The 57,155-nt window shown below is 60.4% G+C and carries 52 protein-coding genes (1 of these 52 running past the window's edge); 17 read left to right on the forward strand and 35 right to left on the reverse strand.

Annotated features, from left to right (window positions below):
* Positions 1-101 precede the first annotated feature (101 nt).
* From AAIH70_RS00005 to AAIH70_RS00020, 4 genes are all read left to right on the forward strand, one after another.
* Positions 102-287, forward strand: a complete 186-nt coding sequence (locus AAIH70_RS00005; protein ID WP_430032657.1) for a hypothetical protein — start codon at positions 102-104, stop codon at positions 285-287.
* Positions 288-787: 500 nt separating this feature from the next.
* The gene (locus AAIH70_RS00010; protein ID WP_132273545.1) at positions 788-1,657 is read left to right on the forward strand and encodes a PhzF family phenazine biosynthesis protein; all 870 of its coding nucleotides are present in this window, start codon (positions 788-790) and stop codon (positions 1,655-1,657) included.
* Between the two features lie 77 nt (positions 1,658-1,734).
* Entirely contained in the window at positions 1,735-2,220 is a 486-nt protein-coding gene (locus AAIH70_RS00015) for a GAF domain-containing protein (protein ID WP_132273544.1), read from the forward strand.
* Positions 2,217-2,777, forward strand: a complete 561-nt coding sequence (locus tag AAIH70_RS00020; protein WP_132273543.1) for a GNAT family N-acetyltransferase — start codon at positions 2,217-2,219, stop codon at positions 2,775-2,777. The genes AAIH70_RS00015 and AAIH70_RS00020 overlap by 4 nt, the downstream gene beginning before the upstream one ends.
* Here the strand turns inward: AAIH70_RS00020 and AAIH70_RS00025 are convergent.
* Together AAIH70_RS00025 and AAIH70_RS00030 are read right to left on the reverse strand one after the other, a co-directional pair.
* On the reverse strand, positions 2,720-3,343 hold the full coding sequence (locus AAIH70_RS00025; RefSeq protein WP_132273542.1) for a hypothetical protein: 624 nt from the start codon (positions 3,341-3,343) through the stop codon (positions 2,720-2,722). The two genes, AAIH70_RS00020 and AAIH70_RS00025, sit on opposite strands and share 58 nt — an antisense overlap.
* 164 nt (positions 3,344-3,507) lie before the next feature.
* Positions 3,508-5,754 (reverse strand): OmpA family protein, encoded by a 2,247-nt coding sequence (locus tag AAIH70_RS00030; protein ID WP_245519126.1) that lies wholly within the window; start codon positions 5,752-5,754, stop codon positions 3,508-3,510.
* Between the two features lie 268 nt (positions 5,755-6,022).
* On the opposite strand from AAIH70_RS00030, the gene AAIH70_RS00035 reads away from it, so the two are divergent.
* Positions 6,023-6,829 (forward strand): class I SAM-dependent DNA methyltransferase, encoded by an 807-nt coding sequence (locus tag AAIH70_RS00035; RefSeq protein WP_132273540.1) that lies wholly within the window; start codon positions 6,023-6,025, stop codon positions 6,827-6,829.
* Between the two features lie 289 nt (positions 6,830-7,118).
* Here AAIH70_RS00035 and AAIH70_RS00040 read toward each other — a convergent pair whose 3' ends face one another.
* Both AAIH70_RS00040 and AAIH70_RS00045 read right to left on the reverse strand, forming a co-directional pair.
* The gene (locus tag AAIH70_RS00040) at positions 7,119-8,297 is read right to left on the reverse strand and encodes a DUF1501 domain-containing protein (RefSeq protein ID WP_430032664.1); all 1,179 of its coding nucleotides are present in this window, start codon (positions 8,295-8,297) and stop codon (positions 7,119-7,121) included.
* Between the two features lie 2 nt (positions 8,298-8,299).
* The gene (locus AAIH70_RS00045; protein ID WP_132273538.1) at positions 8,300-9,874 is read right to left on the reverse strand and encodes a DUF1800 domain-containing protein; all 1,575 of its coding nucleotides are present in this window, start codon (positions 9,872-9,874) and stop codon (positions 8,300-8,302) included.
* A gap of 281 nt (positions 9,875-10,155) precedes the next feature.
* Here AAIH70_RS00045 and AAIH70_RS00050 point away from each other — a divergent pair, with 281 nt between their 5' ends.
* The 4 genes from AAIH70_RS00050 (at position 10,156) to AAIH70_RS00065 (ending at position 16,437) form a co-directional block, all read left to right on the forward strand.
* Positions 10,156-12,174 carry a putative bifunctional diguanylate cyclase/phosphodiesterase gene (locus tag AAIH70_RS00050; RefSeq protein ID WP_132273537.1) on the forward strand — a complete coding sequence of 673 codons (2,019 nt, stop codon included), beginning with the start codon at positions 10,156-10,158 and terminating at the stop codon, positions 12,172-12,174.
* A gap of 78 nt (positions 12,175-12,252) precedes the next feature.
* Positions 12,253-15,201, forward strand: coding sequence for an excinuclease ABC subunit UvrB (gene uvrB, locus AAIH70_RS00055; protein ID WP_132273536.1), 2,949 nt, complete (start codon positions 12,253-12,255; stop codon positions 15,199-15,201).
* Between the two features lie 111 nt (positions 15,202-15,312).
* Complete coding sequence (locus tag AAIH70_RS00060) at positions 15,313-16,056, forward strand: SGNH/GDSL hydrolase family protein (protein ID WP_132273535.1); 744 nt, start codon at positions 15,313-15,315, stop codon at positions 16,054-16,056.
* 165 nt (positions 16,057-16,221) lie between these two features.
* Complete coding sequence (locus AAIH70_RS00065; RefSeq protein WP_430032669.1) at positions 16,222-16,437, forward strand: hypothetical protein; 216 nt, start codon at positions 16,222-16,224, stop codon at positions 16,435-16,437.
* A gap of 158 nt (positions 16,438-16,595) precedes the next feature.
* Here AAIH70_RS00065 and AAIH70_RS00070 read toward each other — a convergent pair whose 3' ends face one another.
* The 5 genes from AAIH70_RS00070 to cysG form a co-directional block, all read right to left on the reverse strand.
* Positions 16,596-17,408 carry a ferredoxin--NADP reductase gene (locus AAIH70_RS00070; RefSeq protein ID WP_132273533.1) on the reverse strand — a complete coding sequence of 271 codons (813 nt, stop codon included), beginning with the start codon at positions 17,406-17,408 and terminating at the stop codon, positions 16,596-16,598.
* A 134-nt stretch (positions 17,409-17,542) separates the two neighbouring features.
* Positions 17,543-18,070: a DUF934 domain-containing protein gene (locus AAIH70_RS00075; RefSeq protein WP_132273532.1), complete on the reverse strand. Its 528-nt coding sequence runs from the start codon at positions 18,068-18,070 to the stop codon at positions 17,543-17,545.
* 3 nt (positions 18,071-18,073) lie between these two features.
* Positions 18,074-19,747 (reverse strand): nitrite/sulfite reductase, encoded by a 1,674-nt coding sequence (locus tag AAIH70_RS00080; protein ID WP_132273531.1) that lies wholly within the window; start codon positions 19,745-19,747, stop codon positions 18,074-18,076.
* An 18-nt stretch (positions 19,748-19,765) separates the two neighbouring features.
* On the reverse strand, positions 19,766-20,080 hold the full coding sequence (locus tag AAIH70_RS00085; RefSeq protein WP_132273530.1) for a DUF2849 domain-containing protein: 315 nt from the start codon (positions 20,078-20,080) through the stop codon (positions 19,766-19,768).
* On the reverse strand, positions 20,077-21,519 hold the full coding sequence (cysG, locus tag AAIH70_RS00090; RefSeq protein WP_132273529.1) for a siroheme synthase CysG: 1,443 nt from the start codon (positions 21,517-21,519) through the stop codon (positions 20,077-20,079). The genes AAIH70_RS00085 and cysG overlap by 4 nt, the downstream gene beginning before the upstream one ends.
* A gap of 351 nt (positions 21,520-21,870) precedes the next feature.
* Here cysG and AAIH70_RS00095 point away from each other — a divergent pair, with 351 nt between their 5' ends.
* The 3 genes from AAIH70_RS00095 to AAIH70_RS00105 are packed head-to-tail and all read left to right on the forward strand — an operon-like array spanning position 21,871 to position 24,541.
* Positions 21,871-22,458 carry a nucleoside deaminase gene (locus tag AAIH70_RS00095; protein WP_132273528.1) on the forward strand — a complete coding sequence of 196 codons (588 nt, stop codon included), beginning with the start codon at positions 21,871-21,873 and terminating at the stop codon, positions 22,456-22,458.
* Between the two features lie 25 nt (positions 22,459-22,483).
* Positions 22,484-23,317: a nucleoside triphosphate pyrophosphohydrolase gene (gene mazG / locus AAIH70_RS00100; RefSeq protein ID WP_132273527.1), complete on the forward strand. Its 834-nt coding sequence runs from the start codon at positions 22,484-22,486 to the stop codon at positions 23,315-23,317.
* Positions 23,318-23,350: 33 nt separating this feature from the next.
* A complete protein-coding gene (locus AAIH70_RS00105; RefSeq protein WP_132273526.1) occupies positions 23,351-24,541 on the forward strand; it encodes an FAD-dependent oxidoreductase in 1,191 nt (396 codons plus the stop codon).
* Here AAIH70_RS00105 and AAIH70_RS00110 read toward each other — a convergent pair.
* The 8 genes from AAIH70_RS00110 to dusB all read right to left on the reverse strand — a co-directional run bounded on the left by AAIH70_RS00110 (position 24,526) and on the right by dusB (position 34,368).
* Positions 24,526-24,861 (reverse strand): hypothetical protein, encoded by a 336-nt coding sequence (locus AAIH70_RS00110; protein WP_132273525.1) that lies wholly within the window; start codon positions 24,859-24,861, stop codon positions 24,526-24,528. The two genes, AAIH70_RS00105 and AAIH70_RS00110, sit on opposite strands and share 16 nt — an antisense overlap.
* A 98-nt stretch (positions 24,862-24,959) precedes the next feature.
* Positions 24,960-26,300: a GTPase HflX gene (gene hflX / locus AAIH70_RS00115; RefSeq protein WP_430032677.1), complete on the reverse strand. Its 1,341-nt coding sequence runs from the start codon at positions 26,298-26,300 to the stop codon at positions 24,960-24,962.
* A 77-nt stretch (positions 26,301-26,377) separates the two neighbouring features.
* Positions 26,378-26,620, reverse strand: a complete 243-nt coding sequence (gene hfq / locus AAIH70_RS00120) for an RNA chaperone Hfq (RefSeq protein WP_007757453.1) — start codon at positions 26,618-26,620, stop codon at positions 26,378-26,380.
* A gap of 293 nt (positions 26,621-26,913) precedes the next feature.
* Positions 26,914-28,278 (reverse strand): sigma-54-dependent transcriptional regulator, encoded by a 1,365-nt coding sequence (locus AAIH70_RS00125; protein WP_132273523.1) that lies wholly within the window; start codon positions 28,276-28,278, stop codon positions 26,914-26,916.
* Positions 28,268-30,553, reverse strand: a complete 2,286-nt coding sequence (locus tag AAIH70_RS00130; protein ID WP_132273522.1) for a sensor histidine kinase NtrY-like — start codon at positions 30,551-30,553, stop codon at positions 28,268-28,270. Before AAIH70_RS00130 ends, AAIH70_RS00125 begins: the two co-directional genes overlap by 11 nt.
* Before the next feature lie 193 nt (positions 30,554-30,746).
* Entirely contained in the window at positions 30,747-32,198 is a 1,452-nt protein-coding gene (gene ntrC / locus AAIH70_RS00135) for a nitrogen regulation protein NR(I) (protein WP_132273521.1), read from the reverse strand.
* Positions 32,195-33,352 (reverse strand): two-component system sensor histidine kinase NtrB, encoded by a 1,158-nt coding sequence (locus AAIH70_RS00140; RefSeq protein WP_132273520.1) that lies wholly within the window; start codon positions 33,350-33,352, stop codon positions 32,195-32,197. Before AAIH70_RS00140 ends, ntrC begins: the two co-directional genes overlap by 4 nt.
* Positions 33,349-34,368, reverse strand: a complete 1,020-nt coding sequence (gene dusB, locus AAIH70_RS00145; protein ID WP_132273519.1) for a tRNA dihydrouridine synthase DusB — start codon at positions 34,366-34,368, stop codon at positions 33,349-33,351. The genes AAIH70_RS00140 and dusB overlap by 4 nt, the downstream gene beginning before the upstream one ends.
* Positions 34,369-34,526: 158 nt before the next feature.
* Here dusB and AAIH70_RS00150 point away from each other — a divergent pair, with 158 nt between their 5' ends.
* Positions 34,527-35,726: a bifunctional 2-C-methyl-D-erythritol 4-phosphate cytidylyltransferase/2-C-methyl-D-erythritol 2,4-cyclodiphosphate synthase gene (locus AAIH70_RS00150; RefSeq protein ID WP_132273518.1), complete on the forward strand. Its 1,200-nt coding sequence runs from the start codon at positions 34,527-34,529 to the stop codon at positions 35,724-35,726.
* 1 nt (position 35,727) lies between these two features.
* Entirely contained in the window at positions 35,728-36,228 is a 501-nt protein-coding gene (locus tag AAIH70_RS00155) for a CinA family protein (RefSeq protein WP_132273517.1), read from the forward strand.
* 3 nt (positions 36,229-36,231) lie between these two features.
* Here AAIH70_RS00155 and AAIH70_RS00160 read toward each other — a convergent pair whose 3' ends face one another.
* A complete protein-coding gene (locus AAIH70_RS00160) occupies positions 36,232-36,678 on the reverse strand; it encodes a type II toxin-antitoxin system RatA family toxin (RefSeq protein WP_132273516.1) in 447 nt (148 codons plus the stop codon).
* A gap of 259 nt (positions 36,679-36,937) precedes the next feature.
* On the opposite strand from AAIH70_RS00160, the gene AAIH70_RS00165 reads away from it, so the two are divergent.
* Positions 36,938-37,120, forward strand: a complete 183-nt coding sequence (locus AAIH70_RS00165; protein WP_132273515.1) for a hypothetical protein — start codon at positions 36,938-36,940, stop codon at positions 37,118-37,120.
* Between the two features lie 6 nt (positions 37,121-37,126).
* On the opposite strand, the gene lipA is transcribed toward AAIH70_RS00165, so the two are convergent.
* The 13 genes from lipA to AAIH70_RS00230 form a co-directional block, all read right to left on the reverse strand.
* A complete protein-coding gene (gene lipA, locus AAIH70_RS00170) occupies positions 37,127-38,101 on the reverse strand; it encodes a lipoyl synthase (RefSeq protein WP_132273514.1) in 975 nt (324 codons plus the stop codon).
* 39 nt (positions 38,102-38,140) lie between these two features.
* Positions 38,141-38,386 (reverse strand): GlsB/YeaQ/YmgE family stress response membrane protein, encoded by a 246-nt coding sequence (locus AAIH70_RS00175; protein WP_132273513.1) that lies wholly within the window; start codon positions 38,384-38,386, stop codon positions 38,141-38,143.
* A 77-nt stretch (positions 38,387-38,463) separates the two neighbouring features.
* The gene (lpdA, locus tag AAIH70_RS00180) at positions 38,464-39,909 is read right to left on the reverse strand and encodes a dihydrolipoyl dehydrogenase (protein WP_132273512.1); all 1,446 of its coding nucleotides are present in this window, start codon (positions 39,907-39,909) and stop codon (positions 38,464-38,466) included.
* A gap of 75 nt (positions 39,910-39,984) precedes the next feature.
* Positions 39,985-40,257, reverse strand: a complete 273-nt coding sequence (locus tag AAIH70_RS00185; protein WP_132273511.1) for a YdcH family protein — start codon at positions 40,255-40,257, stop codon at positions 39,985-39,987.
* A 69-nt stretch (positions 40,258-40,326) separates the two neighbouring features.
* Positions 40,327-40,965, reverse strand: coding sequence for an SGNH/GDSL hydrolase family protein (locus AAIH70_RS00190; RefSeq protein ID WP_132273800.1), 639 nt, complete (start codon positions 40,963-40,965; stop codon positions 40,327-40,329).
* Between the two features lie 69 nt (positions 40,966-41,034).
* A complete protein-coding gene (locus tag AAIH70_RS00195; RefSeq protein ID WP_132273510.1) occupies positions 41,035-41,256 on the reverse strand; it encodes a hypothetical protein in 222 nt (73 codons plus the stop codon).
* A gap of 145 nt (positions 41,257-41,401) precedes the next feature.
* Entirely contained in the window at positions 41,402-42,742 is a 1,341-nt protein-coding gene (locus AAIH70_RS00200; protein WP_132273509.1) for a pyruvate dehydrogenase complex dihydrolipoamide acetyltransferase, read from the reverse strand.
* Between the two features lie 14 nt (positions 42,743-42,756).
* On the reverse strand, positions 42,757-44,163 hold the full coding sequence (locus AAIH70_RS00205; RefSeq protein WP_132273508.1) for a pyruvate dehydrogenase complex E1 component subunit beta: 1,407 nt from the start codon (positions 44,161-44,163) through the stop codon (positions 42,757-42,759).
* A gap of 19 nt (positions 44,164-44,182) precedes the next feature.
* Positions 44,183-45,241, reverse strand: a complete 1,059-nt coding sequence (gene pdhA / locus AAIH70_RS00210; protein ID WP_132273507.1) for a pyruvate dehydrogenase (acetyl-transferring) E1 component subunit alpha — start codon at positions 45,239-45,241, stop codon at positions 44,183-44,185.
* A 186-nt stretch (positions 45,242-45,427) separates the two neighbouring features.
* Positions 45,428-45,745, reverse strand: a complete 318-nt coding sequence (locus AAIH70_RS00215; protein ID WP_132273506.1) for an FtsB family cell division protein — start codon at positions 45,743-45,745, stop codon at positions 45,428-45,430.
* 164 nt (positions 45,746-45,909) lie between these two features.
* Positions 45,910-47,184 carry a phosphopyruvate hydratase gene (eno, locus tag AAIH70_RS00220; protein WP_132273505.1) on the reverse strand — a complete coding sequence of 425 codons (1,275 nt, stop codon included), beginning with the start codon at positions 47,182-47,184 and terminating at the stop codon, positions 45,910-45,912.
* Positions 47,185-47,317: 133 nt separating this feature from the next.
* Positions 47,318-48,166, reverse strand: coding sequence for a 3-deoxy-8-phosphooctulonate synthase (kdsA, locus tag AAIH70_RS00225; protein WP_132273504.1), 849 nt, complete (start codon positions 48,164-48,166; stop codon positions 47,318-47,320).
* Between the two features lie 2 nt (positions 48,167-48,168).
* On the reverse strand, positions 48,169-49,047 hold the full coding sequence (locus tag AAIH70_RS00230) for a VOC family protein (protein ID WP_132273503.1): 879 nt from the start codon (positions 49,045-49,047) through the stop codon (positions 48,169-48,171).
* 172 nt (positions 49,048-49,219) lie between these two features.
* On the opposite strand from AAIH70_RS00230, the gene lexA reads away from it, so the two are divergent.
* Positions 49,220-49,939: a transcriptional repressor LexA gene (gene lexA / locus AAIH70_RS00235; protein WP_132273502.1), complete on the forward strand. Its 720-nt coding sequence runs from the start codon at positions 49,220-49,222 to the stop codon at positions 49,937-49,939.
* Here the strand turns inward: lexA and AAIH70_RS00240 are convergent.
* Entirely contained in the window at positions 49,920-52,376 is a 2,457-nt protein-coding gene (locus AAIH70_RS00240; RefSeq protein ID WP_430032695.1) for a ComEC/Rec2 family competence protein, read from the reverse strand. The genes lexA and AAIH70_RS00240 overlap by 20 nt on opposite strands.
* A 608-nt stretch (positions 52,377-52,984) precedes the next feature.
* Between AAIH70_RS00240 and gltA the strand changes: the two genes are divergently transcribed.
* Positions 52,985-54,274 carry a citrate synthase gene (gltA, locus tag AAIH70_RS00245; protein ID WP_132273501.1) on the forward strand — a complete coding sequence of 430 codons (1,290 nt, stop codon included), beginning with the start codon at positions 52,985-52,987 and terminating at the stop codon, positions 54,272-54,274.
* 31 nt (positions 54,275-54,305) lie between these two features.
* On the opposite strand, the gene lpxB is transcribed toward gltA, so the two are convergent.
* The 3 genes in view from lpxB to lpxA are tightly spaced (at most 4 nt apart) and all read right to left on the reverse strand, a layout consistent with a single transcriptional unit that may run on beyond the window.
* On the reverse strand, positions 54,306-55,484 hold the full coding sequence (gene lpxB / locus AAIH70_RS00250; RefSeq protein ID WP_132273500.1) for a lipid-A-disaccharide synthase: 1,179 nt from the start codon (positions 55,482-55,484) through the stop codon (positions 54,306-54,308).
* Positions 55,481-56,365 carry an LpxI family protein gene (locus tag AAIH70_RS00255; RefSeq protein ID WP_245519151.1) on the reverse strand — a complete coding sequence of 295 codons (885 nt, stop codon included), beginning with the start codon at positions 56,363-56,365 and terminating at the stop codon, positions 55,481-55,483. The genes lpxB and AAIH70_RS00255 overlap by 4 nt, the downstream gene beginning before the upstream one ends.
* A 4-nt stretch (positions 56,366-56,369) precedes the next feature.
* On the reverse strand, positions 56,370-57,155 hold the 3' portion of the coding sequence (lpxA, locus tag AAIH70_RS00260; RefSeq protein ID WP_132273498.1) for an acyl-ACP--UDP-N-acetylglucosamine O-acyltransferase. Its footprint extends 30 nt past the window's final position; only the last 786 of its 816 coding nucleotides appear in the window; its start codon lies off the right edge, out of view — the gene reads right to left on this strand; the stop codon is at positions 56,370-56,372.

Raw genomic sequence — 57,155 nt, forward strand, 5'->3', positions numbered from 1 at the left:
TCGCTAACGACGTCGTTAAATACGTGTCTTAGGCCATCAGGGCGCTAGGCGGCAGGCGGTGCCAATCGGACGGTTACGTTCAAAGATATCAGATTTGTGAGATGTCCGATTTCATCTTCGTTCTCGATTCTAAGGCAATCGACAGCGAGATCACGGGCTTCAGGCAGATGGCGAACGACTTTGGCATCGAAAAATGTGCCGTAATGGCCATAAAAGCGGACCTGCAAATGATCCTTGGCAATCCGGCAAGCTTCGTTCAGTGCAAGCAGAATGTCAGTCGGGTATGAGTCGGACGTACTGAATTGAACGACAAGTTTCCCGCGTTTTTCGCATTCTCGAGCGATCTCATCCGGTATCAATGTCTTCGGGTTCTGTATTCGCCCGCTATTTATTTCCAGCATGCGCTAACCGAACTCCTCATTACGATGATCAAAGAACACACAAGAGATTTGGCGAACAACCGCCAAAGGCATATTGACTCACAGCTTGCCCTCCAAAGCGCCGCGAACCAAACCGCCCTTAACGACCAGATGAAATGAATTCGCATGGCTGTGTGCGAACCGGCAGAAGCTTCGAAAAAACGGCATGCGACCGGGCTCTCTTCGTTGGCGAGTATCAACAACAATGCCCATAACGTATCAGCCGCCCGACGCACAACAACCGCCGCCGTCTGCGAACGGCTGTTCCCGCTGTGCGCAAAACGTGATGAATGCCATAATCACTTTGAATTTGTCAGAGCGACACCATCGTCCTAGTGCTGGACGTCATGTTGCAACAGGGGCCAACCATGCGCGCTTACAAAGTCGTCGATGCATTTTCCAACAAACCTTTCATGGGCAATCCCGTCGCCGTCATCCTCGATGCCGAGGGGCTGAGCGACACGGAAATGCAGACCATTGCCCGCTGGACCAACCTGTCCGAAACGACTTTCCTGCTGCCGGCAACCCATCCCAATGCCGACTACCGGCTTCGCATCTTCACGCCGCGCAGCGAACTGCCGTTTGCCGGCCATCCCACCCTCGGCAGCGCCCATGCCATTCTCGAGGCTGGCCTTCATTCGCCGCGCAATGGCGTGCTGGTGCAGGAATGCGCGGCCGGCCTTATCAATATCGCGGTGAGCGGCAATGGCCCCGAGCGCACGCTGACCTTGTCCATGCCGCCGGCCCAGATCCGGCCCCTGTCGGACATCGAGGTCGAGGAACTCGAAGGTATTCTGGGCGTCAAAGTGTCGAAATCCGAGCCGCCGGCCGCCATCAATGTCGGCCCTGTCTGGATCGTTGCCAAACTCGACAATGCCGAGACGGTTCTCGCCCTGCAGCCGGATTTTGCCCGTTCGGCCGCCTTCGAGAAAAAGCTGAATGCGACCGGCGTCACCGTGTTTGGTCCGCATGCCGGTGGTGATGCGGATATCGAGGTGCGCTCGTTTGCGCCGTCCTGCGGCGTGGAGGAAGACCCGGTCTGCGGCTCCGGCAATGGCAGCGTCGGATATTTTCGCCTCAACAACGAGTCCGCCTCTGCCGGCGGGATGACCTATACCGCATCACAAGGGTCAAAAGTCGGTCGCGATGGCCGGATCTCGGTGGATATCGACGGTGACGGCAAGGTTCTGGTTGGCGGCATGTGCGTCACCTGCGCCGAAGGCATCCTTCGCTACTAAGCCCATGGCGCTCGATAGCTTGCCCTGACGGCCGCCGCAGACTAAACCGCCCTCACCAGTCATTGAGAGGAGCCGCCATGTTCGAGACCACTGCGATCGAGACCGAAAACAAGCCGGAATTCTATCGCCAGCTCACACAGCAACTGGCGGCCCTTCTCGATGGCGAGCGTGATTTCATTGCCAATGCCGCCAACACGTCGGCACTGATCTTTCAGATGCTGCCGGATCTCAACTGGGCGGGTTTCTATCTGATGAAAGAGGGCGAACTGGTGCTCGGCCCCTTCCAGGGCAAGACGGCCTGCGTGCGCATTCCGGTCGGCCGCGGTGTCTGCGGCACCGCCGTCGAAAAGGCCCAGTCCATCCTCGTCGAGGATGTCCATGCCTTTCCGGGCCACATTGCCTGCGATGCCGCTTCACGTTCGGAACTGGTGGTGCCGATCCTGCGCGATGGCGCCGTCATTGGCGTGATCGATCTCGACAGCCCGATCCCTGCCCGCTTCGATGCCGAAGACCAGGCCGGCATCGAGCGCATCGCCGAAATCTTTGTGACGGCGAGCGCGTGATCCCGCTTTATCCGATCGATGACCTCGTCTCTGCCGAAGACACAAATGCCGGCCATGACGCCAGACAATTCTGCCTGCGCATCATCCGCGATTTCTACGGTATCGATTACAACAGCGACTGGCATGCCGATCTCGACAGCCTGACCGGGGACATCGAACACGGCTGGTATTCGCCCCGGAACGCCGGCGGCTTTCGCATCGTCCGCGATGACGCGGGAAACATCATCGCCACCGGCGGGTTTTACAATCTCGCCCGCAAGCCCGGCACCGCCCGCCGCCTCGCCGATCGTTACATCGACCAAAAAACCTGCCAGATCGCCCGCGTCTATCTCGAACCAAGCCTGCGCGGCAAAGGGCTTGGCAGCCGTATCGTCTCGGCTCTGGAGGCGGACGCCCGCGCCCTCGGTTATGACATCGCCTATCTGCACGCCGATGCGCAGACGCCCGATACGCTGGCCTTCTGGAAAAGCCGAAATTACCACGAATTCGGACGGTTTTCCTATCCCTCCGTATCTGGAGGCACAGACACTTCGGTCGACTTCGACAAGCGCCTTTGACGCTGGCGTCGTCGCTGGTCCGCAAAGTAGGCCAGTGCGTCCTCGTCGCAGATGTGCCTGAGCCTTCCGAGCTTGTCGAGCGCGAAACGCCATTCCGACTGCCGGTCTGACCAGTATTTGAGATACAGGTATTCGTAAAAGAACGCCGTTCTTTGCCCAAACGCCATCTTGAGCATTCTGTGATCGACGGCACGTGTCCCGATCAGACCGTAGACCAGTTCATAAAAGCCGATGACGGCACTTATGCTTCGCTCCGGGCCGGCGTCTGTCTTGCAGTCTTCACACATTCCACAGCGAGCTACTGTCCCGACTTGCGGGAGCGCGCGCAGCGCCTCCACGAGATCGCCCCCCTGATCGACGCGCAGGAATTCGGCCGCCTTGCTGCGCGCTTCGTGAAGAGGGGCGCTCGCCATCAGCTGTATCAGCATGATGGCGTTGTTCTTCTGACGATTTTTTCGAGCTGACAGGCCCTGCCCTATCGCCAGTATCAGCGCGACGACCGCCGCGATCAGGGCGGCACTCACGTCGCCCGAAATATCCCATGTCACGATCAGATTGTCTGCCATGCACGCCCTTGCCCCCTCAACAGGGACAACCAACCATCAAGCGCAAATAATCTCAACAACCACTTTTGCGACAATTGCCGGACACGAAAACGGGCACGTGCTTTAATGCGTAGCAAAAAGCCGCCGGCCAGGATGCCGGCGGCTTTTTATGTTGACCGCAGACCTTAACGCTGCGCCACCGGCTTCACCAGCGGCGTGATGCGGCGGATGGTGACACGACGGTTTTCCTGAGACGCGGCTTCGGTGCGCACCTTCAGGTAACGCTCGCCATAACCCTGCGTCGCCAGGTTTTCCGGTGCGATACCAAAGGCGTCGCTCAGCACGCGGGCCACCGATTCCGCACGGCGGTCGGAGAGCACCAGATTGCTGTCATCGGAACCGACCGCATCCGTATGGCCTTCGATGAGGAAGGTTTCGGCCGGGTCGCGGTCGAGAACTTCCTTGATCGCATCCGCAACCTTGCGCAGCGAAGACGCCTGGTTCATCGGGATGTCGGCACTACCGGTCGCAAAGGTAATCGTATCGAGGTCGATACGGCGCACCTTGTCGCGGATACGGGCCGAATAGCGCACTTCATCCAGCGAATAGACGCGTTCGACGCGTTCCACCGGCGGCTGTTCCAGGAATTCGTAATAATCCCGGTCCGGCTCGGTCGAGGTGTCGATGATGTAGTCGTCCAGCGGCACCGTCAGGCGCATGGGCGGAAGGTCGAGACCCGGATCGCGCCAGCGACGCGGCTGGTCACGCTCCTCCATCAGTTCCGGTGCATAATAGAGCACGTATTCACGGCCATCATCGCCGATGCGCGAACGCTGGACGATATCGCCATACCGGTTGCGAATGGTGACGATCTGGACGCCGTTGTCACGCTCGATGATTTCGCGGGTACGACCGCCGCGCAGGCGTTCATATTCCGGCTGATAACCCTCGTCATAGAAACGGCTGCTGTCGTCATGACGCACGATGGTGCGGTTGTCGAACTGCAGGATCACACGGCCGCCATCGCGGTTGCCGCCACGCTCCTGAAAACCGTCGGGACGTTCGAAACGCGGACGACCATCCAGCCGCTCGCCACGTTCCGCCGTGGCCGCTTCGAGCTTGATCGGCGGACGCGGACGTTCACCCGGAGCGAGCGCCTGTGCTTCGGCATCCGATGTCGGCGGTGGTGGTGGCGGGCCGGCGGGTGCGGCAACGGCCGGAACACCCGGCTGACCACCGGCGGGGCCACCCTGCGGACGACCACCTTCGCGCGGACCACGCGGCTGTCCCTGACCGGCAACCGGCGGGGTGCCCGGTGCCGCGGCAGGCGCCGACGGATATTCCTTGGCGCTGTCGAGGATGGCCGCGCCATTTTCAACCGGCAGCACGACCGGCCCGGTGGCAGAGGACGGATCCTTCGCGATCGCCTTGGCACGTTCGATTTCTTCAGGCGTGCGCGGCCCGGCCGGCAGTTCGCCAGCCTGCCCCGGAGCGGGTTGACCGGGAGCCGCACCACCGGGAGCAGCCGGAGTGGCACCGGATTGACCGGGCGCTGGCTGGCCGGGGGCAGCAGGTGCAGCACCTTCCGGCGCAGGTGGCGTGCCCGGCTGCGCAGCCGGAGTTGCCTGACCCGGTGCGGCAGGTGCCTCACCCGGAGCCGGGCGTGCCGGTCGCGAACCATCGGCAGGACGCGCCGGACGGGCAGCCGGTGCAGCCTCAGGTGCCGCGGGCGCGGATGCGGGGGCTTCTGCCGGAGCGGCGGGCTTTTCCGCCGGTGCGGGTTTTGCCGCAGGCGCCTCTGCGGGCTTCTCCACCGGACGTTCGGCAGGTGCCTGTGCATCGGACGCCGGACGCTCGCCGCGAGGGCGTTCACCTGCCGGGCGTTCGCCACGTGGGCGCTCACCACCCGGCTGGGCTTCACCATTGTTCTGCTTGTTACGGGCCGGACGCTCGGTCGGCTGTTCAGCTGCCGGCTGCTCGGCACTCGCGGCCGGTTCGCGTGGCGGACGCTGACGCGGCTTTTCCTGGCTCGGTTCGGCAGCGGGCTGTTCTGCGGCGGGCGCCTCCTGTGCGGGGGCTTCGCGGCGCGGACGCGGCGCTTCCGGCTCCGGCGCTGCCTCACGCGCCTGCGGCGGAGCGGCCTGCGGTTCCGGCTGGGGTGCCGGCGCTTCCTGGCGCTGCGGCTCGGGAGCCGCTTCCGGTGCCTGTTCGCGGCGCGGCTTTTCGGCCGGCGCTTCTTCCGCAGGGGCTGCACCCGGCGGCAGGATTGGCTGTTCGGCAGCCGGTGCATCCTGCACGCGGATCACTTCGCTGCGCGCCGGCACGGCCATCGCGCCTGGCGCAACGGGTGCCGCCAGTGCCGGCTGCCAGATCAATGACAGCGACAGCACGGGCATGGCAACGCCGGCCAGCAAACGGTGTTTCTTCGACATGGGACCTCCTTGGTAATCTCGCATCCCTGCAGTTTATTCGAGCAAAACTCCTCTTGCGGGAGCCTGGCCTTGTCCGGGCAGCCCTCAACGGCCACCCATTAAAATTGTTCCCAAACTTGTTCATGCCAAACCTGTGCATGACTGGCTGAACTCCACCTGAACGCGCCATTCAGGCAAAGCTTGGGCAGCCGATACCGACCGCCATTGCAAAAACACGTATTCCCGCTAAAAGCGCGGCCATATCAACGGCACCGGAAAAGGACGCGCCATGACCAAGATCGACGAGGAAGCCCTGGCCGAGGCCTATAACCGCGCATTGGATCTGGAAAAGTCCGGCGATCTCGACGGCGCGGCCAAAGCCTATGCCGACGTGCTGGCCATTGATCCGGAAGACCACGGCGGCGCAGCCGTCCGCCTCGCCTCCATGGGCCGCGGCGAAACCCCACCACGCGCGCCCGACGCCTATGTGGAAACCCTGTTCGACCAGCACGCCGAAAGTTTTGAAGACATTCTCGTCGAGCAGCTCGGCTACACCGTGCCGATGATGGTGCGCCAGCACCTGCAGTCGCTGGATCTTGGGCCTTTCAAGCGCATGCTCGATCTTGGCTGCGGCACCGGCCTCACCGGCGGCGCCCTGCGCGACATGGCGGAAGACATCACCGGGCTGGATATTTCCGAAAACATGGTGCAGATCGCCCATGAAAAGGATCTTTACGAGACGCTTTACGTCGGCGAAGTCGAGGACTTTCTCGAGGACAATGATGACGAAGCGTTTGACCTGATCACAGCCACCGACGTGCTGCCCTATCTCGGCGCGCTGGAACCGATCTTCTTCGGCGCCGCCGAAAACATGGTCAAGGGCGGCATTTTCGTGTTCTCGTCGGAAACCCTGCCGGAAACCGACGGCCGCCCCTATATCGTCGGCCCGCACCAGCGTTTCGTCCACACCGAAAGCTACATCCTCGACCGCCTGAAAGAGACCGGTTTCGAGGTGATCGAAATGTCGGAAATCAACGTGCGCATGCAGGATGGCGAGCCAAGCCCCGGCCATCTGGTGGTGGCACGGTTGAAGTAAGACGTCGGGGAAAAATACCCCTCACCAAGCGCGTCCAGCGCTCGGCTGTGCCTCCCGCGGACTTGCTATCCTCTCCCGCAAGGGGAGAGGCAGGCCGCGGCGACCTCGGCATCTTTACCTCTCCCCTTGCGGGAGAGGATACAAAATCATGATCTTAGCGAAGCTAAGTCATAGATTTTGTTGGTGAGGGGCAATTTTATCTCCCTATCCCGGCCCTTCGCTTCAGCTTAGGGCGTTCGTCATTCGAAACGATTCACTGGATCGTTTCGTCGGCTGCGCCGACCATTCCTCACCCCCGCAGATACACCGAACCCGTATCGAAACTCAGGCCCGGAAACACCTTGGTGGTGAGATCGCCAGCCGAAACGCCATATTGCTTATGGATCATCGCCGCAGCCAGTTCGCGCAAATCGCCGGTCGGCATCAGGTCGCGGCCCTGGTAAAGCTGGTCTTCGCCCAAGCCCGGCCATGTGCCAAAGATCTTGCCGCCATCCACCGCGCCGCCGGCCAGAACCGCCACGCCGCCGGTGCCGTGATCGGTGCCGCCGCTGCCGTTTTCACGCGCCGTACGACCAAACTCGGTCATCGCCAGAACCACCGTCTTGCCCCAGGCATCCGCTCCCATGTTTTCCTTCAGCGTGGTGATCGCCAGTGCCAGCGTGCCGGCTACCTGCGCGAACTGCGCCTTCTGGTTCACATGCGTGTCCCAGCCGTTGATCGAAAAGCTGCCGATGCGGTAGTCGCGGGCCAGCAGGCTGCCGGCAAGTTTTGCCATATCCGCCACGCCCGTGCCGCGCTTGCCGCTGGCATATAGCGGATCGGTGGACATGTCGGTGCGAACAGCCTCGGCAAAGGCCTTGGAAAATTTCGGATCGCCTTCGTAAAGCCGCTCGAGAAAACGCACCTCGTCTTCAGCCAGCGCCACATCCGATTGTGCCAACCAGACATCGACATCGTTGGGTCCCGAGAGGATCAGTTCCATCGAGGTATTGATATCGATCGCCCGGCGACTGGCCGTGCGCGGAATGGCCGCCAGCGTGCGGTTCAGCCAGCCATTGCGCTCGCGCCTGTCGGCACCGCCGCTTTCAAGAATGTCCTGACCGTCGAAATGGCTGCGCTGGTCGCGGTAAGGCGTCGAGACGGCATGCACGAAGGACAGCTCCCGCGCCTGCCATAGCGGCATCAGCGATTGCGCCGCCGGATGCAGGCCAAAGCGGCCGTCGAGATCGGTCAGCCCGGTGTCCGGCGTCAGCGCCAGCTTTGGCCGCAGACCGGCATACGCCGGGTCGCCATAGGGCTGCAGCAGATCAAGTCCGTCCATCGCGCCACGCAAAATGATCGTTACGAAACGCGCATCGCCGGGGGTTGCGGCAAAACTGACCGGCGTCATCACCGGCATGGCCGCAAGGCAGCAGGCCGAAGCGAGAAAGCCGCGTCGCGACAGCTGAAAACGTGTCGAAGCGTCCATCGTCATCTCCTGTTGAACTCCGGCGAAACCAGAACCATGGTCATGCCATGCACCTTGCTCGGCGCCTGCCCGACAATCTTTGCCGTTTCGGGCCTTGCTGCATCGGCCAGTGCCGCGGCCAGAAAACCGGGAGGATCGAGGTCCTTGCCCAGCCCGCGCACTGCCAGCCGCGCCCAGGCGATCCGCTCACTCAGTTGGCTGGGTGAAAGCCAGGCGCCCATGTCATCGGCGAAGCCTGCGGGGCTTGGCGGCTGCCATACCGGCTGCCCCATGCGCCGCAGCGCCCCGAAGGTCACGGCACGTGCAAAACCGGGTTTTGGTGCGGCGGCCTTGGTGGTGGATTTCTTGATGTCTCCGGCTGCGGCATCACTCGTCGCAGCGGCTGCATCGGCACGTCCCATATCAGCGCCGCGCGGTCCCGGCTTTTCCGCCTGCACAACGTCATCGCCGTCTTCGGCCTCGTCCGGCCGCACCGGCACTTCGGCGTCCTCGTCATCCAGCGCCTTGGCCAGCGCCGTCAGTTCGGCTTCCTTGACATCCATGGCCCGCAGACCGGAAACCACAAAATCGAAAGGCTGCTTGAATTTCTGGCCCTCGCCCTCCCAGGCGCGTGGATGATCCAGCATCGCCTGATAGACCGCCGTCAGGTTGCCGTCGCTTGCGGTCCATGCCGCCACCATCGCCTCCACCACCTCGGTCGGCGGCTCGTCGGCGATGAAGTGTTTCACCAGCTTGCTGCATACGTGTTTTGCCGTCTCCGGCCGCCTGGCCAGATCGTCAAGCATGGCCACATGATCGGCTTCAGAACGCCCTTCCTCGCCATAGACCTTGCCCAGCAGCGAAAGGCGGCCAGGCTCCGCACGTTGGCGGCGATAGCCGACTTCCAGCGTGCGGGCATCGACGGTGACGCCGGTAAGGATCAATGCCGCGCCATGCACGTCGTCCTGATTGTATCCGGAGCCTGCGCCCATCGTGTGCAGTTCCAGCAGCTCGCGGCCGAGATTTTCGTTCACACCCGTACCGTTGCGAAGACCGGCCTGCGATTCCGGTCCAACCGAGCGGTTCTGATCGAGATAGAACAGCATGGCCGGATGCAGCACTGCGGCATGCAGAAGATTGACGAACGGCCCGCCGACATTCGGGCGGATCGCTTCGGCTTCGAACAAGGACACGATCATCCGCATCGCGTAGGTCTTGCGGGCGTTGACGGAAAAATGATCGACCCAGAAACTCGCCAGCCGTTCGAAAAAGCCGTTCTGGGAATGCACGGCCTGCATGATGCGCGCAAACGAATCACGCCGCAGCATGCGATCGGCCTCGCGCAGCGTGTCGCGCCGCAGTTCCGGATTGGGTTTTCCGGCCTGTGCCGTCTTTGCTTCGACCGCCCGCACAGAGAGAAGACGCAAAGCCGTCTCGCGCCTGCCTTCAAACCCTTCCCGCGGAAAGCGCGCCTTTGCCTTGGCGCCTCTTTCGACCTGCTTCATCAGATCGGCAGCGCTGGCCGGCGCATTTTCTTCACCCGGCTTCAGGCCATACCCAAATCGTATGGCAGCCATGGTGGGGCGGGAAAGTGTCATCGAGCACCTCGTTTCGAACCGTGGACAAGGGGTGATGTAGCACTGCGACACAAACGGCAACAGATTAAGGCGGATTTTCCTACATGAACGATTTGTAATGCGGCGTGATAGGGTGAAACAAATCGGGCAGGCACAACCTTGGATATAAACGCCGTAAAAGCTTATTCGTTCCCGCCGAGATCAGACACCCAATCACCTTTAACCCATTGACGCAATTAATGTTTTTTTCATTCGACCATGAGCATATGCTGCCGAGCTGAAACGGACATGAGACATTCTGGATGCCAAGCCGCTTCCTGACTGACGAGAATGAAATCCGCATCAAGTCGGAGATCGCAAAAGCACAGGCGGCTTCGGTCATGGACCGGATGTATTATATGCTCGCCACCAATGCGGTCATCGCTGGCTGCGCCTATGCCGTTTCCACGGTGGGCCACGGCACCGATACGCTTGCACCATACTGGCTGGCGACACTGCTTCTGACGCTGATCGTTAGGGGCGGAATGACCGCCAGAATGATGCGCCGTGATCTGGCCGGTACGAATCCGCAAAAGACGCTACTGATTCTCGCGGCCGGCAAATTCGTCACCGGCTGCACATGGGCTGCCCTTCCCTTCCTGTTCGCAGATTTCGATGCAACCAGCGTCGATGGCGGCATCTATCTGATGATGCTCGGCATTGCCGCAGCCACGGTGCTGATGGGCGCCGGCAACAGTCTCGCGCCGCTCGCCTTTGCGCTGCCGGTGCATGTAGCGGTCATCGTTTCACTGCTGCCGCAGGGCATACACGGCCTGATGCTGGCGCTTTGCGTCACCGCACTGACACTGCTTCTCTATCGCGGCAGCAAACAGTCTGAGGTCACTTTCGCCAGCAATACGCGCGGCACCGTTCAGGCCAAGGCGCTGGCGGAATCCCTGTCCAGGGCCAATAGCGAAATCCTCAGCACCAATGCCCGGCTGGAACATCTGGCCAAATGCGATCCGCTCACCGGCCTTGCCAACCGCACAGCTTTCAACGAGGCGCTGGCGGCAGGCATAGAAAGCTGCGTCGATGGCAGCGGTCGCCAGCTGGCGCTGCTGATGCTCGATCTCGACGGCTTCAAAATGATCAACGATACGCTTGGCCACAGTGTCGGCGATACGTTGCTCGTCTATATCTCGAACCGCATGCGCCGCTCCATCGAAGGCGCCGATCTTCTGGCGCGTCTTGGCGGCGACGAGTTTGCGGTCATCTTTTCCGGCACCGACGCTGTGGAGCGCGCGCGCCAGCAATGTGATGCCATGCTGGAACGCAGCCATGGCCCCATCAGCATTGCCGGCCAGTCCTGCCTCGTCGGCACGTCCATCGGTCTGTCGATCTATCCGGATCACGCCACCAATGCGGAAGAGCTGTTCATCTGCGCCGATATGGCATTGTATCGCGCCAAGGACAGCGGCCGCGGACGCTGGTGCGAATTCCACCCGGATTTCCGCGCCGAAGCCACCCGCCGTCACCAGATCGAACAGGATCTCGGCGCCGCCATCACCAGCGGCGCAGTCGAGGCATGGTTCCAGCCGCAGGTCATGCTGGATGAAAGCGGCATTATCGGATTCGAGGCATTGGTGCGCTGGCACCACCCGCAACTCGGCCCCATCGCACCACCCGATATCGTGCTGGCCGCACTTGCCACACACCAGTCGGACCGGCTGACCGGCACGATCGCCGAAGCCGCCTGCCGCCTGCTCACGCGCCTGCCGGACATGGGCCTGCCGCATGCCACCGTGTCGATCAACGTGTCACCGCGCGAACTTTCCGTCTATTCCGTCGTCGATGTCGTCGATGCCATTGTCGCCCGCCACAAGATCAATCCGGCCCTGCTGGAAATCGAGATCACCGAGGAAGCGCTGCTCGATACCGACATGATCGGCGATCAGCTGGCCCGCATTTCCCGCTCCGGCTACAAGCTCGCCGTCGATGATTTTGGCGCCGGCCATTCCTCGCTGACCTATCTCACCGGCCTCAAGGTCGACCGCCTGAAGATCGATCGCGGCATCGCCGCCGCCGTCACCTCCAGCCGCCAGAGCCAGAATATCGTTTCCGCGCTTGTCGGCCTCGGCCAGTCGCTGTCGATCGACGTGCTCGTCGAAGGGGTCGAAACCTTCGAAGATGCAGCCGCCCTGCAGGAACTCGGCTGCCACACCGCGCAGGGTTATTTCTTCGCCCGGCCGATGCCGCCCGAACGCCTCGCCGGCTGGATCGCCGAACGCCCGTCCAACACGACAGAGGTCGATTTCAAGCGCAGCGCCGGCCGCAAGACCTGAACCTCCGGTTCACTTTTTGTACTGGTTTTATGGCCCCGCCCTCTTCACAATGGAGAAAACGCACTCCATATTCGCGGCATGGCCAGATCTCCGAAAAAACCCTTGCCCTCCAAACCCAGCGGTTTTGAGGAAGCTCCCCAGTCATCGTTCGAAGGCGCGCCGCTGGAAGGCAGCGTTTCCGACTGGGTGAGGCAGCTCGAATCCGAGGCGGAACTGTCGGGCATCGAGACGCAGCGCGAGATCGCCTCCAAGGCAGGCAAACACCGCAAGAAGATCGAGATCGCCGCCCGCGAGGAAGCCATCAAGGCCGCCGCGAAGGAAAAGCCCAAGACTGCCAAGAACACGACGGCCAGCAAGACGTCGCGCGGCGTCTCGATCGGCGCCTCCAACGACCCAAAGACCCGCGCCGCCGCCGGCCTCAATCCGGTCGCCGGCATGGATGTATCGCTGGAGGAGGCGGAACATCTCGCCACCGGTGCCGTCACCGCCACGGTCGAGGCCCTCTCCGCACTGATCGAAAGCGGCAACCCGCTCTTCAAGGACGGAAAACTGTGGACGCCGCACCGCCCTGCCCGGCCGGAAAAATCCGAGGGCGGCATCAACATCCGCATGGATTCCGAATACCAGCCCGCCGGCGACCAGCCGACCGCCATCGCCGATCTCGTCGAGGGCATCAACAACAACGAGCGCAGCCAGGTCCTGCTCGGCGTCACCGGATCCGGCAAGACGTTCACGATGGCCAAGGTGATCGAGGCCACCCAGCGCCCCGCCGTCATCCTCGCCCCCAACAAGACGCTGGCCGCGCAGCTCTATTCCGAGTTCAAGAATTTCTTCCCCGACAACGCGGTCGAATATTTCGTCTCCTATTACGACTATTACCAGCCGGAAGCCTATGTGCCGCGCTCCGACACGTTCATCGAGAAGGAATCCTCGATCAACGAACAGATCGACCGCATGCGCCATTCCGCCACCCGCTCGCTGCTGGAGCGCGACGACTGCATCATCGTCGCTTCGGTCTCCTGCATCTACGGTATCGGCTCGGTCGAAACCTACACCGCCATGACATTTCAGATGGAAGTCGGCGACCGGCTCGACCAGCGCCAGTTGCTCGCCGACCTCGTGGCCCAGCAATACAAACGCCAGGACATCAATTTCATCCGCGGCTCGTTCCGGGTCCGCGGCGACACGATCGAAATCTTCCCCGCCCACCTGGAAGATGCCGCATGGCGCATCTCGATGTTCGGCGACGAGATCGACTCGATCACCGAGTTCGACCCGCTCACCGGCCAAAAGACCGGCGACCTGAAATCGGTAAAAATCTACGCCAACTCGCACTACGTGACGCCGCGCCCCACCCTCAACGGCGCGATCAAATCCATCAAGGACGAGCTGAAAATCCGCCTCGCCGAGCTGGAAAAGGGCGGCCGCCTGCTGGAAGCGCAGCGCCTCGAACAGCGCACCCGCTACGATATCGAAATGCTCGAAGCCACCGGCTCCTGCGCCGGCATCGAAAACTATTCGCGCTATCTCACCGGCCGCAGCCCCGGCGAACCGCCACCGACCCTGTTCGAATACATCCCCGACAACGCCCTTCTGTTCATCGACGAAAGCCACGTCTCCGTCAGCCAGATCGGCGGCATGTATCGCGGCGACTTTCGGCGCAAGGCGACGCTGGCCGAATACGGTTTCCGTCTCCCGTCCTGCATGGACAACCGCCCGCTGCGCTTCGAGGAATGGGACGCGATGCGCCCCCTCACCGTCGCCGTGTCGGCCACGCCCGGCAATTGGGAAATGGAACAGTCCGGCGGCGTGTTTGCCGAACAGGTCATCCGCCCCACCGGCCTGATCGACCCGCCGGTCGAGGTGCGGTCCGCCCGCTCCCAGGTCGACGACGTGCTCGGCGAAATCCGCGAAACTGCGCAAAAAGGCTACCGCACCCTCTGCACGGTCCTCACCAAGCGCATGGCCGAAGACCTTACCGAATACCTGCACGAACAGGGTGTTCGCGTGCGCTACATGCACTCGGACATCGACACGCTGGAACGCATCGAAATCATCCGCGACCTGCGCCTCGGCGCCTTCGACGTGCTGGTCGGCATCAACCTGCTGCGCGAGGGCCTCGACATTCCCGAATGCGGTTTCGTCGCCATCCTCGACGCCGACAAGGAAGGTTTTTTGCGCTCGGAGACGTCCCTCATCCAGACCATTGGACGTGCGGCGCGTAACGTCGACGGCAAGGTCATCCTGTATGCCGACAAGATCACCGGCTCGATGCAACGCGCCATGGACGAAACCGCCCGCCGCCGTGAAAAGCAGGTCGCCTACAACACCGAACACGGCATCACCCCGGAATCGGTGAAAGCCCGCATTTCCGACATCCTCGACTCGGTCTATGAGCGCGACCACGTCCGCGCCGACATTTCCGGCGCATCCGGCAAGGGGTTTGCAGACGGCGGCCATCTGGTCGGCAACAACCTGCAAAGCCATCTCAACGCGCTGGAAAAATCTATGCGCGATGCTGCGGCGGATCTCGACTTCGAAAAGGCCGCCCGCCTGCGCGACGAAATCAAACGCCTCAAGGCCGCCGAACTGGCGACCATGGACGACCCGATCGCGCGGGACGAAGCACGTTCACAGGAAGGTGGCGGCCGGAAGGGCAAGGGCGCGGCAAACGCAAGCTCGTCATCCTCGCCCACCACCTCTCCGTCGTCATCCTCGGGCTTGACCCGAGGACCCACAGCCACGGATGAAGAGAAAGCCAACTCCCTCTTCCGACGCAACAGCCTCGACGAAATGACCGTCGGCCGCACCGAAAAGCCGACCACCGGAAAACTTCCTGAGAAACCCGTCACCGAACCCGGCAAACGGTTCTCGCCACTGATGGAAGGCCAGCCGCAACGCGCCGACAAGGACGATGTTCGCCCGCTGGTGCGCGGCAAGGTCGGTGCCGGAAGTTATGAGGATGCGGGCGATGCCAAGCAACAGAAGCGGCGGACGAAGGGCAAGACGGGGAGGCCGGGGCGGTAGGCCTCCCCCGATCATTGGGAAGATGGCATTGGACCACGGTAAAAACCGCATGACCGAAAATGGCTATTGCACTGCAAAAACTCCAGTATAGTTTCTTCCCATGAATTCGTCATGGGGATCTACATCGTGTTACGTCTACTGGCCCTTGCCTTCCTTTGTCTTTCTGCAGTGTTTTACGGCATCATGGTAGGTCAAACCCGTATTTTTCCCTATCAATACGCTGTCCGTCTTCAGCAAAATATTATTGGTCATAATATAGCGGTCAACACCTCTTACGACACGCTCGATACGATCTACAAAAGCCGAATCTCCGATAACATCACACTGATCGGCGACTCCCACGTCCAATATGGTGACTGGTCAAAACTGCTGCATCGCAACGATGTCACCAATCTCGGCATTGGTGGCGAGCGGTCGTCGCAATTGCGCAACCGGCTGGGCCGTTATGACATAGCGCCCTCGGTCATCGTCATTTCTATCGGCACGAACGACATCGACAATATGAGCCTTGCCGAAAGCGACGCCAATACCCGTGTCGTTCTAGCTGAAGCGCAGAAGAGAGCGAAACACGTCATTTTTCTGGCACCCCCGCCCACATCGACACCAAGTATCAATGCCAACATCCGGCTGCTGCGCGAGCAACAGCGGCTGGCCTGCGGCAGCGGCTGTTTCTACCTCGACCTGACGGACGCACTCTCGACCAATGGCCTCGTACGTGCGGAACTGAGCGCCGACGGCATCCATCTGAAAGATGCCGGTTACCAGATCATCGCCACCGCGCTGCGCGATGAGATCGCCCGATACGAGACGCAAACAGCACCTGCGCCTCCCGGTGAGACAATTTCCATGTTCTGATAGTCGCGACCAGCGCCCAGAACACCTGCTGCTCATCTTGACCGCTGGAAACGTACAGACGGGCATGGGTCGCAAAAACCGACACTTCCTCATCCGCAGATTCACCCTCCATAAACCAACCTCATGCCATATCTCCTTCACCACCCTGCAAGGAGTCCCGCCACGATGATCGGCTTCAGAAACACCCATAACCAGCCCATCTACGTGAACCGGGCGCAGGTCCTATATGTCACGACATTCGAGGAAGACGTTTCCGTCATCGCGCTGGCCGTGGCCGGGTCCGGCGGCAAGCCGGTGACCGTGCATGTGCGCGGCAGCGTCGAGCTGGTCGCCTCCAAACTTTCCGCACCGCCAGCGCCCGCCGCCGTTCCGGCGCGCTGACACCATCACAGAACAAAAAAAGCCGCAGGACATATCCGGCGGCTTTTTCGTGTATGCTTGTTTTTGTGGCCGCGCCCGGCCCTTCGCTAACGCTCAGGGCGTTCCTCGCTGCAATCGATTCACTGGATCGATTGCTCGGGCTTTCGCCCGACCGCTCGTCACCCCACAAACGCCCGCTCAATGACAAACTCGCTCGGCTTGTTGTTGGCGCCTTCGGTCAGGCCGGCGCGTTCCAGACGTTCCTTGGTGTCCTTCAGCATCGCCGCCGAGCCGCAGATCATGCCGCGATCCACCGCCGGGTCGAGCGCCGGCACACCGAGATCGGCAAACAGTTTGCCATTGTCGATGAGGTCGGTGATGCGGCCCTGGAACGGGTAGTCTTCGCGGGTCACGGTCGAATAAAGTTTCAGCTTGTCGCCGACGATTTCCGACAGGAATTCGTGGTTCCTGATCTCGTCCACGAGGTCAAAACCATATTTCAGCTCCGCCACTTCGCGGCAGGTATGGGTGAGGATGACTTCCTCGAATTTTTCATAGGTTTCCGGGTCGCGGATCAGGCTGGCAAACGGCGCGATGCCGGTGCCGGTCGAAAACATGTAGAGCCGCTTGCCGGGCGTGAGCGCATCGAGAACCAGTGTACCGGTCGGCTTCTTGCGCATCAGCACGGTATCGCCCGGCTTGATCTTCTGGAGATGCGAGGTCAGCGGACCATCCGGCACCTTGATCGAGAAAAATTCGAGTTCCTCGTCCCAGGCGGGGCTGGCGATCGAATAGGCACGGTAGATCGGCTTTTCACCCACCATCAGCCCGATCATCGCAAACTCGCCCGAGCGGAAACGGTAACCGGCCGGCCGCGTCATGCGGAAGCGAAAAAGGTGGTCGGTGTAATGCTCGACGGACAAAACCGTCTCGGCAAACACACCGTCCGGGATTTTTGCTGCGAATTCTTCAGGCTTGGCGGGAGCGTTCATTAGGCCGGTCCAGTCTCGTTCGTCATCGTTTCGCGGCGCATCGGCGCCGCCCTCCAGTCCCTCATATCACGGAGAGACCCTCAATGGTTTTCGGAATTATACCAAAATCCTCAGGTTTCAAAGCGGTCAGCTTGTCACGCCTGCTGCGCAGCCAGTGCACGGCGGCGCCAGCTATAGCCCTGGCCCGCTTCCGCTGCCTTCACCGCCGGCTGGTAATGTTCGTTGATACCCGGCAGGCGTCCTTCCGACAACCGCTTGATGGCCGTCGCATTGGTCACAGCAAACGTGTCGATCCCCACCCGCAGCATCAGCGGCACCTGGTCGATCAGCACGTCACCGACGGCGCGCACTTCTCCGCCATAACCCAGCCGATCTCGCAACAGCGTGCCTTGCGAAAACGCCCGGCCATCATTGAAGGCCGGAAAGCTCACCGCCACGACGTCCAGCCGCGACAGATAGGGCTCCAACTTCGTCACATCGTCCGCCGGGTAAAGCACAACGCCAAGACCGACATCGTTGCTCTCCTCTGCCCTGGCGATGAGAGCGTCCAGCGGCAGCAGAACCTTCTGGCCCTCGCCCGCCTTCACCTCGTCTGTCTCGATCACCCAGGGATCGTTGTCGACAAAACCACTCTCGCGCCAGATCTTTTGTTCGGTCGCCATGCTTCAAGCCGCCTCCGCCTTGGCATCGCCATAGAGCGCATCCTTGAAAGGCTGCGGCCCGACGCGCCGATAGGCATCCAGAAAGATCTCGTCCCTGGACAGCCGAAGTCCGAGATAGGTATCGACGATCTTTTCGATCGCATCCGTCACCTTGGACGGTTCGAAACCACGGCCGATGATCTCGCCGATCGACGTGTGTTCGTCGCCAGAGCCACCCAGGGTGATCTGGTAGAGCTCCGCGCCCTTCTTTTCGACCCCCAGCAGACCGATATGGCCGACATGGTGGTGACCGCAGGCATTGATGCAGCCCGAAATCTTGATCTTCAGCTCACCGATTTCCGCCTGCCGCTCCGGCGCGCCAAAACGGGTGGAAATCTCCTGCGCCACCGGGATCGAGCGGGCATTCGCCAGTGCGCAATAGTCCAGGCCGGGACAGGCAATGATATCGGTGATCAGCCCGGCATTGGCGGTCTCCAGCCCCTGCGCCAGCAGCGCGCGATAAAGCGGCTCCAGATCGGCCAGCGCCACATGTGGCAGGATGACGTTCTGCTCATGGCTGATGCGGATTTCGTCATTGCCGAATTCTTCGGCCAAATCGGCAATCGCATCCATCTGCACATCCGAGGCATCACCCGGAATGCCGCCGATCGGTTTCAGCGAAATCGTCACCATCCCGTAATCGGGATGTTTGTGGGGACAGACGTTCTGATCCACCCAGCGGGCAAACCCGGCATCGGCCTTTTTCCAGCCCGCCAGTTGCGCCCAGCCTTCGGCACGCGCCGGCAGGGCGGGCGGCGCAAAATAGGCGCTGATGGCTTCGATATCGGCGACAGGCAGCGTCAACTCGGTGCCGGCCAGATGCGAAAACTCTTCCTCGACCTGCCGCGTCAGTTCCTCGACACCCGTCTCATGCACGAGGATCTTGATACGTGCCTTGTACTTGTTGTCGCGGCGGCCATGCAGGTTATAAACGCGCATGATCGCGGTGATGTAGGTCAGGAGATCGGCCTCGGGCAGAAAGTCCTTGATCTTCTTGGCGATCAGCGGCGTGCGACCCTGTCCGCCACCGACATAAACGGCAAAGCCGATCTCGCCAGCCGCATTCTTTTTCAGATGCAGGCCGATATCGTGGACCTGAATGGCGGCACGGTCGCGCTCGGCACCGGTCACGGCGATCTTGAATTTGCGCGGAAGAAACGAAAATTCCGGGTGAACCGACGACCACTGGCGCAGGATTTCCGCATAAGGGCGCGGGTCGGCCACTTCGTCGGCAGCAGCACCAGCAAAGTGGTCGGCGGTGACATTGCGTATGCAGTTGCCGGACGTCTGCAGCGCGTGCATTTCCACGCTTGCCAGTTCGGCCAGAATGTCCGGTGTGTCCGAAAGCCTTGGCCAGTTATACTGGATGTTCTGGCGGGTGGTGAAATGGCCGTAACCGCGGTCATATTTACGGGCGATATGCGCCAGCATGCGCATCTGTTTGCCATTCAGCGTGCCATAGGGAATGGCGACGCGCAGCATATAGGCATGCAGCTGAAGATAAACACCGTTCATCAGCCGCAGCGGCTTGAACGCATCCTCGGCCAGTTCACCCGACAGACGGCGCGATACCTGATCGCGAAACTGCTCCACGCGGTCGGCAACAAAAGCGTGGTCGAATTCATCGTAACGATACATGACGGTCCCGGATCAAACTCAGACTGCGATGAAGGCCGGGTCGGCGGTGCCGTAACCGGTAGCGTAATGCATGGTCGGCCCCTGGGCGCGGATGCGCTCGCGCAGACGAACCGGCCAGAGCTGGCCATTGATCTCCTGCACATCGACAACGGCCACATCGACGACCCGGTTATCGACAAAATCGCGCTTGCCGATGGCTTCCAGCGAAGTGACGGCTTCCGCATGGCGCGCCACCAGCGCATCCTGCAGGCGTTCGTTCCACTGGCCGGTCGCGTCCAGCCAGACGGCAATGCCGTCGGACAGGCGGTTGGCAGTCAAAACCTTGTCAGTCATTGTTTTGATCCCATTCCTTCGCGTGCCGTGACGATACCCACCGCCATCGGCTCGGACTTTTGCAAATTCGCACCGGCAACGGCGTCGCCGATGATCACCATGACAGGGCCTGTCAGTTCGTCGCGCAGCTCCAGATCTGGCAGATCGGAGAGACGGCCATGAAACAGCCGGCGATCCCGGCGGCTGGCGTTTTCGATCGCGGCCACATGCGTATCGGGCGAAAGACCGGCTTCGATCAGACGATCCGTGACGGAGGCGGCAACCGTGCGGCCCATATAGACGGCAACCGTGGCACCGTTGACCGCAAGGCTTGCCCAGTCGGGCAGCGTGTCGCCGGTCAGGTCATGACCGGTCGTGAAGATCAGCGAGGAAGCAACACCGCGCAGCGTCAGCGGCAGATCGAAATCGGCAGCGGCGGCAAAGGCGGAGGTGATGCCGGGCACGATTTCATAGGAAATGCCGGCCTTGCGCAACGCGTCCATTTCTTCGGCCGCACGACCATAAACCAGCGGATCACCGGATTTCAGGCGCACAACACGCTGGCCGGCCTTGCCGAGCTCGACCAGCAGATCGTTGATCTCGCCCTGCGTCTTCGAATGCGCGTTCTTGCGCTTGCCGACTGAAATACGTTCGGCATCGCGGCGACCCATATCGACGATCGCCTGCGGCACCAAGGCGTCGTAAACGATCACATCGGCTTCCATCAGCACGCGCTGGGCGCGCAACGTCAAAAGGTCTTCGGCACCCGGACCAGCACCCACCAGCCAGACATGGCCGGAAACACTGTTATCGGCGGACAGAAGCGCATTGGCGGTGCGGCGCGCAGTGGCGATATCGCCGGCATCGACCGCATCGGCAACGCTTGCGGAAAAGAACCGGCGCCAGAAAATGCGGCGCGCCACGCCACGCGGCACCAGCTTTTCGGCGGCGTCACGATAGTCGGCGGCAAGAGTGGCAAGGCGGCCGAGCGAAGGCGACAGCATCTGGTCGATACGGGCGCGGATCATCTGGGCGAGAACCGGCCCTGCCCCTTCGGTGCCGATCGCAATTGCAACGGGCGCGCGGCTGACGAGAGCCGGCGTGTAGAAATCGCAGACTTCGGGCTGATCGACGGCATTAGCCGGAATGCGGCGCTCGCGGGCGGCGGCCACGATGCGGCGATCCAGTGCGGCATCACCGGTCGCGGCAAAAACCAGCGTGGTGCCATCGAGAAGCTCAGGCGAAAAATCGAGATGACGGGTGGCGATGTGCTGCTCAGCCAGGAAAGCCGCATATTCGGCTTCCGGCTCGGCGGCGTAAGCGACGATCGTGGCGTCGGTATTCCTCAGAAGACGTGCCTTGGCGAAGGCTTCGTCACCATTGCCGAAAACCGCAACAGTCTTACCGGACACCCGGAAGAAGGCGGGAAAAACATTCAGGCGTGCGTTTTCACTGCTCATTGCCAACTCATCTATTGCGAATTGCAATTTAGCGCGATTTCGCCGTTCCTTAGAAGAAAAGGGCGTGCGCAGAAACCAGAATGCCGACATTTTCCTACTCCGCAACCGCTCAGGCTGAGTAAAAGCAACCGCCATCCATTTTTGCAGGCGGCGATGCCGAGAATTGAAAGTTGCGGATTAAAGCGCCTAGCCTTTGGCCGCAATGCCGCAACCTGCGATTTGATCAGGCTTTGCCGCTTAAATTGCGAGCCGACGGGATTTCCTGTTGTTATGCAAATCCAAAGGGCAAAACCGCTGCACACTTGCCCGAGACATGTTCTAAGGTGCGGCGCAATAACCGGAGCTTCGATCATGGCCGCAAAGACACTGGCACCACGCCTGCTCGACGTCATCGAGCATAACATCCTGCCGCTAACGGCAAAAGGCGTTGCTGCCGGCAACAAGGTGTTCGGCGCCGCCATCCTGCGCAAGTCCGACCTGTCGCTAGTCATCGCCGAAACCAATAACGAGACGGAAAACCCGCTCTGGCATGGCGAAATCCATGCACTCAAACGTTTTCATGAATTGAAGGAAAAGTTCGATCCGAAGGAACTGATCTTTCTCTCCACCCATGAACCCTGCACGATGTGCATGTCGGCGATCACATGGGCCGGTTTCGACAATTTCTACTATTTCTTCAGCCACGAGGATTCGCGCGACGCTTTCGCCATCCCGCATGATCTGAAGATCCTCAAGGAGGTGTTTGGACTGGAGCCGGGCGGCTATCGGCGAAACAACGCCTTCTGGCATTCCTACTATATCGGCGATCTGGTCGAGACCGAAGACAAGCCACTGCGCAAACAGCTCAGGGAGCAGACGACGCTGATCAGGTCGATCTACGACAGCCTGTCCGGCCTTTACCAATCGGCCAAGGCCGATAACAGCATTCCGCTTCGCTGAAGCGACGTTCGAAGGATTTATTGGCATGGAAGCATCGCAGGACATTTCGCGGCTGATCGAGATCATGGCGGCGCTGCGCAATCCCGAAACGGGTTGCCCCTGGGACATCGTCCAGACCTATGAGACGATCAAGCCCTACACGATCGAGGAAGCCTATGAGGTGGCCGACGCGATCGAGCGCAAGGACATGGACGATCTCTGCGATGAACTCGGCGACCTTCTGCTGCAGGTGGTCTTCCATTCGCGTATCGCCGAAGAAGCCGGCGAGTTCGGCTTCGGCGACGTCGTCGAGGCAGTTACCCAAAAGATGATCCGCCGCCACCCGCATGTGTTTGCCCGCTCCGATGCCGACACACCGGAAGCCGTAAAACTGCAATGGGACGCCATCAAGAAACAGGAAAAGCGCGATCGTGCCGAACGACGTGCCAAGCGTGGCATCACGGAAGACTTCAAGGCCGGCCATCTCGGCGGCGTCCAGCGCAGCCAGCCCGCACTGACCGAAGCCCTGAAACTGCAGGAACAGGCGGCCCGTGTCGGTTTCGACTGGTCCGAGGCGGAACCGATCCTCGACAAGATCGAGGAAGAAATCGGCGAATTGCGCGAGGCGATGAAGGCCGGCAAGCCGGAATCCGTCAGCGACGAACTCGGCGACCTGATCTTTGCTCTGGTCAATATCGGCCGCCATGTCGGTGCCGATCCGGAAAATGCCCTGCGCGGCACCAACACAAAGTTTCGTCGCCGATTCAACCATATCGAAACGTCTCTTGAGAAACGAAATGAGACGCTCGAGGCGGCATCGCTGGAGAAGATGGAAGAGCTTTGGCAGGCGGCCAAGGCGATCGAGCGAGAACTGACGTGAGCCAAGACGACATGATCACGGCAGGCCACCAGCATGCGATTTGAAAAACTCGAGATCGCCATTGCCGGCGCGGGCATTGGCGGGTTGTCGCTTGCCGCCATGCTGGCCAGCCGTGGCGCAAAGGTCGTCATCTACGACCAGATGGCCGCACCGCAACCGGTCGGCTCCGGCTTCGTGCTACAGCCGACCGGGGCAACCGTTCTGTCGCATATGGGCCTGCTCGACAAGGCGGCGGCACGCGGCGCCGTCATCAACCGCATGCATGGCAAGCTTGCGGGATCGAACAGGACGGTTCTGGAAATCGGCTACGGCAAGGCGCGGCACGGCATCGCCATCCAGCGCGTCGCCCTGTTCGATATTCTTCTCAAAGCGGCAGTGTCGGCCGGCGTAACTTTCGAGACCTCGTCGAAAGCCGTGGACATGACCGGTGGCGAAAGGCCGACAATCGTTCTGGAAGGCGGCCGCGTAACGCCGCCCGCGGATCTCGCCATCGACGGCATGGGCGCCAATTCGCCGATTGGGCACATCGCATCGAAGGAACTCGGTTACGGCGCCCTCTGGGCAACCGTGCCGTGGCCGGAAGATGGTCCGTTTCATCCGCATGAACTGGAACAGCGTTATTTTCGCGCCAGCCGCATGGCCGGCGTGCTGCCGGTCGGCACTGCCCGCGACGGCGCGTCAAAAATGGCGACGTTTTTCTGGAGCCTCCGAAATCAGGATATCGACGCCTGGCGGAATTCCGGCCGCGATGTCTGGATCGCCGAAGTCGCAAAAATGTGGCCGGAGACGGTGCCCTTTGCCGAGATCGCCGAACCGGTGCATGCGCGCTACCGTCATCATACCCGCAAGCCGATCGCCGGCCGTCGCCTGCTGCGCATCGGCGACGCATGGCATGCGACAAGCCCGCAGCTTGGCCAGGGTGCCAACATGGCCCTGCTCGACGCCGCCTCCCTGATAACGGCGCTGGAGCGATCCGCAACGATCGAGGATGCGCTCGACCTGCATCTCAGGCAACGCCGCCTGCACATCTGGCTCTACCAGACACTGAGCTTGGTGATGACGCCCTTCTATCAGTCCGACAGCAAAATTCTGCCGGTCATCCGCGACATCGCCATTGCCCCGACAACGCAGCTACCGCTGATGCGCCAGTTGATCAGCCGGCTTGTCACGGGAGAATTTCTCGATCCGGTGAAGAGGATCGGCTTCGATCAGCGCGTCGACTGATAACCGACCGCTGCGAGCTGCTGCTTGAAATACCAGTAGCCGCCGGCGGTCAGCACTGCCACGACCGCGAACATCAGCCATCCCAGGGCCGTCAGCGTCTGCCTGTCAGCATTGCGATAATTGAGGCGCTTACCATAAAGCGCGAAACCGATTCCAAATATCAGTGAGGCCGGAACGAGCAAAAAGACATTCGGCTGGTAATTGACCTCCGCCACGCCCGCCCACGCTTTTTCCATCGGCCGCAGCACCCCATGCCAGCCAAGAACGATGCCGATGGCCAGCAGCAATACGCCCATCAGACGGATCTTGAGATCGTTCATCACATTCCTCGAAAACAGCCGCCGCTTAACGTAGAAATGCCCGCGTCAGCCTGTGACGCGGGCATGTTGATCTCTTGACGTTACGGTATGCCGTAAGGTCAGCGTTCCCAATCTTCCTTGTCCGGCCTGGTGCCATTGCCTAGCTTGCGGTCCAGTTCCGCCGCCTGCGCTTCCGACATGCGCACTTCCAGCGTCACGGAACCGTCCTCGTTGTCCTTGCGGTCATCGACGATGGCATTGGCATAGACCCACGACACCAGCGCCAGCTTTTCCGGCGGAATGGTCACGGCGGTTTCGGTCAGCACGCCGGAAAGACGGCGCGAGATCTCGTCCATCAGCGGATCGACGCCCTCGCCGGTGACAGCGGACAGCGCCATGATGTTGTCGCGGCCCGCAGCCCGATCCGCCAATGCGTCATGCGTTTCCGGCTCAAGACGATCAATCTTGTTCCATACCTCGATGATGCGTTCGGCACCTTCCTTCTCGCCGATCCCCAGATCGGCAAGGATGCGAAGAACATCACCCGATTGGGCGGCATTGTCCGGGTCGGACATGTCACGCACATGCAGGATGAGATCCGCTTCCAGCACCTCTTCCAGCGTTGCACGGAAGGCAGCGACCAGATGCGTCGGCAGGTCGGAAATGAAGCCGACAGTATCGGAGAGAATGACCGTGCGGCCATGCGGCAGCTTCATGCGGCGCAGCGTCGGGTCGAGCGTTGCAAACAGCATGTCTTCGGCCAGAACACCCGCACCGGTGATGCGGTTGAACAGCGTCGATTTGCCGGCGTTGGTGTAACCCACCATCGCCACGATCGGATGCGGCACCTTGCGGCGCTTGGCACGGTGAAGCTGACGGGTCCGCACCACCTGCTCGAGCTCGCGCTCCAGCTTGATGATCTTGTCCTGCAACTGCCGCCGGTCGGCCTCGATCTGGGTTTCACCCGGACCACCCATGAAGCCCGCGCCACCGCGCTGGCGTTCCAGGTGGGTCCAGCTGCGAACCAGTCGGCCCTTCTGGTAGTTCAGATGTGCAAGATCGACCTGCAGCGTGCCTTCCTTCGTGGAGGCGCGGCGGCCAAAAATTTCGAGGATGAGGCCGGTACGGTCGATGACCTTGGCGCCCCATTCCTTTTCGAGATTGCGCTGCTGCACAGGCGTCAGCGGATGATCGACGATCACCAGACCGGCATCATGCTCGTCGAGCAGCGCCTTGATCTCTTCCATCTTGCCGGTGCCGATCAGGGTCGCCGGACGCGGCTGATTGACCCCAACGATCAGGCCCTGTGCGATGACAAGGTCGATGGCGCGGGCAAGCCCGATCGCCTCTTCCAGCCTGGCTTCATTGGAACGCTGAGGTGCCGCGACAAGCGGCGCATCCGTTTGGGCTCCGCGGGTCCGGTTCTGCTTGAGAACCGGCACCAGCACGAGAGCGCGCATGTCATCCCGGTGCTTTTCAGCTTCCGGGACGAGGGATTCATTCGAGGTATCGCGCGTTGCTATTTCGAAATGTCCTATCAGGCCGCGTTTTCTTCGGTCTCGAACATCTGCATCGGCTGGCCCGGCATGATGGTCGAGATCGCGTGCTTATACACGAGCTGGGAGTGTCCGTCACGGCGCAGCAAAACACAGAAGTTGTCGAACGAGGTGACGACACCTGTCAGCTTGACGCCGTTGATGAGGAAAATCGTAAGCGAGATCTTCTGCTTGCGAACTGTATTGAGGAAAAGATCCTGCAAATTCTGAGAACGTTCCGCCATGGCGCCGCTTCTTTCTTTCTTGCCGGCCTGTCGCCGGAATTATGTTTATACCCTGAGGCGCAACCCTTCCCCATCCGGAATCGGTCGCGACCGCTCATTTGCGCATGATTCCCAAACCAGATCGAGTCAGGTCCGGGAAGAGATGCGCAAAGCGAGCGAAGAGATGCAAGTTTGCAACTCCCTGTCCCCCGGCATTGGTTAGCAAATCGGGATGCGCTCCGCAATCGGCAAAACAACGTATGCGATCGGCTTTGCGGTCGCAGAAGCCGACTGCCCCTTGAAATCCAAGGGGCTCAAACGCCCAGGGATTTCAACTTGCGGTGCAGAGCCGAGCGTTCCATGCCGACGAACTCCGCCGTGCGGGAAATATTGCCGCCGAAACGGTTGATCTGCGCGATCAGATAATCACGCTCGAACATTTCACGCGCCTCACGCAGCGGCAAGGTCATGATGTGGTGATCACCGCTGCCGGCGACCTTGGGCAGCATGTCCCCCAGATCCTGCGGCAACATATCGGCCGTGATCGGTGAGTCCGGACCATCACCACGCGCCAGGATCATCAGGCGTTCGATATTGTTGCGAAGCTGGCGGTTATTGCCCGGCCAGTCATTGGCTTGCAGCACCGCCATGGCGTCGTCACCGATACGGCGATTGCGGATACCGGCCTGCTCGGACACCTGCCGCATGAAATTATCGACGAGGAACGGGATGTCTTCGCGGCGTTCGGCAAGCGCCGGCACCTTGACCGGCACGACAGCAAGGCGATGATAAAGGTCTTCGCGGAAAATACCCTCGGCGATCAGGCTTTCGAGATTGTAGGCCGTCGACGAGATGATGCGGACATCGACCTTGACGCGCTTGGAGCCGCCAACGCGCTCGAACTGCTGTTCGACCAGCACACGAAGAATCTTGTTCTGCGTCTCGCGCGGCATCTCACCAACTTCGTCGAGGTAGAGAATACCGCGATGCGCCTCTTCCAGCGCGCCGATCTTGCGCGGCTGGCCGGGTGTGCCTTCGGTGCCGAACAGCGCCACTTCCATTCGATCTGGCGTAATCGTTGCAGCATTCAGCGCAACAAACGGACCAGCTCCACGCGCCGACTTCTTGTGGATCATGCGAGCCACCAGTTCCTTGCCGGAACCGGACGGGCCGAGGATCATGATGCGGCTGTTGGTCGGCGCCACCTTGTCGATTGTCTGGCGAAGTTGCGAGACTGCGACGGACGTGCCCACCAGTTCCAGCGCGTCACCGGTGCGTTTCTTGAGCTCGGTGACTTCGCGCTTGAGCTTGGAGTTTTCCAAAGCGCGCTCGGCAATCAGGATCAGACGATCCGCCTTGAAAGGTTTTTCGATGAAGTCGAAAGCGCCGCGCTTGATGGCGGAAACCGCCGTCTCGACATTACCGTGACCGGAAATCATCACCACCGGCAGATCCGGGTGGCGTGTCTTGATCTCGTCGAGCAAGGCCAGACCGTCAAGCCGAGACCCCTGCATCCAGATATCGAGGAAAACCAGACGCGGCACGCGATCCGAGATGGCGGCGAGCGCGCTATCGGCATCGTGCGCCGTGCGAGTTTCGTGCCCTTCGTCGGACAGGATGCCGGAAACGATATCGCGGATATCCGCCTCGTCATCCACGACCAGAATATCAGACGCCATAAGCTGCTTCCTTGTTCTTATCTTCTTCGGCGTCAGCGCCCTGCAAACCTGCCGCTTCGATGCGCGGCAACAGCACCCTGATCATGGCGCCGCGGCCATGATCGAATTCGACGGGTGCATCATGCAGTTCAAGCTGACCGCCATGTTCCTCAATGATCTTCTTGACGATCGCGAGACCCAGGCCGGTGCCCTTCTCGCGCATCGTCATGTATGGTTCCAATATACGGTGGCGGTTTTCCGCCGGCAGGCCGCTGCCATTGTCGATGATGTCGGCGCAGAACAGGTCGCGCGCTTCGTCATAGGCAGCCCGCACCCAGACCTTGCGGCCCTCGCGCTCCTGATCACCCGGCACCGCCTCGATCGCCTCGACGGCATTCTTGACGAGGTTGCCGAAAGCCTGTCCGAGCATGCGCGCATCGAACATGCCGATCAGCGGCGCATCGCCGAGTTCGCGCCCGAAATCCACATGGCTCGCGCCCATTTCCCGAAGGAAAACCGCGTCGCGCAGAATATCGCGCAGGTCGGCCTGTTCCTTGGCCGGCTTCGGCATGCGGGCAAAGGAAGAAAACTCATCGACCATGCGGCCGATATCCCCCACCTGTCGCACGATCGTATCGGTGCACTGGTCAAAGACCGCGCGGTCATCCTCGTTGATTTGCTTGCCGTAACGGCGCTTCAGACGCTCGGCGGAAAGCTGGATTGGCGTCAGCGGGTTCTTGATTTCATGGGCAATGCGGCGCGCCACGTCCGCCCATGCGGTGGATCGCTGGGCGATGACGAGATCGGTAATGTCATCCAGCGTTATCACGTAGGATTCACGGCTGGACCGCTGCTCCTCGCGCGTCACCTGTACCGACAGGGTTCGCTCCTTGCCGCCACGCATCAGATTGATCTGCTTGCGAAAATCATTGCGGGCGCGGAACGTAGCTTCTTTCAGAACCTGATCGATCTCGGGCGCCACGTCTTCGAGCCGCTGGCCGATCAGCTGATCGGCATTCACACCGAGAAAATGCTCTGCAGTCGGGTTGACGATGGTGACCTGGTGGTCGTCCTCGACGCCGATGACGGCGGCCGAAACACCGGACAACACCGCCTCGATAAAGCGACGACGGTCATCAACCTCATCCTTGGCTTCAAGGATTTCGTCTCGCTGGCTGCGGATTTCCGAAATCATCTTATTGAAGGTGCGCGACAGGCTGCCGACATCGCCATCAGCCGCACGAACCGGCACGACAACGTTGAGATTGCCCGCACCGACGCTGTCGGCCGCACTGATGAGAAGCCGGATGGGCCTGACGATGCGGTCGGCGACAGCAATGGCCGTCCAGATGGCGGCAAGCAGCACGATCAACGCAAAACCGATGTAGAGAACGGCAAAGGCGACCTGCAGAGACGTACGCCCGGCCTCCATCGACTGATATTCGTCGCGGTTTTCCTCCATCAGCCGCATCGCCGACATCACCTTCGGATCAACCGCACGAACGGTGTAGAGGAAGGAGCCGGGAATGGCATCGAACTTGATGACGGCACCGACGAGATTGGTCACGCCCGGCGGGATCAGAGTCGGCTGGCCTGCCGCGGCGGTGGCCAGCGCATCCGAAGGAATGGCCGGCAGCGGCCGGTCTGTCTTGATTTCGGCTTGCGCGATGGCATCACCGTCGTCACGCACAAGAAACGCGCCGAGCAGGCCACGGCCTTTGGCCTGGCGTGTCATCAGATCAACGAAGCCGGTGCGGTCGAGGTAGAACATCGGGCGATTGCGCTCGAGGTCGTTGGCCATCGATACAGTCTGGCCCTGAAGGTAGCTGGCATTTTCCAGCATATAGGCCTTGGCGACATCAAGAGACGACTGCACGATCGATTGCGTGCGCAGCGAAAACCAGCGGTCGAGGCCGACATTCAATGTCAGACTGGCAAAGATTGCGACGAGAACTGCCGGCGTGATGGCAACGATCGAAAACAGCACGACGATGCGCACATGCAGCCGGGCTGCGGCGCGTCCACGGTTGCGGGCCTTGACCAGACGAAACACTTCGCGGGCGATGAGGTAAATCAGACCGAGAACGAAAACCGAATTCACGCCCGCCGACGCGATGACCACATTGGTGGTCGGCGCGATCGGCGTCGCCCCCAGAAGGACGAGCAGGCTGACGATCGCGCAAATAAGCGCCCCGACGGCCAGCAGAAGTCCGGGCAAGGCAAAGGTAGCCCGCCGGTCCTGAACCAGAGCCGGTGAATCCTCGTCGGTCGAAGGCGTCAGGACGCCATCTGTCATAAGCCACTCCCGACGCCGCCTGGTGCGGAATCAATGAGACAATGAGAAACTCGGCACTCTGGGGAACACCGGGCCTGAAGGCCCTGTTGCAAGAATCGCCCGCCCGCCAGAAAACCTGAGCATGCGTGACCTTTAAGCAACGCAATGTGGCGAAAATGCAACGAATATGACGCGGGTGTCAACCCGCGCCGGCTCAGCTCGTGCGCGAGCTGCGATAGACGGAAACGCCAAGCTCGCGGATTTTCTTGCGCAACGTGTTGCGGTTCAATCCCAGCAGATCGGCTGCCTTGATCTGGTTTCCGCGCGTCGCAGTCAGTGCAGCGAGGATCAGCGGATATTCCATTTCCGTCAGCACACGGTCGTAAAGGCCGGGTGGCGGCAGGTTGTCGCCGAAGCTGGCGAAATAGCTGCGCATGTTTTCCTCGACCGCCTGCGAGATCGTCAGCGAGCCGGAACGCGCGCCCATCTTGTCGATCGGGCTATCCGGCACATCGGAACGCAGTTCGCTGTCGATGATTTCGCGGGTGATAACATCCTGTGGATAAAGTGCCATCAGGCGACGGATGAGGTTTTCCAGCTCACGCACGTTGCCGGGCCAGGCATACCCCTTCATCACGTCGAGCGCTTCGGTGTCGAAACGTTTGCCGTCCAGACCTTCCTTTTCGCCCATCTGCATGAAGTGGCGGACGAGATCGGGAATGTCTTCCGCACGATCACGCAGCGGCGGCAGCCGCAGCGGCACGACGTTGAGCCGGTAATAGAGATCCTCGCGGAACAGGCCCTGATTGATGAGGACTTTCAGATCCTTGTTGGTGGCGGCCACGATGCGAACGTCGGTGCGGATGGGGGTGCGCCCGCCGACCGTCGTATATTCGCCCTGCTGCAGCACGCGCAGAAGACGTGTCTGGGCATCCATCGGCATATCGCCGATTTCATCGAGAAAGAGCGTGCCACCCTCGGCCTGCTCGAAACGACCGGTGGAGCGGTTCTGCGCGCCGGTAAAAGCGCCCTTCTCATGGCCGAACAGTTCAGACTCAATCAGATCGCGCGGGATGGCCGCCATGTTGATGGCGACGAACGGGCCGTTGCGGCGCTTGCCGTAATCATGCAGCGCGCGGGCTACCAGTTCCTTGCCGGTGCCGCTCTCGCCGGTGATCATCAGCGTCAGGTCCGTCTGCATCAGACGAGCAAGCACGCGGTAGATTTCCTGCATGGCGGCGGAGCGGCCGACCAGCGGCATGCCGTCCTGCGCATCATCGTCCAGCTTGGCCGGCTTCTTCTTCGGTTCGGCCAGCGCACGTCCGATGATGGCGATCAGCTCGGTGAGGTCGAACGGCTTTGGCAGGTAATCGTAGGCGCCCTTTTCCGACGCCTTGATGGCGGTCATGAAGGTGTTCTGGGCGCTCATGACGAGAACCGGCAGATCCGGCCGCGCCTTCTTGATGCGCGGCAGCAGATCGAAGGCGTTTTCATCCGGCATGACCACGTCTGTCACCACCAGATCGCCGTCGCCGGCGGAAATCCAGCGCCACAGCGTGGCGGCATTCGAGGTGATACGCACATCATATCCGGCGCGGGTGAGCGCCTGGTTCAGTACTGTGCGGATGGCCGCATCATCGTCGGCGACAAGGATCGTGGCGGTCATTTTACGCTTCCTGTGGAGTTCAAGGCGACGGCGTCGTCAAATGCGCTGTCTTCCTTGTGCATGGGCATCAGAACACGGAACACGGTGCGGCGCGGCTGGCTGTCGCATTCGATGATGCCGCCATGGGCGCCGATGATTTTGGCCACCAGCGCAAGGCCGAGGCCGGAGCCATTGGTCTTGGTGGTGATGAACGGGTCGAAGAGATGCGGCAGAATGTCGGAGGGGACGCCGGGACCGTTGTCGATGACGCAGAATTCGAGCGGCAGCGAAATCTTTTCGCGCGTACCGGCGACGGACAGGCGGATGCCTGGACGATAGGCGGTGGTCAGCGTGATCTCGCCGTCCGACTGGCCGCCGATCGCCTCGGCTGCATTCTTGATGAGGTTGAGAAAGACCTGGATCAACTGATCACGGTTGGCATAGACGGGCGGCAGCGACGGATCGTACAGCTCCATGAACTTGATCTCGCGGGCAAAACCGGCCTTGGCCACCGCCTTCACGTGATCGAGCACCGAATGGATGTTCAGTGCCGTGCGATCGACCGGGCGCTCGTCGGAGAACACTTCCATGCGATCGACCAGCGAGACGATACGATCTGTCTCGTCACAGATCAGCCGGGTCAGGGCGCGATCCTCGTCCGGCACGGACGTTTCCAGAAGCTGGGCTGCACCACGGATACCAGAAAGCGGGTTCTTGATCTCGTGCGCCAGCATTGATGCCAGCCCTGTGACCGAACGCGCCGCGGCACGATGGGTCAGCTGGCGGTCGATCTTGTCGGCCATGGACCGTTCCTGAAAGACGACCACAACCGAACCCGGCTCACTGGTCACCGGCGCGACATAGAGGTCCACCAGTTTTTCCTGACCAAGCCGCGGAGACGACAGGTCTACCCGGTACTCATTGACCGGAGCCTTGCGCTCGCGCACCTGATCGATCAACGCCAGCAGCGGGCTGCCGAAGGGGATGAAGGTCGAGATCTTGTTCTTCGCCAGATAGGAGGCGCTGGAGCCGAAAAACGATTCGGCCTCCCAGTTGGCAAAAGCCACCTTGCCCTCGGCATCCACCAGGATAACGGGGTTCTGAACCGAGTTCAGCACCGCCATCGCCAGTGTATTGCCGGTCGCGTTGTCCTGCGGCGTCGGTTTCGACGTCATGCGGCAGCCTTCCGTTCAGGTTGCGGTGGTCGCAACAGCAATTCACGCAAACGCGAAACCACCACAGCGGGGTCACGCTCCACCATCATTGCCGCTTTGTCGGCAGCGTCGGTGTGTGGCGCATTGCAATCGAGATACCAGCCGAGATGTTTTCGCGCATGGCGCAGACCCGCCTCGCGACCGTAAAATTCGAGCATCATTTCGTAATGATGGCAGGCGATGTCGGCGATCGCATTGACCTCCGGCACATTTGCACCGGCAAGTGCGCCGACATGCCAGGGACGCCCCTGCGCCCCACGCCCGAGCATGACCGCATCGGCGCCGGAACGACGAAGAATATCCTGCGCATCTTCGGCACTTTGCACATCGCCGTTGGCGATCAGTGGAATGGTCAGCACGTCGCGCACCGCGCGGATCGCATCCCAGTCGGCCTTGCCTTCATAAAACTGCATGCGGGTGCGGCCATGAATGGTGACCAGTTGAACGCCTGCATCCTGCGCACGACGGGCAATTTCCGGCGCGTTGATGGAATTTTCATCCCAGCCAAGGCGCATCTTCAGCGTCACGGGCACCTTTACGGCCTTGACCGTCGCTTCGATCAGCGACAGCGCATGGTCCGGATCGCGCATCAGCGCCGAGCCGGAATAACCGCCCGTCACCTTCTTGGCAGGACAGCCCATGTTGATATCGATGATATCGGCGCCCTCGCCTTCGACGATTTTTGCCGCCTCCGCCATGAATTGCGCCTCGCGGCCGGCAAGCTGCACCATATGCGGCTTGATACCTGTGCTCTTCAGGCGCTCCCACGATTCGCCACGGTTACGCACCAGTTCGCCACTGGCAATCATCTCTGTCACGACAAGGCCTGCACCATGCTGCCATGCCAGTTGCCGGAACGGCAGATCCGTCACTCCGGACATCGGCGCCAGCACGACGCGGTTGCGTATGGCGACAGGCCCGATATGGAAAGGGTCTGCAAGATCGACGACACTCAATTGATGATCTTTCGGGCACATTGGTGGGCTGCACTATTTTTATTCAGGCTTTGCGCGTTTGCCAAGAGCAATTCCAAGATTGCGTTATTTTTGAGCGACCTGCTGGAAATGGGTCTTTTGAGTCTATAGTGCTGCGCTGTCAATTATAATTCGAGCTATCGTCCGGGGACGACAAATCCATGACAATCGGCATCGTCATCGTAGCCGCGGGACGCGGCGAACGGGCCGGATCTCCGCAAGAGGGCCCGAAACAATATCGCCCGATCGGCGGACGCCCGGTCATTGCGCATACGCTGGAAACTTTTCTGAACTGGCACAGAAGCGGCCCGATCGTCACGGTCATCCATCCCGACGACGAGGGACTTTATGCCGCATCCGTATCGACCCTTCCGCGCGCGAAGGAAGTGCTGACGACATTTGGCGGCGATACCAGGCAGCGCTCTGTCTATGAGGGATTGCGCGCGCTCGCGGCCACCGGTGCGACACATGTCATGATCCATGACGCAGCGCGGCCCTTTGTCGATCTCGCGCTGCTGGACAGAATCGCTGCCACGCTCGATGCCGGTCATGACGGTGTTCTGCCGGCAATGTCGGTGGCCGACACGCTGAAACGCGGTGGAGCCGATGGCCTGGTGCATGAGACCGTTCCACGAGCCGGCCTCTATGCTGCCCAGACGCCGCAGAGTTTTGCCCTCAACGAGATCCGATCAGCACACGAGAAGGCCGCAGCGCTGCGCCGCGACGATTTTACCGACGATGCATCGATTGCCGAATGGGCCGGCCTGCCGGTGGTTCTGATCGAAGGTTCGGCCGACAACATCAAACTGACAGTGAAACGGGATATAGAAATGGCAGACGAGCGGCTTTCCAGACAGGCGACACGGATGCCCCTGCCCGACGTGCGCACCGGCAACGGTTACGACGTGCACCAGCTCGTGCCCGGCGACGGCGTGACACTGTGCGGTGTCTTCATGCCGCATGATCAGAAACTCAGCGGCCATTCGGATGCCGACGTGGCCTTGCATGCGCTGACCGACGCGCTGCTGGCCACCTGTGGTGCCGGCGATATCGGCGATCACTTTCCTCCGTCCGACATGCAGTGGAAGGGGGCCGCGTCGCGTATCTTTCTCGAGCATGCGGCAAAGATCGTGCGCGAACATGGCGGCACAATCATGAATGCCGACGTTTCCCTGATCGCTGAAGCCCCCAAGGTCGGCCCGCACCGGGAAGCGATGCGCCGCAATCTTTCCGAGTTTCTTGACATCGACATGGAGCGTTGTTCGGTGAAGGCGACAACCAATGAGACGATCGGTTTTGTCGGCCGCCGCGAAGGCATTGCTGCGATCGCAACTGCGACCGTCGTCTTCCAGAAGGATTGAGATGAGCCTGTTTCCGCCGGATATCAAAGCGACAGCCGCAAAGATCATCGCCGAGTTTACGGCGAAAGGCTTGATGGTGGTGACGGCGGAATCCTGCACAGGCGGCTTGATTGCCGGTGCACTGACCGAGATTGCCGGCTCCTCCACCGTCGTCGACAGAGGGCTGGTGACCTATACCAATGAAGCCAAGGCGGAGATTCTCGGCGTCAGCAACGAGACATTGAAGACGTTTGGTGCCGTGTCTCGCGAAACGGCCCTGGAAATGGCCGCCGGTGCCTTGAAGAATTCTCGCGCACAGATCTCCGTAGCCGTTACCGGCATAGCTGGTCCGGGTGGCGGGTCTGATGCAAAACCCGTCGGCCTCGTGCATCTTGCCGCCGGCAATCGCGACGGCAAAACCATTCACCGTGAAATGCGCTTTGGGGATATCGGCCGAAGCAGCGTGCGACTTGCCACGCTGCGTACCGCATTCGAAATGCTTCAGGACATCGCCGACGCCTGATCGTCAGGCGTAGATCTTGTCGGCCCGCGTTTCGAATGCTTCAGCAAACATGCGGAAGGCGCGGTCGAACATCGAGCCCATGACGGCACCCAGAATCATGCTCTTGAATTCGTAATCGATGAAGAAATGGACTGTGCAGCCGCCCTGCCCGTCCGGTTCGAACCGCCAGCGGTTGTCGAGATATTTGAACGGCCCTTCGATATATTTCACATCGATGACCCGCTCGGCCGGATTGAGGAGAACCTGGGTGGTGAAAGTTTCCTTGATCGCCTTGTAACCGACCGTCATGTCGGCAACGAGCAGTTCCTTGCCATCGCGCTCCTTGCGCGTGCGGACAGTGAGCGCCTCGCAGAGCGGCAGAAACTCGGGATATTTCTCGATGTCGGCCACGAGCGCGTACATCTGTTCAGGCGAATGGCGGACCGGGCGATGATTTTCGAACTTGGGCATGGTGAGCAGTTAAGCGCGCCGTTTGCGAAGATCAAGCGCGAGAACACATAAAGGCGTGCGTTTTCAACGCCGCATCTCCGCCATCATAAGTGGGAACAGTCAGCAACACTGACTGTTATTTTAACATATGCTCACATATTAACCATTGCATCCCAAAAATGTGGTTTTGGGAGCTCGCGGCCCTGATCCAAACACAAAATCTCGCGTAAAAAGCGCAATAGAAACTCAAACACCGGAATGACTCCGGAAGAAGAAGCACATGGACGACTTTACGCAGATCATGAAAATGCTCGAATCGGCACGGCAACTGGCCGACATGAACCAGTTGCCGCTCCTCGTCTATCTGATCGAAGTGGCGAAAGCCGAAGCGCGCGGCAACCGCTTCGATCTGCGCGAAAAGAAGCGCGGTGAAGCGATCGCCGGCAAGGGTGCTGCCGGCTAGAAAACCCTACTCGGCCGCCGCCAGAACCTTCTTTTCGCGCGCCGCCCTCAGACGCGCAAAATCGTCACCGGCATGGTGCGAGGAGCGCGTCAGCGGGCTGGAGGCAACCATCAGAAAGCCTTTGGTGTAGGCGACAGTCTCGTAGGACTTGAACTCTTCCGGCGTGACGAACTTTTCGACCTTGTGATGCTTGCGCGTCGGCTGGAGATACTGGCCGATGGTGAGGAAATCGACGTCAGCGGTTCTGAGGTCGTCCATCAGCTGCAGCACTTCATTGCGCTCTTCGCCAAGGCCAACCATGATGCCGGACTTGGTGAACATGGTCGGATCCAGTTCCTTCACCCGCTGCAGCAGGCGCACGGAGTGGAAATAACGCGCACCGGGGCGCACCGTCAGGTAATTGCCCGGCACCGTTTCCATATTGTGGTTAAAGACATCGGGCTTGGCGGCAACGACACGCTCCAGCGCACCCGGCTTCTTCAAAAAGTCCGGCGTCAGGATCTCGATCGTCGTCAGCGGTGAAGCCGCACGGATCGCCCAGATCACCTTTTCAAAGTGCTCGGCACCACCATCGGCCAGATCGTCACGGTCCACCGAGGTGATGACGACGTGGGACAGGCCCATTTCCTTCACCGCCTTGGCGACGTTTTCCGGTTCGGCCAGATCGAGTGCGTTGGGCTTGCCTGTGGCGACATTGCAGAAGGCACAGGCGCGGGTACAGATTTCACCCATGATCATAAAGGTGGCGTGCTTTTTATCCCAGCACTCACCGATGTTGGGACAGCCCGCCTCTTCGCAGACCGTGACGAGCTTGTGCTCCTTCACGATCGAGCGGGTTTCCTGATAACCCTTGGAGACCGGCGCCTTGACGCGGATCCATTCGGGCTTGCGCAGGACCTCGGTATCCGGCCGGTGCGCTTTTTCAGGGTGACGGATGCGCTTCTCTTCCGAGAGCGACGTCCTGTCGAGAATTGTGACCATGTTAGACTGTTCCTCCGCCGCTTGGACCTGCGACCCCCGTCAACGCCTGACGAGTTTGGCGACAAATAGCAAAATGCAAGAACCGACGAAACCCTGCACAAGGTAACCCAGCCATCCGCTGGCGACATGGATGTTGGCACTGTCGAAGATGGCATTGGCCAGCACCGCGCCGACAATGCCGATGATGATGTTCATGAATATGCCAAACCGCATATCCATTAGCTTGCCGGCGAGCCAGCCCGCCAAGCCCCCGATAATGATTGCTGCAAACCAGCCGACGCCCATTCCATTCTCCTGATATTCAAAGCCCAGATATGGTTAGGGCTTCATCCGGGCACAATGCCGGATGAAGCCCCGCAATATCAGGCGTTCAGCACGCGACCATAGGCGTCCAGCACGCTTTCCTTCATCGATTCCGAAATGGTCGGATGCGGGAAAATCGTGTGCATCAGGTCTTCTTCGGTCGTTTCCAGGTTCATGGCGACGACAAAACCCTGGATCAGTTCGGTGACTTCCGCACCGACCATGTGGGCGCCGAGCAGTTCGCCGGTCTTCTTGTCGAAGATCGTCTTGACCATACCCTGGTCTTCGCCGAGCGCGACAGCCTTGCCGTTGGCCGCAAAGGAGAAGCGGCCGACGCGAATGTCGCGGCCCTGTTCCTTGGCCTTGGCTTCCGTCAGGCCAACCGAGGCGACCTGCGGGTTGCAATAGGTGCAGCCCGGAATCTTGCTCTTGTCGGTCGCATGAACATTCGGAAGGCCGGCGATCTTTTCGACGCAGACGACGGCTTCATGCTCTGCCTTGTGGGCGAGCAGCGGACCACCAGCAACGTCGCCGATCGCGTAGATGCCGGGAACGTTGGTCTTGCCGTAACCGTCGATGACGATGAAACCACGGTCGGTCTTCACGCCAGCGGCTTCGAGGCCGATGTTTTCGATGTTCGCCTGAACGCCGACAGCCGAGATCATCCGGTCGGCGGTGATCTTTTCAGACGAACCGTCCTTCTTCTCGATGGTGGCGGTGACGGAGTTCGCACCCTTCTCGATCTTGGCGACCTTGGCCTCGAGAAGGATCTTGATGCCCTGCTTTTCGAACTGCTTTTTGGCGAAGGCGGAGATTTCCGCATCTTCGACCGGCATGACCTGGCTCATGATTTCGACGACGGTGACATCGACGCCCATGGTGCGGTAGAAGGAGGCGAATTCAATGCCGATGGCGCCCGAGCCCATGACCAGCAGCGACTTCGGCAGTTCTTCCGGCTTCATCGCTTCAAAGTAGGTCCAGATCAGCTTGCCGTCCGGCTCGATGCCCGGCAGCGCGCGCGGACGAGCACCGGTGGCAACGATGATATGCTTGGCGGTATAGGTGCCCTCGCCCAGCGTGTTCTTCGGCACCGGCCCCTGCGGCTCGACGACCGGCTTGGTGGATTTGCCGACAACGATCTCGCCCGGCTTGGTGATCTTCGCTTCACCCCAGATGATGTCGATCTTGTTCTTCTTGAACAGGAAGCCGACGCCGTTGTTCATGCGCGCCGCAATGCCACGCGAACGCGCGACGATCGCCTTGACGTCCGGCTTGATCGAGCCTTCCAGCGTCAGGCCGTAATCCTTGGCATGGGTGGCGGTGTGGAGCACGTCGGCGGAGCGCAACAAAGCCTTGGTCGGAATGCAGCCCCAGTTGGAGCAAATGCCGGCAAGATGCTCGCGTTCGACGACGGCAACCTTCATGCCGAGCTGGGCTGCACGGATAGCCGCGATATAACCACCGGGGCCGGAGCCGATTACGATAATGTCATAAGCGTTGGACATGAGCGCTTCCAATCCTCTTTTGTCATAGGCCGCAGGCGGATGCCCGAAGCCTTTGGGGATGAAAAGCGCCCGGCGTCATACCGCCAGCTTGATCGCTTCCGCTTCTGGTTCAGGCTGAACCAGCATCCCGTAGATTTCATCCTTGAGCCGCATCCGCTTCTTGCACATATCCATGAGCAGGTTGGCGTCAGCAGGCTCGCTGCTTGTATTGGCTTTGAAAACCTTCCGGTTCAGGTCTTCGTAACGCCGGCAGAGGTGGGCAAAATGCCCATCGATCTGCTGGAGATGGCGCATCAGCGCCACAAAGTCCGGAAATTCCTCAGCCAGTTCATTCGGCGTCTCAGACATGACCCACGTCCCGTTTGGTTCGAAAGGCCCAAGGCTAGGTCCGCCGCAAATTTCCTCCGTTGATCCAGATCAAAGACCAAGCATCATGCGTACGATCGGCTCCAGACCGCGACCAATTGCGCGCGTATGGTCCACCGTCAGATGCACACCATCGATCGGACTGGTCCTGGCAACCGAGCCCGCATCGAAGAAGCCGCAACCAAGATCGTCCGCCAGATCGCGATAGAGCGATGCCAGCATGGCCGATTGTTCGATACTGCCGCGAAAGATCGCCGAAAATATCGGATCAGCCGTTTCCGCAAGCGGCGGCGGCGAAACGATCAGGATATCCGGTGCGTCGTAGTCAAACGAATATTCGTGGTGGCGGATCAGACCGACCAGACGCTGAATACCGGCCCGCGCCGCATGCGCCGTCCCGGCGATCACCGGCTTCATGTCGTTCGTGCCAAGCATGATGACGACGAGATCGAGCGGTTGATGCGAATGCAGGATCGTCGGCAGGTTCTTGACGCCGTTGCGATCGCAATCGGCCAGATGATCATCATAACCGGTGGTGCGGCCGTTTAGGCCTTCGGCAATGACGGTAACACCTTCGCCGAGAGCCGCATCCAGAACGCTTGGCCAGCGATCTTCGAAAGCATGACGGCCACGACCTTCCGGGTCGTAACCCCAGGTAATGCTGTCGCCGAAGCAGAGAACGGTTTTCATATTGTCCATATGCCAGTCATTCCCTGCGAGCGAAGCTCAATACGAACAACCCGAAAGCTGCTACGTTGATCACTTGCCCTTCATCAGCGCCTCAACCTGACTTTCAAGCTCGGCAATCCGATCCTCAAAGTCACCGGTAATGAATTTCGACATCATCGTGTCTGCGGTCAGAGCATTTCGAATGCTCTTTTGACCTGTATCGAGCTTATGCAATTGCTGCTTTATATCTGCGATATCGCTGCGAATTTCTCGCAGCATCGGCACGATCATGTCTGCAAGTTCATTCGCCATCGAATACGCTCCTTCGCGCTTTCTGACTGTCGCTCCATCTCCAAATATGGATATAGAACAGCCAAAAGTCACGATCGAGTTGTAAAGCGTCGGCGACACCCACCAGGCGAAACAGGCCGCGGCTTTCACCGCGGCCAAAACACCACTACACCAGCATCGACATCGGGTTTTCGATGTAGCGCTTGAACGCGGAAGCCAGTTCCGCGCCGAGTGCACCATCGATGACGCGGTGGTCGAAGGCAAAGGTTGCCGTCATCACCGTGCCGACCTTGATCTCGCCGTTCTTGACGACCGGCTTCTCGACGCCGGCGCCGATCGACACGATCGAAGCCTGCGGCAGGTTGACGATCGACGTGAAGTTGGAGACGCCGAACATGCCGAGGTTGGACACGGAGGTCGTGCCACCCTGGTACTCTTCCGGCTTCAGCTTCTTGTCGCGGGCGCGCTTGGCCATGTCCTTCACCTCGTTGGAGATGACCGACAGGGATTTTGTTTCCGCCTTGCGAACGATCGGCGTGATCAGGCCATCCGGGATCGACACCGCAACGCCAACGTCGGCGTGTTTGTGCAGAACACGAGCGGTCGAGGTCCACGAGGCATTTGCCATCGGAACATCGCGCAGTGCAAGCGCCATCGCCTTGATGATGAAGTCGTTGACGGAAAGCTTGAAGGCCGGGACCTCGCCCTTTTCCGTCTTCTTCACCGGCGCCGACTTGTTGATCTCGGCTCTGAGCGCCATCAGCGCGTCGAGCAGGCAATCCATCGAGATCGTGTAGGACGGAACCGTCTGGGTCGACTCGGTGAGGCGTGCGGCGATCGTCTTGCGCATGCCGTCATGCGGCAGCAGTTCGTAGGAACCTTCCGCAAACAGCTTCAGCACGTTGTCGTCCGAAGGACCCTTGGCAGCGGCAGGGGCCGAAGCCTGAGACGCAGTCGCCGGAGCGGCCTTCGCCGTACCACCGGCAGCAGCCTTCTCGATATCGGCCTTGACGACACGGCCATGCGGGCCGGTGCCGGTGACGGCAGACAGGTCGAGACCGGCTTCCTTGGCCAGGCGACGGGCAAGCGGCGACGAGAAGACGCGCTTGCCATCTGCAGCAACCGGTGCAGGTGTCGACGGTGCCGGAGCAGCATCGGTCACCGGCTTTTCGGCCTTCGGAGCGTCTGCAGCCTTTTCAGCCGGAGCAGCTTCTGCCGCAGGTGCGGACGAACCCGCACCTGCGGCAGCGGCCGCAACGTCTTCGCCTTCTTCAGCGATGATGGCGATCAGGGCGTTGACCTTGACCGCTTCGGTGCCGGCCGGGACAACGATCTTGGCGATCACGCCCTCGTCCACGGCTTCCACTTCCATCGTTGCCTTGTCGGTTTCGATCTCGGCGATCACATCGCCGGACTTGACCTTGTCGCCTTCCTTGACCAGCCACTTGGCGAGGTTACCCTCTTCCATGGTCGGAGAAAGGGCAGGCATGGTGATGTTGATAGGCATCGTATCACCCTTCCTTACTTGTAGCAGACGGTCTTCACCGCCTGAATGACTTCATCGACATTCGGCAAGGCCAGCTTTTCAAGGTTGGCAGCGTACGGCATCGGAACGTCCTTGCCGGCGATCGTCAGAACCGGCGCATCGAGATAATCGAAGGCCTGCTGCATGACGCGGGTGGCGATTTCCGTGCCGACCGAGTTCTGCGGGTAACCTTCCTCGACGGTGACGAGGCGACCCGTCTTCTTGACGGATTCGATGACGGTCGGAAGATCCATCGGGCGCAGCGTGCGCAGATCGATCAGTTCGACATCGATGCCTTCCTTTTCGAGTTCGGCAACAGCCTTGACCGCGTAGGTCATGCCGATACCGAAGGAAACGATGGTGACATCCTTGCCCTTGCGGTGGATGCGCGCCTTGCCGATCGGCAGAACAAAGTCATCCAGCTTCGGCACATCGAAATGCTGACCATAGAGGATTTCGTTCTCGAGGAAGACGACCGGGTTCGGATCACGGATGGCGGCCTTGAGCAGGCCCTTGGCGTCGGCAGCCGTATACGGCATGACGACCTTGAGGCCCGGGATCTGGCTGTACCATGCCGAATAGTCCTGGCTGTGCTGGGCGCCAACGCGGGCGGCAGCGCCGTTCGGACCACGGAACACGATCGGCGCACCCATCTGGCCGCCGGACATGTAGAGCGTCTTGGCAGCAGAGTTGATGATCTGGTCGATCGCCTGCATGGCGAAGTTGAAGGTCATGAACTCGACGATCGGCTTCAGGCCCGACATCGCAGCACCGACGCCGACGCCGGCAAAACCGTGCTCGGTGATCGGGGTGTCGATAACGCGGCGCGCGCCGAATTCCTGCAGCAGGCCCTGAGTGATCTTGTAGGCGCCCTGGTATTCGGCGACTTCTTCACCCATGACGAACACGTCGCCATCGCGACGCATTTCTTCGGCCATGGCATCGCGCAGTGCTTCACGCACCGTGGTGGAGACCATTTCCGTGCCGGCCGGAATGTCCGGATCAGCTGCAACCTCGATCTTCGGCTGCGCCGGAACCTTGGCGGCAGTCGGTGTTTCCTCGGAGGCTTCGCGAGCCTTGCCGGCAGCCGCATCAGAGGCAGCAGCCGGCGTTTCGGCATCGGCCTTCGGTGCTTCAGCCGAAACGGCATCGGCGCTCTCGCCATCGGCCAGAAGCACGGCGATCTTGGTGTTGACCTTGACGTTTTCGGTGCCGGCAGCGACCAGCAACTTGCCGATCACACCTTCATCGACGGCTTCCACTTCCATGGTTGCCTTGTCGGTTTCGATTTCAGCGATCACGTCGCCGGACTTGACGGTGTCACCTTCGTTCTTCAGCCACTTGGAGAGCGTGCCCTCCTCCATGGTCGGAGAAAGCGCGGGCATCAGGATATCGATTGGCATTATAGTTCCCTCCCCGCGATCACAGCAGAATGTCGGTGTAGAGCTCGGACGCATCCGGCTCGGGATCGTTCTGGGCGAAGTCGGCACTATCCGAGACGACGTCACGGATATCCTTGTCGATCACCTTCAGGTCTTCTTCGGTGGCCCAGCCGTTTTCGAGCACGCGCAGACGGACCTGTTCGATCGGATCCTGCTCGGAGCGCATCTTCTGCACTTCTTCCTTCGTGCGGTACTTGGCCGGGTCGGACATCGAGTGACCACGGTAACGATAGGTCAGCATTTCGAGAATGATCGGACCCTTGCCGGCGCGGCAATGGGCGAGCGCCTCTTCACCGGCAGCCTTGACGGCACGCACATCCATGCCATCCACCTGGATGCCGGGAATGCCGAAGCCGGAGCCGCGCAGCGAGTAGTTCGACTGCGCCGTTGCACGGGCGGTCGAGGTACCCATGGCGTAACGGTTGTTCTCGACGATATAGATGATCGGCAGTTTCCAGAGAGCAGCCATGTTGAAGCTCTCGTAGACCTGACCCTGGTTGGCAGCGCCGTCACCGAAATAGGCGACCGAAACAGAGTCATTGCCGCGATAGGAGTTCGCAAAAGCGAGACCGGTACCGAGCGAAACCTGCGCACCGACGATGCCGTGACCGCCGTAAAAATGCTTCTCTTTCGAGAACATGTGCATCGAGCCGCCCTTGCCGCGGGAATAACCACCCTGGCGTCCGGTCAACTCGGCCATGACGCCGCGCGCGGTCATGCCGGCTGCGAGCATGTGACCATGGTCACGATAGGCGGTGATAACCTGATCACCTTCCTTCTGGGCCATCTGCATGCCGACTACGACAGCTTCCTGGCCGATATAGAGGTGGCAGAAGCCGCCGATAAAGCCCATGCCGTAAAGCTGGCCGGCCTTTTCTTCAAAACGGCGGATGAGCAGCATTTCACGATAGGCGTGAAGCTCGTCTTCCTTGCCGAAATCCGGCGTGTTCTTGCCGGTAAATTCCTTGGAAACGTTCTTGGTTGCAGACTTTGCCGCGGATCTGCGGCCGGATGTAGACGCGGTTTTAGCAGGCGCCATCAATCCCTCCCTATGTACTGCGCTTATCGAAGTAGGGCCCGCCCAAGCCAATGTGGCGCGTCCCGGTTTCGAGGCGTAACATAGGGACAAAAGCACGCCCCAGCAATGCCATATTTGCATGGCTCACATGCTTGATAAACCTATGATTTATCAAGAAAAATCGAGATTAACTCAAATCAGGTTAAGTTAGCGACTGCCGTTAAAAATGACAATCTCGTCCGTGCGCGAGACATTCAGCTGGTAACGCGCCGTCTCGTCGAGCATATCCCGCTCCATGGAGCCATCACTGAGCAACGCGACCTGGCGCTCGAGCGCCTGACGTTTTTCAGTCAGCTTGGCAAGGTCGTCTGCGCGCAGCACGCGCTGGCGCTCGAATTCCTCCGTTGCGATCAACCCGAGATCACCATGGACGGAATGATAACCGAAATAGGAAAGAAAAGCGACGGTGATGGCCGGAAGGACAAATCGGCCCAGTTTTCTCTGTTTGTGATGTTTGGTCCACATGCTCGTTCCGAAATCCCGTCACGCAATAAACGAGTCGCAGGTTCGCAGAACTTGTTTAAGCAATCGTTGACCATATCGCCGACGCTGCAGATACGAAAAAGCCCGCGCCTTGCGGCACGGGCCTTGAAGTATGAAATCAGCCCTCAGCAGAGCCGACCGGCCTTTTAAGCCTTAAGGATCGAACGACCGGCATAAACAGCCTGCGGGCCGAGCATTTCCTCGATACGGATCAGCTGGTTGTACTTGGCAAGACGGTCGGAACGCGACAGCGAGCCGGTCTTGATCTGACCGCAGTTGGTGGCAACAGCGAGATCGGCGATCGTAGAGTCTTCGGTTTCGCCCGAGCGGTGCGACATGACGGCGGTGTAACGTGCCTTGTGAGCGGTCTCGACGGCGTCGAGCGTTTCCGTCAGCGAGCCGATCTGGTTGACCTTCACGAGGATCGAGTTGGCAGTGCCCATCTTGATACCGTCGCGCAGGCGAGCCGAGTTGGTGACGAACAGATCGTCGCCGACCAGCTGAACCTTGTCGCCGATCTTGTCGGTCAGGTATTTCCAGCCAGCCCAGTCGTCTTCAGCCATACCGTCCTCGATCGAGATGATCGGGTATTTTGCAGCCAGTTCGGCCAGATAGTCAGCCATGGCTTCCGGCTCGAGCGCGCGGCCTTCGCCTTCCATCTCGTATTTGCCGTTCTTGAAGAATTCGGTCGAAGCGCAATCGAGGCCGAGGAATACGTCGTCGCCCGGCTTGTAACCGGCCTTTTCGACCGACTTCATGATGAAGTCGAGGGCTTCCGGCGCGCTCTTCAGGCCCGGAGCGAAACCGCCTTCGTCACCAACGTTGGTGTTGTGGCCCTGTGCGCCCAGTTCATTCTTGAGGACGTGAAAAATTTCCGAACCGATGCGAACGGCTTCGGAAAGCGATTCCGCGCCGACCGGCATGATCATGAATTCCTGGAAATCGATCGGGTTGTCGGCATGCGCGCCGCCGTTGATGATGTTCATCATCGGAACCGGCAGGACGTGAGCGGCTGCACCACCGATGTAACGGTAAAGCGGCAGACCGGACGATTCGGCAGCAGCCTTGGCGACAGCGAGCGACACGCCGAGGATGGCGTTGGCACCGAGACGCGACTTGTTCGGCGTGCCGTCCAGCGCGATCATGGTCTTGTCGATGTGGATCTGGCTTTCGGCATCGAAACCGCCGATGGCATCGAAGATTTCCGTGTTGACGGCTTCAACGGCCTTCAGAACACCCTTGCCGCCATAACGCTTGCCGCCATCGCGAAGCTCGACGGCTTCGTGCGCGCCGGTCGAGGCGCCCGACGGAACGGCTGCACGGCCCATCGTGCCGTCTTCGAGATAGACGTCGACCTCAACGGTTGGGTTACCGCGGCTGTCGAGGATTTCGCGGGCAATGATATCGGTAATGGCAGTCAAGGGTCTCTCCTCAGGTTGACGGGCTTCAAGCGGTCACTGAAAATGGCTCACAATCAATGACACGGCAATTACAGTGCAGGCACTTTTGGTTCCTTGACGGTGATCAAAAGCGCAATTTGTCACACAGGCTTTATCACGCAGCCTTGGCAATGGCATCGAATGCCAAAAGCTTTTCCAGCAGCTTTGGCATGTCCTTCAAATGCACCATGTTCGGGCCATCCGATGGCGCATTGTCCGGATCCTCATGAGTCTCGATGAAGACGCCGGCGACACCGACAGCCACCGCTGCGCGCGCCAGAGTCTCAACGAACTCACGCTGACCGCCGCTCGAGCCACCCTGCCCGCCCGGCTGCTGTACCGAGTGGGTAGCGTCGAAGACGACCGGCGAACCAAGCGACGCCATGATCGGCAGCGAGCGCATGTCGGACACCAGCGTATTATAGCCGAACGAGGCGCCTCGCTCGCACAGCAGCACGTTGCCGTTGCCGCTTTCCGTGAATTTAGCCTGGACGTTCTTCATGTCCCAGGGCGCCAGAAACTGGCCCTTCTTGACGTTGATGGCGCGGCCGGTCTTGGCGGCAGCCACCAGAAGATCGGTCTGGCGCGACAGGAAGGCCGGAATCTGCAGGATATCCACCGTCTCGGCGACGACTGCGCACTGCTCTTCGGTGTGGATGTCGGTGAGAACCGGAAAACCGAACTCCTTCTTGAGATCGGCAAAGATCTCCATCGCGGTATCAAGCCCGATGCCGCGTTTGCCGGCGATCGAGGTGCGGTTCGCCTTGTCGAAGGAGGATTTGTACACCAGGCCGATGCCGAGCTTGCCGCAAAGCTCAGACAGAGTGCCGGCGATCATGAAGGCATGATCGCGGCTTTCCATCTGGCAGGGGCCGGCAATCAGGGAGAGTTTCTTGCTGTTGGAAAAAAGGACCTGCTTGGCCCCCTCGCCGACGGTTACTTCGGCCTTGGCGCTGACAGCCATGATCACTCCTCGAAAGCAAATACGGCACCCTGTCCGGGCGCCGGGGCAACCACGATGCGACTGCCCTTATCCATGAATGCGACGTCATTAGCAGCAAGCACCGCCCGTGTCACGGCAAGATCGGGAACACGGAATATCACCGCGGCACGGCCAAGACCGGTTCGCGACAATGACGCCGCATCGCCTGCGGAAGAAAACGTGTCGGCAAAGGTTTTGGCGTCAACGAGCCTTAAAACCGCATTGCTTGCGGCAAACCTGTGATCACCGAAATCGAATTTTTCAGCGCTTGCATCAAGCACGGTCCCAATCCGCTCGACGTCTTCCTGCGTATTCCCCGCCAGCAGAACAACCTGGGACAAAGCCGCGACACCATTTTCATGACGTTCCAGCGCCGATCGATCTGCCGGCAGGGGATCGAGCCGCTGGCATGTGAAGACGCCGAAAGAATCAGCGTCACTCCGCGCCGCAAAGGCCAGCCGAAAACGGGCCAGTTTTTCGGTCCCGTCCGGCAATTTGGCAAATCTCGAAAATTCCAGCATCTTGCCGGCAGAGACCCCGGCCTCGACAAACCGGGCATCATCCGCCTGCGCATCGTCGGTTGCCAGCGCCATGGCGGACAGTCCCTCCTCACCTGCAGGAGTGCGAAACTCACCATCCTGCCGGACAAACACGTTTCCATCGGCGAATGCCTGATCATAGGCAGCCTGATCCACTATGGAAAGCGGCTCGAGATAAGTACCGTCACCCATGAAAACACAGGCATTTCCCGTCCCGAAGGGATGGGCGGCATCTGCAGCCACGGTGAAGCCCAGTGCTTTCAATCGGCGGCGGGCGCCATCAAGCGACATGGTCGGCAGGACGAGATGATCGATCGTGAACATGGCAGCCCATTTCCAAGCGTTGATTGTCTTAGTGATCGATCTTTCCGGCTGCACGATCAAGACCAGCCGCAGCACTGTTCGTTCCGCGCAACTACCATTTTTCGCCACTTGCAGAACACACATGGAACATATAGTGTCCGTTCTGGATTTGTTTCACCTTTGAGGACCCGCCATGCTCACGCGCAAACAGCAGGAACTGCTTCTGTTCATTCACGAACGAATGAAGGAATCCGGCGTCCCTCCATCGTTCGACGAGATGAAGGATGCGCTGGATCTGGCATCCAAATCAGGCATCCATCGCCTGATCACTGCGCTTGAAGAACGCGGTTTCATCCGCCGTTTGCCGAACCGTGCCCGCGCACTGGAAGTCATCAAGCTGCCGGACGCCTACAATGCAAGCCTGCAGCCGCGCAAACCGTTTGCACCGAGCGTCATCGAAGGCAGCCTCGGCAAGACGCAGCCCGTGCGTCAGGTGACACCGCCGCCTGTTGCCAATGACAGTATGCCCGCAACAACCGTGCCGGTCATGGGCCGCATTGCGGCCGGCGTGCCGATCTCGGCGATCCAGAACACGACGCATGAAATTGCCGTGCCACCGGAAATGCTGGGCAGCGGTGAGCATTATGCACTGGAAGTGCGTGGTGATTCGATGATCGAGGCCGGCATTCTGGATGGCGATACGGTCATCATCCGCAACGGCAGCACGGCAATGCCGGGCGATATCATCGTGGCGCTGGTCGACGACGAGGAAGCGACGCTCAAGCGTTTCCGCCGCAAGGGCGCATCGATCGCGCTCGAAGCGGCCAACCCGGCCTATGAGACCCGCATTTTCCCGCAGGAACGCGTCAAGGTGCAGGGCAAGCTCGTCGGCCTCATTCGCCGTTACCACTGATACCTGCCTTGCCGCTCAAAAAGCGCAGCGGCTCCGGCAGTGTCGGATCAAAAAGATTGCGCCGCCAGTCATAGTCGCGGTGACGCGTCCAGGAGCGATCGGCGCCGACCATGGCGGCGGCGATCGACCATTGTTTGGGATCAGAATTTCCGTTGAAGCGGATTTCCAATGCTCCTGTTCTGCGTAACGCCTCGCCGTTGATCATCAATGCGCCCGAACGACAGCGATCAAAACGGGCACGTGCCGCAACAACCATTTGCGCGACATCGCAGGCAGGCCCGGCAAAGCGGGCATCTTCCACCACAGCGACCGCCGGGCCGCTGGTTGTTCTTGCGACACACCATGACCGGCCTGCGCAGACGAATGTATCCAATACACTTTCGCGCAGAGCCTTTTGCATCGCCTGCCGCGCTTGAAATACTTCTTCGGGCGTGAGGGGCGGTCGTCGTGATGTCGCTCGTTCTTTCGGTGCGTTGGCCTCTCGCAGTGCGGTGGCCTGCTGCTCTCCTCCCATGCTCGTCGAGACTGACCTCAATCCATCCGCAGTTTTTGGAACGGCCGCTCCATTCGGCAGCAGCACCGCAACCTCTGCCGATGTCGTTGTACCGTTTTTCGGCGATGGCGTGTCCAGCAATGTCGGCGCCGCAGGCTGGGGCAATGACAATGCGTGGCGCCACTGCGAATAAATGAAACCGGGCGGACGCGCGCGATTGGTCGCGACCTGCTTATTGCCCAGCAAGGCGGCAAGGCTTCCATCTTCGGAAACCAGAAAATCCGGCGGCGGATCATGCGCCACCCGCCATGACAGAAAGATGGCCAGTGCCAGAAGCGGCAAACCCAGCAGATGAAGGCGTGTGCGCAGCAAGGTCAGCATCAGAAAACCGGCTGTGGCGACGGGCAGAAACCACGACGGTTGGCGCCCGATGGCAACATCACCTCCCCAGGTCGCAACCATCTTGGCGACAACGATAACGCCCTCCAGCCCGACGCCCATCACCTTCAGGAAAAAGCCGTCGAGGCCAAATGGCATCAACAGCATACCGATCAGGCCGAAGGGCATGACGATGAAGGAGACCAACGGCATGGCGGCCAGGTTCGCCGCCAGTCCATAGGTCGATATCCGGTGAAAATGGTCGATGGAAAAGATAGCCGTCGACAGACCGCCGATCAGCGATGTGGCGAAAACCCCGCCGGCCAGATGCCCGATCGCCAGAACGGGCTTGAGTGCCGCGGGTCGCCATGGCGTTTCGCCGTCTTGCGCCGCCCCGCGCCTGCTCCATGCAGAATAACCTGCGACCAGCGCCACCGTTGCCGCAAAAGACATCTGAAAACTCGGCCCCAATATCTCCGAGGGTGAGACGACAAGAACGACAAGCGCCGCCAACGCCACATTGCGCAGGCTGATCGATGGGCGATCGAAAAACACGGCGGCCAGCATGATCGCCATCATGATGTAGGCGCGCTCTGCCGATACACCGAAGCCCGAAGTCAGGTAATAGCCGGTTGCCATCAACAGCGCCGCGGCCGCGGCCAGTTTCTTCACCGGAAAGGCCTGGGCAAATCCTGGCAGAAGCGCAAGCAGACTGCGCATGCCGATAAAAAAGATGCCCGCCGCCAGCGCCATGTTCAGACCGGATATGGCAACGATATGGGCAAGGCCCGACACGCGCAAAGCCTCGGTCGTTTCATCGGAAATCGCTCGCCGTTCGTCGGTGACGATGGCGGCGGCAAACGCGCCGGGATCACCGGGCACGGTTGCGCGGATGCGCGAGGCGATCGCGCTGCGCCATGCAAAGACGGTTCGCTCAAGTGTTTGCGCCCAGGTCTCGGCAACCGGTCCACTCATCAGCGTGGGGGCACCGTAGAAAAAGCCGATCGCGCCTATGCCGTCGTAATAGGAGGAAAAGGCGAAATCGACGAGGCCGGGCAACGCCGGTCCGGAAGGCGGCGATATCCGCGCCCGCCCGCCAATCCGGTCTCCGATGTCGAAAGCAGGCTGGCGCGTTCGCGACAACAGCGTGATGCGTGTCGGCGGCCGACGAAGCTGCGGCGACGCCGTGCTTTCGAGCGCCAGCACATACCGCCAGCGCCCCTCGCCACTGGGTTCGCGCATTTCGACGACACCCGTCACCACCGTCGTGACCGGCTGATCCAGAACGACGGTGGAGCGTCGCCAGTCCTGAAAAGCCGCCAGCAACATGCCCGCGGTCAGCAGAACAGCGATCAGCACGACGGAACGAAAGCGGCCGTACGTGCCTCGAAGGATAAACGCGAACCCCAGGCTGAACAGAAACGCCACGGATAAAAGCCCCGCCGAAGGCTCGGAAGGCATCGCAAACCATATGGCTGCCCCGAGGCCAATCAGAACAGGCAGAGCCAGAAAGGCATGACCGTGTGCCTGCTCCTCGGCTATCATCCCGATCGTGGCGGACTGCATACGCGCCCAGGCGCTCAGCAGGCGTGCGGCGAGGCCATATGAGGGACGATGCGCGGCCGGAGCGGCGCCACCCGGCCTGAACCTTGAGAGGGACGAGACGCCTGCGGCAACCCTCTGGAGCGGGCTGCGACCATACGGCCTATTGCCAGTCTGCGTCAGAGACGCATGGACTGAGTCTTTCACGGCCAATATCTGAGTTTCCGAGCTGTCCGGCAGAGCGTTTTGGCAGGGCAAATTCGGCTGATTTGCCGACTGCTGCATCGTCTCCGTCGACATCCAGCCCTCCCAAATGAAATTCAAGCGAACACGACTTAGGATTGCATTTTCGGTACTCTCAGGTCAATCGGCAGACATGTCTGTCACGCCACTTTCCAGCCGATCAGACTGGCCCAAGCCTCCTGCGCAGTGGCTGAACGACGAGATCGGAAATGTGAAAATATAAACCCCAGATTGCCGCTATTATAGGTCGTTTGCCTAGTTAATTTTCGCATTGCACAAATACCGCCCACAGGCGCTTGGCAGCGAGCGCCGGATCATATAGCTAATCAGGACGCTTCTTTTCTTTTGGCGCTTCTCCAGCGCCATTTCCGCCTATTTCGGAGGATTATATGACGGATACGAGCGCAAACATCGTTCTTGGCGATAAAAAAGTAGAGATGCCGGTCAAGAAGGGCACTATCGGCCCTGACGTGATAGACATCGGCGCGCTGTACAAGAACACCGGCGCCTTTACCTACGACCCCGGCTTCACCTCCACTGCATCGTGCGAATCCAAGATCACCTATATCGATGGCGACAACGGCGTTCTTCTGCATCGCGGTTACCCGATCGAGCAGCTGGCCGAGCACGGCGACTTCCTGGAAACCTGCTATCTGCTGCTGTACGGCGATCTGCCGACTGCAGCACAGAAGAAGGATTTCGATCATCGCGTAACGCACCACACCATGGTGCACGAGCAGATGAACAAGTTCTTCAGCGGCTTCCGTCGTGACGCCCATCCGATGGCCGTCATGGTCGGCACCGTTGGTGCACTGTCGGCTTTCTATCACGACTCGACCGACATCACCGATCCGCACCAGCGCATGGTTGCGTCGCTGCGCATGATCGCAAAGATGCCGACGATCGCGGCGATGGCCTACAAGTACCATATCGGCCAGCCGTTCGTTTATCCGCAGAACGATCTCGACTATTCGTCGAACTTCCTGCGCATGTGCTTTGCCGTGCCGTGTGAAGAATACAAGGTGAACCCGGTTCTGGCCCGCGCCATGGACCGCATCTTCATTCTGCACGCGGATCACGAGCAGAACGCCTCGACCTCGACCGTGCGCCTCGCCGGCTCGTCGGGTGCCAACCCGTTTGCCTGTATCGCCGCCGGCATTGCCTGCCTCTGGGGCCCCGCTCATGGCGGCGCCAATGAAGCGGCGCTCAACATGCTGCAGGAAATCGGCACGGTTGACCGTATTCCGGAATATATCGCCCGCGCAAAGGACAAGAACGATCCGTTCCGCCTGATGGGCTTTGGTCACCGCGTCTACAAGAACTACGATCCGCGCGCGAAAATCATGCAGAAGACCACGCATGAAGTTCTCGCCGAACTCGGCCACAAGGACGATCCGCTTCTGCAGGTCGCCATGGAGCTGGAAAAGATCGCTCTTACCGATCCTTATTTCATCGAGAAGAAGCTCTATCCGAACATCGATTTCTATTCGGGCATCACGCTGAAGGCGATGGGTTTCCCGACCACGATGTTCACCGTGCTCTTCGCGCTGGCCCGCACCGTCGGCTGGATCGCCCAGTGGGCCGAAATGATCGAAGATCCGCAGCAGCGTATCGGTCGCCCGCGCCAGCTTTACACCGGCGAACCGCAGCGCGATTACGTTCCGGTTTCCAAGCGCTAAGCTAAGAAACATCAGACAAAGAAAAACCCGGTCAATGGCCGGGTTTTTTATTGTCCAGGAGATCGAGCACGATGGCTGCCGCAGCCTCACCCGGTGGCACCGGTACGGTGAGATTTTTCCAGGTCAGATCGAAACCTTCGAGCATGGCGCGGCGCGGGCCGCTGTCATACGAAAGCTGCTCCGCCCAACGGCAGAGCGCGCCGGGACGCACGACTTCATTGATATATTCAGGCACCACAACACGGTCGGCAATGAGGTTGGGCAGCGCGCCGGACCATATCTTGATGCGCTTGGCCATCATGGTAATCAGCCAGTCGGCCTTGTAGGCCGAGACGACCGGTACCGTTGCCAGGGCCAGTTCGAGAATGACGGTGCCCGACGCTGCGATTGCCGCATCCGCTTGCGCAAAAGCGGCCCACTTACCCGTCTGATCAACCACGATCTCGGGTCTGTTCTCGAAACCCGCAACGATCTCCTGCACCAGAGCTTCGCGGCGTTTGACCGTCGGCAGGATGAAACGTGTCGGCCCGTTGCGGCGCACAAACTCCTGCATCACCTCACCAAAGATCGGCAGCAACGCCTTGATCTCGGCGCCGCGCGATCCCGGCAAGAGCAGGATCGTTTTCGCATCGCCTGCATTTTTAAGCGGCCGCTGTGCCCGCAATTCGCGCACGCGCAGAATATCTGCATCAGCCGTCAGGCGATGGCCGACAAAATCGGTGCGCGGTCCATCCAGACGGCGCATGGCCTCGGGTTCGAAGGGCAGCACGGCGAGAACCCGATCCACATAAGGCAGCATCGCCTTGGCGCGGTATTCCTTCCACGCCCAGACACTGGGGCAGACATAGTTGACCACCGGCAGATCGGGCAAAGCCGCCCTCACCTTCTTCGCCACCCGATGGGTAAAATCCGGGCTGTCGATGATGATCAGCACATCCGGTTTTGCGGCGATGATGGCATCCGCCGTCTGGCCGATCCGGCGGATCAGGCCTGGAAGACGCGCCAGAACCTGGGTTATTCCCATGATCGAGAGTTCGGAGAAATCGAACAGCGAGTGCAGACCTTGGCCTTCCAGCGCATCACCGCCGACGCCGACCAGTTCCAAATGGCCGCCGGTTCTTGCCTTCAGCGCCGCGATCAGATCGCCACCGAGCAGATCACCTGATACCTCGCCGGCGACCACGGCGATTTTGAGGGAGCGCTCACTCATGACAATCCCTCATTCGGCAAGCCTGCATCGATACCGCAGACAAAAATGCCCTCGGCATCCGCCAGCGCAATCATCTCCTCGCGGTCGAGGACCAGCGCGTGGCCGGCCTGCACGGCAATACCGGCAAGGCCTGCGGCAACCGCATTGCGAACCGTCGAAGGACCGATGGTCGGCAGGTCGGCGCGGATATCCTGCTGCGGTTTGCAAAGCTTTACCAGCACGCCCTTGCGGCGCGCCGAAACGCGGCCCGCAGCACGAAGGGCGGCCACACGCTGAAGCATAGCATCCGTACCTTCGACACCTTCCAAAGCAACGATGCGGCCGCCGACGCTGACCGAACCCTGGCCGACATCAAGCTCGCCGAGCAACCGCGCCGCGGCTCCGGCCTTGCGGATATCACGCAGGTCGTCGTCGGACGGAGAAATACGGCCGAGCGGGCCGACCGTTGCCAGAAGGTCCGGCGCGATCTGGTGCACACCCATGACCTCGCAGCCCATCGCCTCGAACAGGCGGATCACCATCTGTAAAACGGTGTCGTCGCCGCCGGCCAGCAGCGTGCGCACCACAGACGGCATTTTGCGGATCGTGCGCCATGTGGGATGGATCTCGCGCCATTCCGGCCTGCGAGAAACGCCGCCGGACATCACGACCCGGCCAATACCACGCTCACGCACAGCCTTTTCGATGGTCGCAAGATCACCGACACTCGCCACCACGCATTCGAAAGCGGAGAAATCACGATCCGCTTCATTTTTCAGCGGAACGATCAGCGGGTTTTCACCGGCCCGACGGGCAGCTTCGGCCACATATAACGGCAAAAGGCCGCTTCCGGCGATGATCGCCAAGCGGCCTTTCGAATGTTCTGCCGGAGCGCCGGCCAAGGGATCAGGCCTTGCCACGATGCGGCGAGGAAATCGCACGATCGCTATCGGCGCCGATGAAGTCGAGGATTTCCAGAACTTCCGGGCAATCCAGATAATCGTCGCGCAGAGCCGCGGCATTGGTGCGGATATTGCCTTCGCCTTCGAAAATATCCTTGAAGGCGCGACGCACCTTGTGGATCGTCGCCCGTTCGATACCGGCGCGCGTCATGCCGACGACGTTGAGGCCACCGAGAAGGCCGGGATTACCGTTCAACATGCCATAAGGGATGACGTCGTAGTTCACGGCAGACAGGCCGCCAATGAAGGCCTGACGACCGATACGGCTGAACTGGTGCACGGCAGATCCACCACCGAGAATGACGCGATCGGCAACCTTCACATGGCCGGCCAGCATGACATTGTTCGACATGATGATGTCATTGCCGAGAATGCAGTCATGGGCGACATGCGAATTGGCAAGCAACAGGCAGCGATCGCCGACAACAGTCGTGCCGCCGCCTTCTGCCGTACCGGTGTTCATCGTCACGCCTTCACGCATGGTGCAATTCTCACCGATGAAAAGCGTCGTTTCCTCACCGGCATGATGCACGCTCTGCGGATCGCCGCCAATAACGGCCATCGGGAAGATACGCGAACCGCGGCCGATCTTGGTGCGGCCGGTCACAACGGCGTTGGAGACGAGTTCAACATCATCGCCGAGCACGACTTTTGGACCGACCCGGCAAAACGGACCAATCGAAACGTTTTCACCGATGACCGCACCATCCTCGACAACTGCCATCGGATG

The organism is Neorhizobium sp. BT27B, from assembly GCF_050455485.1.
Lineage (GTDB): Bacteria > Pseudomonadota > Alphaproteobacteria > Rhizobiales > Rhizobiaceae > Neorhizobium.

Excerpts from the sequence above, each read along its gene's own strand:
- lipA (WP_132273514.1), bottom strand. The coding sequence starts at position 38,101 with ATGGTCACAATTCTCGACAGGACGTCGCTCTCGGAAGAGAAGCGCATC.
- dusB (WP_132273519.1), bottom strand. The coding sequence starts at position 34,368 with ATGTGCCCGAAAGATCATCAATTGAGTGTCGTCGATCTTGCAGACCCT.
- AAIH70_RS00140 (WP_132273520.1), bottom strand. The coding sequence starts at position 33,352 with ATGACGTCGAAACCGACGCCGCAGGACAACGCGACCGGCAATACACTG.
- hflX (WP_430032677.1), bottom strand. The coding sequence starts at position 26,300 with ATGCGCGCTCTCGTGCTGGTGCCGGTTCTCAAGCAGAACCGGACCCGC.
- lpdA (WP_132273512.1), bottom strand. The coding sequence starts at position 39,909 with ATGTCCAACGCTTATGACATTATCGTAATCGGCTCCGGCCCCGGTGGT.
- AAIH70_RS00155 (WP_132273517.1), top strand. The coding sequence starts at position 35,728 with ATGAGCCTGTTTCCGCCGGATATCAAAGCGACAGCCGCAAAGATCATC.
- ntrC (WP_132273521.1), bottom strand. The coding sequence starts at position 32,198 with ATGACCGCCACGATCCTTGTCGCCGACGATGATGCGGCCATCCGCACA.
- AAIH70_RS00025 (WP_132273542.1), bottom strand. The coding sequence starts at position 3,343 with ATGGCAGACAATCTGATCGTGACATGGGATATTTCGGGCGACGTGAGT.
- AAIH70_RS00130 (WP_132273522.1), bottom strand. The coding sequence starts at position 30,553 with ATGACAGATGGCGTCCTGACGCCTTCGACCGACGAGGATTCACCGGCT.
- AAIH70_RS00050 (WP_132273537.1), top strand. The coding sequence starts at position 10,156 with ATGCCAAGCCGCTTCCTGACTGACGAGAATGAAATCCGCATCAAGTCG.
- lexA (WP_132273502.1), top strand. The coding sequence starts at position 49,220 with ATGCTCACGCGCAAACAGCAGGAACTGCTTCTGTTCATTCACGAACGA.
- AAIH70_RS00230 (WP_132273503.1), bottom strand. The coding sequence starts at position 49,047 with ATGTTCACGATCGATCATCTCGTCCTGCCGACCATGTCGCTTGATGGC.
- uvrB (WP_132273536.1), top strand. The coding sequence starts at position 12,253 with ATGGCCAGATCTCCGAAAAAACCCTTGCCCTCCAAACCCAGCGGTTTT.
- AAIH70_RS00080 (WP_132273531.1), bottom strand. The coding sequence starts at position 19,747 with ATGTATCGTTACGATGAATTCGACCACGCTTTTGTTGCCGACCGCGTG.
- hfq (WP_007757453.1), bottom strand. The coding sequence starts at position 26,620 with ATGGCGGAACGTTCTCAGAATTTGCAGGATCTTTTCCTCAATACAGTT.
- AAIH70_RS00165 (WP_132273515.1), top strand. The coding sequence starts at position 36,938 with ATGGACGACTTTACGCAGATCATGAAAATGCTCGAATCGGCACGGCAA.
- AAIH70_RS00215 (WP_132273506.1), bottom strand. The coding sequence starts at position 45,745 with ATGTGGACCAAACATCACAAACAGAGAAAACTGGGCCGATTTGTCCTT.
- AAIH70_RS00175 (WP_132273513.1), bottom strand. The coding sequence starts at position 38,386 with ATGGGCGTCGGCTGGTTTGCAGCAATCATTATCGGGGGCTTGGCGGGC.
- AAIH70_RS00195 (WP_132273510.1), bottom strand. The coding sequence starts at position 41,256 with ATGGCGAATGAACTTGCAGACATGATCGTGCCGATGCTGCGAGAAATT.
- AAIH70_RS00015 (WP_132273544.1), top strand. The coding sequence starts at position 1,735 with ATGTTCGAGACCACTGCGATCGAGACCGAAAACAAGCCGGAATTCTAT.
- cysG (WP_132273529.1), bottom strand. The coding sequence starts at position 21,519 with ATGAGCAGTGAAAACGCACGCCTGAATGTTTTTCCCGCCTTCTTCCGG.
- AAIH70_RS00035 (WP_132273540.1), top strand. The coding sequence starts at position 6,023 with ATGACCAAGATCGACGAGGAAGCCCTGGCCGAGGCCTATAACCGCGCA.
- AAIH70_RS00205 (WP_132273508.1), bottom strand. The coding sequence starts at position 44,163 with ATGCCAATCGATATCCTGATGCCCGCGCTTTCTCCGACCATGGAGGAG.
- AAIH70_RS00075 (WP_132273532.1), bottom strand. The coding sequence starts at position 18,070 with ATGGCGACCGAACAAAAGATCTGGCGCGAGAGTGGTTTTGTCGACAAC.
- AAIH70_RS00240 (WP_430032695.1), bottom strand. The coding sequence starts at position 52,376 with ATGCAGTCCGCCACGATCGGGATGATAGCCGAGGAGCAGGCACACGGT.
- AAIH70_RS00110 (WP_132273525.1), bottom strand. The coding sequence starts at position 24,861 with ATGAACGATCTCAAGATCCGTCTGATGGGCGTATTGCTGCTGGCCATC.
- AAIH70_RS00040 (WP_430032664.1), bottom strand. The coding sequence starts at position 8,297 with ATGGACGCTTCGACACGTTTTCAGCTGTCGCGACGCGGCTTTCTCGCT.
- AAIH70_RS00095 (WP_132273528.1), top strand. The coding sequence starts at position 21,871 with ATGGCCGCAAAGACACTGGCACCACGCCTGCTCGACGTCATCGAGCAT.
- gltA (WP_132273501.1), top strand. The coding sequence starts at position 52,985 with ATGACGGATACGAGCGCAAACATCGTTCTTGGCGATAAAAAAGTAGAG.
- AAIH70_RS00045 (WP_132273538.1), bottom strand. The coding sequence starts at position 9,874 with ATGACACTTTCCCGCCCCACCATGGCTGCCATACGATTTGGGTATGGC.
- AAIH70_RS00105 (WP_132273526.1), top strand. The coding sequence starts at position 23,351 with ATGCGATTTGAAAAACTCGAGATCGCCATTGCCGGCGCGGGCATTGGC.
- AAIH70_RS00125 (WP_132273523.1), bottom strand. The coding sequence starts at position 28,278 with ATGGCGTCTGATATTCTGGTCGTGGATGACGAGGCGGATATCCGCGAT.
- AAIH70_RS00185 (WP_132273511.1), bottom strand. The coding sequence starts at position 40,257 with ATGTCTGAGACGCCGAATGAACTGGCTGAGGAATTTCCGGACTTTGTG.
- AAIH70_RS00200 (WP_132273509.1), bottom strand. The coding sequence starts at position 42,742 with ATGCCTATCAACATCACCATGCCTGCCCTTTCTCCGACCATGGAAGAG.
- AAIH70_RS00070 (WP_132273533.1), bottom strand. The coding sequence starts at position 17,408 with ATGAACGCTCCCGCCAAGCCTGAAGAATTCGCAGCAAAAATCCCGGAC.
- pdhA (WP_132273507.1), bottom strand. The coding sequence starts at position 45,241 with ATGGCGCCTGCTAAAACCGCGTCTACATCCGGCCGCAGATCCGCGGCA.
- AAIH70_RS00085 (WP_132273530.1), bottom strand. The coding sequence starts at position 20,080 with ATGACTGACAAGGTTTTGACTGCCAACCGCCTGTCCGACGGCATTGCC.
- AAIH70_RS00160 (WP_132273516.1), bottom strand. The coding sequence starts at position 36,678 with ATGCCCAAGTTCGAAAATCATCGCCCGGTCCGCCATTCGCCTGAACAG.
- AAIH70_RS00150 (WP_132273518.1), top strand. The coding sequence starts at position 34,527 with ATGACAATCGGCATCGTCATCGTAGCCGCGGGACGCGGCGAACGGGCC.
- AAIH70_RS00010 (WP_132273545.1), top strand. The coding sequence starts at position 788 with ATGCGCGCTTACAAAGTCGTCGATGCATTTTCCAACAAACCTTTCATG.
- lpxB (WP_132273500.1), bottom strand. The coding sequence starts at position 55,484 with ATGAGTGAGCGCTCCCTCAAAATCGCCGTGGTCGCCGGCGAGGTATCA.
- AAIH70_RS00190 (WP_132273800.1), bottom strand. The coding sequence starts at position 40,965 with ATGAAAACCGTTCTCTGCTTCGGCGACAGCATTACCTGGGGTTACGAC.
- AAIH70_RS00065 (WP_430032669.1), top strand. The coding sequence starts at position 16,222 with ATGATCGGCTTCAGAAACACCCATAACCAGCCCATCTACGTGAACCGG.
- AAIH70_RS00005 (WP_430032657.1), top strand. The coding sequence starts at position 102 with ATGTCCGATTTCATCTTCGTTCTCGATTCTAAGGCAATCGACAGCGAG.
- mazG (WP_132273527.1), top strand. The coding sequence starts at position 22,484 with ATGGAAGCATCGCAGGACATTTCGCGGCTGATCGAGATCATGGCGGCG.
- kdsA (WP_132273504.1), bottom strand. The coding sequence starts at position 48,166 with ATGGCTGTCAGCGCCAAGGCCGAAGTAACCGTCGGCGAGGGGGCCAAG.
- AAIH70_RS00060 (WP_132273535.1), top strand. The coding sequence starts at position 15,313 with ATGGGGATCTACATCGTGTTACGTCTACTGGCCCTTGCCTTCCTTTGT.
- AAIH70_RS00030 (WP_245519126.1), bottom strand. The coding sequence starts at position 5,754 with ATGTCGAAGAAACACCGTTTGCTGGCCGGCGTTGCCATGCCCGTGCTG.